The organism is Ralstonia soli (assembly GCF_023955655.1).
Classification (GTDB): Bacteria; Pseudomonadota; Gammaproteobacteria; order Burkholderiales; family Burkholderiaceae; genus Ralstonia; species Ralstonia soli.
In genome coordinates, this window is record NZ_JAMXHT010000001.1 from 230,687 (window position 1) to 288,036 (window position 57,350).

The 57,350-nt window shown below is 62.4% G+C and carries 54 protein-coding genes (2 of these 54 running past the window's edge); 29 read left to right on the forward strand and 25 right to left on the reverse strand.

From position 1 onward, the window contains the following. The 7 genes from NG900_RS00990 to NG900_RS01020 form a co-directional block, all read left to right on the forward strand. On the forward strand, positions 1–189 hold the final stretch of the coding sequence (locus tag NG900_RS00990; RefSeq protein WP_252675805.1) for an SDR family NAD(P)-dependent oxidoreductase. It extends 645 nt beyond the left edge of the window; only the last 189 of its 834 coding nucleotides appear in the window; its start codon lies off the left edge, out of view; its stop codon occupies positions 187–189. A 2-nt stretch (positions 190–191) separates the two neighbouring features. After that, complete coding sequence (locus tag NG900_RS00995) at positions 192–1,013, forward strand: amidohydrolase family protein (RefSeq protein ID WP_252675808.1); 822 nt, start codon at positions 192–194, stop codon at positions 1,011–1,013. Between the two features lie 9 nt (positions 1,014–1,022). Further along, complete coding sequence (locus tag NG900_RS01000) at positions 1,023–2,324, forward strand: MFS transporter (RefSeq protein WP_252675810.1); 1,302 nt, start codon at positions 1,023–1,025, stop codon at positions 2,322–2,324. Next, positions 2,321–3,262 (forward strand): SMP-30/gluconolactonase/LRE family protein, encoded by a 942-nt coding sequence (locus tag NG900_RS01005; protein WP_252675812.1) that lies wholly within the window; start codon positions 2,321–2,323, stop codon positions 3,260–3,262. The genes NG900_RS01000 and NG900_RS01005 overlap by 4 nt, the downstream gene beginning before the upstream one ends. A 46-nt stretch (positions 3,263–3,308) precedes the next feature. Further along, positions 3,309–4,106, forward strand: a complete 798-nt coding sequence (locus NG900_RS01010) for a substrate-binding domain-containing protein (protein WP_252675814.1) — start codon at positions 3,309–3,311, stop codon at positions 4,104–4,106. Between the two features lie 110 nt (positions 4,107–4,216). Then, positions 4,217–5,098, forward strand: a complete 882-nt coding sequence (locus NG900_RS01015) for an alpha/beta fold hydrolase (RefSeq protein WP_252675816.1) — start codon at positions 4,217–4,219, stop codon at positions 5,096–5,098. Positions 5,099–5,168: 70 nt separating this feature from the next. Then, positions 5,169–6,068: an alpha/beta fold hydrolase gene (locus tag NG900_RS01020; protein ID WP_252675818.1), complete on the forward strand. Its 900-nt coding sequence runs from the start codon at positions 5,169–5,171 to the stop codon at positions 6,066–6,068. A 182-nt stretch (positions 6,069–6,250) separates the two neighbouring features. On the opposite strand, the gene NG900_RS01025 is transcribed toward NG900_RS01020, so the two are convergent. From NG900_RS01025 to NG900_RS01045, 5 genes are all read right to left on the reverse strand, one after another. Next, entirely contained in the window at positions 6,251–7,018 is a 768-nt protein-coding gene (locus tag NG900_RS01025; RefSeq protein WP_252675820.1) for a DUF6602 domain-containing protein, read from the reverse strand. A 7-nt stretch (positions 7,019–7,025) separates the two neighbouring features. Then, complete coding sequence (locus NG900_RS01030) at positions 7,026–7,931, reverse strand: CBASS oligonucleotide cyclase (RefSeq protein ID WP_252675822.1); 906 nt, start codon at positions 7,929–7,931, stop codon at positions 7,026–7,028. Continuing rightward, positions 7,931–8,431, reverse strand: coding sequence for an HORMA domain containing protein (locus NG900_RS01035; protein ID WP_252675824.1), 501 nt, complete (start codon positions 8,429–8,431; stop codon positions 7,931–7,933). Before NG900_RS01035 ends, NG900_RS01030 begins: the two co-directional genes overlap by 1 nt. Continuing rightward, positions 8,428–8,778, reverse strand: coding sequence for a hypothetical protein (locus NG900_RS01040; protein WP_252675826.1), 351 nt, complete (start codon positions 8,776–8,778; stop codon positions 8,428–8,430). The genes NG900_RS01035 and NG900_RS01040 overlap by 4 nt, the downstream gene beginning before the upstream one ends. A gap of 122 nt (positions 8,779–8,900) precedes the next feature. Further along, on the reverse strand, positions 8,901–9,830 hold the full coding sequence (locus NG900_RS01045; protein ID WP_252675828.1) for an AAA family ATPase: 930 nt from the start codon (positions 9,828–9,830) through the stop codon (positions 8,901–8,903). Positions 9,831–10,082: 252 nt separating this feature from the next. On the opposite strand from NG900_RS01045, the gene NG900_RS01050 reads away from it, so the two are divergent. From NG900_RS01050 to NG900_RS01060, 3 genes are all read left to right on the forward strand, one after another. Continuing rightward, a complete protein-coding gene (locus NG900_RS01050) occupies positions 10,083–10,781 on the forward strand; it encodes a response regulator transcription factor (RefSeq protein ID WP_252675830.1) in 699 nt (232 codons plus the stop codon). Beyond that, positions 10,753–12,936 carry a sensor histidine kinase gene (locus tag NG900_RS26670; RefSeq protein WP_252675832.1) on the forward strand — a complete coding sequence of 728 codons (2,184 nt, stop codon included), beginning with the start codon at positions 10,753–10,755 and terminating at the stop codon, positions 12,934–12,936. The genes NG900_RS01050 and NG900_RS26670 overlap by 29 nt, the downstream gene beginning before the upstream one ends. Positions 12,937–13,450: 514 nt before the next feature. Beyond that, on the forward strand, positions 13,451–13,918 hold the full coding sequence (locus NG900_RS01060) for a hypothetical protein (RefSeq protein WP_252675834.1): 468 nt from the start codon (positions 13,451–13,453) through the stop codon (positions 13,916–13,918). Positions 13,919–14,561: 643 nt separating this feature from the next. On the opposite strand, the gene NG900_RS01065 is transcribed toward NG900_RS01060, so the two are convergent. The 11 genes from NG900_RS01065 to NG900_RS01115 all read right to left on the reverse strand — a co-directional run bounded on the left by NG900_RS01065 (position 14,562) and on the right by NG900_RS01115 (position 26,469). Then, positions 14,562–15,002, reverse strand: a complete 441-nt coding sequence (locus NG900_RS01065) for a hypothetical protein (RefSeq protein WP_252675836.1) — start codon at positions 15,000–15,002, stop codon at positions 14,562–14,564. 4 nt (positions 15,003–15,006) lie between these two features. Beyond that, a protein-coding gene (locus tag NG900_RS01070) for an IS3 family transposase (protein WP_252675838.1) occupies positions 15,007–16,217 on the reverse strand; the annotation gives its coding sequence in 2 pieces (ribosomal slippage) (positions 15,007–15,893 and positions 15,893–16,217; 1,212 coding nt in all). Between the two features lie 78 nt (positions 16,218–16,295). After that, complete coding sequence (locus tag NG900_RS01075) at positions 16,296–16,622, reverse strand: UPF0489 family protein (protein ID WP_252675840.1); 327 nt, start codon at positions 16,620–16,622, stop codon at positions 16,296–16,298. A 92-nt stretch (positions 16,623–16,714) separates the two neighbouring features. Beyond that, positions 16,715–16,894, reverse strand: a complete 180-nt coding sequence (locus NG900_RS01080; RefSeq protein ID WP_252675842.1) for a hypothetical protein — start codon at positions 16,892–16,894, stop codon at positions 16,715–16,717. Between the two features lie 492 nt (positions 16,895–17,386). Continuing rightward, positions 17,387–18,868 (reverse strand): ISNCY family transposase, encoded by a 1,482-nt coding sequence (locus NG900_RS01085; protein WP_252675844.1) that lies wholly within the window; start codon positions 18,866–18,868, stop codon positions 17,387–17,389. A gap of 320 nt (positions 18,869–19,188) precedes the next feature. Beyond that, positions 19,189–19,812: a nucleotidyl cyclase domain-containing protein gene (locus tag NG900_RS01090; protein ID WP_252675846.1), complete on the reverse strand. Its 624-nt coding sequence runs from the start codon at positions 19,810–19,812 to the stop codon at positions 19,189–19,191. A 226-nt stretch (positions 19,813–20,038) separates the two neighbouring features. Continuing rightward, positions 20,039–20,968, reverse strand: coding sequence for a TIR domain-containing protein (locus NG900_RS01095; protein ID WP_252675848.1), 930 nt, complete (start codon positions 20,966–20,968; stop codon positions 20,039–20,041). Positions 20,969–21,154: 186 nt separating this feature from the next. Then, on the reverse strand, positions 21,155–21,754 hold the full coding sequence (locus tag NG900_RS01100) for a Mov34/MPN/PAD-1 family protein (protein WP_252675850.1): 600 nt from the start codon (positions 21,752–21,754) through the stop codon (positions 21,155–21,157). Beyond that, positions 21,751–23,487, reverse strand: coding sequence for a ThiF family adenylyltransferase (locus NG900_RS01105; protein WP_252675852.1), 1,737 nt, complete (start codon positions 23,485–23,487; stop codon positions 21,751–21,753). Before NG900_RS01105 ends, NG900_RS01100 begins: the two co-directional genes overlap by 4 nt. Next, a complete protein-coding gene (locus NG900_RS01110) occupies positions 23,487–25,079 on the reverse strand; it encodes an adenylate/guanylate cyclase domain-containing protein (protein ID WP_252675854.1) in 1,593 nt (530 codons plus the stop codon). The genes NG900_RS01105 and NG900_RS01110 overlap by 1 nt, the downstream gene beginning before the upstream one ends. 1,015 nt (positions 25,080–26,094) lie before the next feature. After that, positions 26,095–26,469 carry a PHA-granule associated protein 4 gene (locus NG900_RS01115; protein ID WP_252676880.1) on the reverse strand — a complete coding sequence of 125 codons (375 nt, stop codon included), beginning with the start codon at positions 26,467–26,469 and terminating at the stop codon, positions 26,095–26,097. Between the two features lie 259 nt (positions 26,470–26,728). On the opposite strand from NG900_RS01115, the gene NG900_RS01120 reads away from it, so the two are divergent. The 3 genes from NG900_RS01120 (at position 26,729) to NG900_RS01130 (ending at position 29,259) form a co-directional block, all read left to right on the forward strand. Next, positions 26,729–27,049, forward strand: a complete 321-nt coding sequence (locus NG900_RS01120) for a hypothetical protein (RefSeq protein WP_252675856.1) — start codon at positions 26,729–26,731, stop codon at positions 27,047–27,049. A gap of 419 nt (positions 27,050–27,468) precedes the next feature. Continuing rightward, positions 27,469–28,107, forward strand: coding sequence for an SOS response-associated peptidase family protein (locus NG900_RS01125; RefSeq protein ID WP_252675858.1), 639 nt, complete (start codon positions 27,469–27,471; stop codon positions 28,105–28,107). Positions 28,108–28,971: 864 nt separating this feature from the next. Continuing rightward, on the forward strand, positions 28,972–29,259 hold the full coding sequence (locus NG900_RS01130; RefSeq protein WP_252675859.1) for an H-NS histone family protein: 288 nt from the start codon (positions 28,972–28,974) through the stop codon (positions 29,257–29,259). Positions 29,260–29,607: 348 nt separating this feature from the next. On the opposite strand, the gene NG900_RS01135 is transcribed toward NG900_RS01130, so the two are convergent. From NG900_RS01135 to NG900_RS01145, 3 genes are all read right to left on the reverse strand, one after another. Next, on the reverse strand, positions 29,608–29,901 hold the full coding sequence (locus NG900_RS01135) for an H-NS histone family protein (RefSeq protein WP_252676882.1): 294 nt from the start codon (positions 29,899–29,901) through the stop codon (positions 29,608–29,610). 111 nt (positions 29,902–30,012) lie between these two features. Continuing rightward, a complete protein-coding gene (locus NG900_RS01140) occupies positions 30,013–31,113 on the reverse strand; it encodes a DUF3800 domain-containing protein (RefSeq protein WP_252675860.1) in 1,101 nt (366 codons plus the stop codon). A gap of 94 nt (positions 31,114–31,207) precedes the next feature. Next, positions 31,208–32,116, reverse strand: a complete 909-nt coding sequence (locus NG900_RS01145) for an AbiTii domain-containing protein (protein ID WP_252675861.1) — start codon at positions 32,114–32,116, stop codon at positions 31,208–31,210. 232 nt (positions 32,117–32,348) lie between these two features. Here NG900_RS01145 and NG900_RS01150 point away from each other — a divergent pair, with 232 nt between their 5' ends. From NG900_RS01150 to NG900_RS01170, 5 genes are all read left to right on the forward strand, one after another. After that, positions 32,349–33,242, forward strand: coding sequence for a DNA-binding protein (locus NG900_RS01150; RefSeq protein ID WP_252675862.1), 894 nt, complete (start codon positions 32,349–32,351; stop codon positions 33,240–33,242). A 101-nt stretch (positions 33,243–33,343) separates the two neighbouring features. Continuing rightward, positions 33,344–34,294 carry a TraB/GumN family protein gene (locus tag NG900_RS01155; protein WP_252675863.1) on the forward strand — a complete coding sequence of 317 codons (951 nt, stop codon included), beginning with the start codon at positions 33,344–33,346 and terminating at the stop codon, positions 34,292–34,294. Beyond that, positions 34,291–35,151 (forward strand): hypothetical protein, encoded by an 861-nt coding sequence (locus NG900_RS01160; protein WP_252675864.1) that lies wholly within the window; start codon positions 34,291–34,293, stop codon positions 35,149–35,151. Before NG900_RS01155 ends, NG900_RS01160 begins: the two co-directional genes overlap by 4 nt. 116 nt (positions 35,152–35,267) lie before the next feature. Beyond that, the gene (locus tag NG900_RS01165; protein WP_252675865.1) at positions 35,268–35,657 is read left to right on the forward strand and encodes an HU family DNA-binding protein; all 390 of its coding nucleotides are present in this window, start codon (positions 35,268–35,270) and stop codon (positions 35,655–35,657) included. Positions 35,658–35,770: 113 nt separating this feature from the next. Further along, positions 35,771–36,796 (forward strand): IS110 family RNA-guided transposase, encoded by a 1,026-nt coding sequence (locus NG900_RS01170; protein WP_252675502.1) that lies wholly within the window; start codon positions 35,771–35,773, stop codon positions 36,794–36,796. A gap of 289 nt (positions 36,797–37,085) precedes the next feature. Here NG900_RS01170 and NG900_RS01175 read toward each other — a convergent pair whose 3' ends face one another. Continuing rightward, a complete protein-coding gene (locus NG900_RS01175) occupies positions 37,086–38,024 on the reverse strand; it encodes a LysR family transcriptional regulator (protein WP_252675867.1) in 939 nt (312 codons plus the stop codon). Positions 38,025–38,537: 513 nt separating this feature from the next. Between NG900_RS01175 and NG900_RS01180 the strand changes: the two genes are divergently transcribed. Next, positions 38,538–40,238 (forward strand): AMP-binding protein, encoded by a 1,701-nt coding sequence (locus NG900_RS01180; protein ID WP_252675869.1) that lies wholly within the window; start codon positions 38,538–38,540, stop codon positions 40,236–40,238. Between the two features lie 37 nt (positions 40,239–40,275). Here the strand turns inward: NG900_RS01180 and rodA are convergent, their stop codons facing one another. From rodA to NG900_RS01205, 5 genes are all read right to left on the reverse strand, one after another. Beyond that, positions 40,276–41,427 carry a rod shape-determining protein RodA gene (gene rodA / locus NG900_RS01185; protein WP_420804105.1) on the reverse strand — a complete coding sequence of 384 codons (1,152 nt, stop codon included), beginning with the start codon at positions 41,425–41,427 and terminating at the stop codon, positions 40,276–40,278. Positions 41,428–41,450: 23 nt separating this feature from the next. Next, positions 41,451–43,895, reverse strand: a complete 2,445-nt coding sequence (gene mrdA / locus NG900_RS01190; protein WP_252675871.1) for a penicillin-binding protein 2 — start codon at positions 43,893–43,895, stop codon at positions 41,451–41,453. Positions 43,896–43,937: 42 nt separating this feature from the next. Then, positions 43,938–44,450, reverse strand: a complete 513-nt coding sequence (gene mreD / locus NG900_RS01195; RefSeq protein ID WP_252675873.1) for a rod shape-determining protein MreD — start codon at positions 44,448–44,450, stop codon at positions 43,938–43,940. 13 nt (positions 44,451–44,463) lie between these two features. Next, positions 44,464–45,504, reverse strand: a complete 1,041-nt coding sequence (gene mreC / locus NG900_RS01200) for a rod shape-determining protein MreC (protein WP_252675875.1) — start codon at positions 45,502–45,504, stop codon at positions 44,464–44,466. A gap of 245 nt (positions 45,505–45,749) precedes the next feature. Then, complete coding sequence (locus NG900_RS01205) at positions 45,750–46,793, reverse strand: rod shape-determining protein (protein ID WP_045785428.1); 1,044 nt, start codon at positions 46,791–46,793, stop codon at positions 45,750–45,752. A gap of 498 nt (positions 46,794–47,291) precedes the next feature. On the opposite strand from NG900_RS01205, the gene gatC reads away from it, so the two are divergent. From gatC to NG900_RS01255, 10 genes are all read left to right on the forward strand, one after another. Continuing rightward, on the forward strand, positions 47,292–47,591 hold the full coding sequence (gene gatC, locus NG900_RS01210; RefSeq protein WP_252675877.1) for an Asp-tRNA(Asn)/Glu-tRNA(Gln) amidotransferase subunit GatC: 300 nt from the start codon (positions 47,292–47,294) through the stop codon (positions 47,589–47,591). Between the two features lie 79 nt (positions 47,592–47,670). Beyond that, on the forward strand, positions 47,671–49,182 hold the full coding sequence (gatA, locus tag NG900_RS01215; RefSeq protein ID WP_252675879.1) for an Asp-tRNA(Asn)/Glu-tRNA(Gln) amidotransferase subunit GatA: 1,512 nt from the start codon (positions 47,671–47,673) through the stop codon (positions 49,180–49,182). Positions 49,183–49,223: 41 nt separating this feature from the next. Further along, entirely contained in the window at positions 49,224–49,709 is a 486-nt protein-coding gene (locus tag NG900_RS01220; RefSeq protein WP_252675881.1) for a hypothetical protein, read from the forward strand. After that, the gene (locus tag NG900_RS01225) at positions 49,709–50,683 is read left to right on the forward strand and encodes a dienelactone hydrolase family protein (protein WP_289813602.1); all 975 of its coding nucleotides are present in this window, start codon (positions 49,709–49,711) and stop codon (positions 50,681–50,683) included. Before NG900_RS01220 ends, NG900_RS01225 begins: the two co-directional genes overlap by 1 nt. Before the next feature lie 77 nt (positions 50,684–50,760). Continuing rightward, a complete protein-coding gene (gene gatB / locus NG900_RS01230) occupies positions 50,761–52,227 on the forward strand; it encodes an Asp-tRNA(Asn)/Glu-tRNA(Gln) amidotransferase subunit GatB (RefSeq protein ID WP_252675886.1) in 1,467 nt (488 codons plus the stop codon). 14 nt (positions 52,228–52,241) lie between these two features. After that, positions 52,242–52,919 (forward strand): DUF484 family protein, encoded by a 678-nt coding sequence (locus NG900_RS01235; RefSeq protein ID WP_252676885.1) that lies wholly within the window; start codon positions 52,242–52,244, stop codon positions 52,917–52,919. A 13-nt stretch (positions 52,920–52,932) separates the two neighbouring features. Beyond that, positions 52,933–53,922, forward strand: coding sequence for a tyrosine recombinase XerC (xerC, locus tag NG900_RS01240; RefSeq protein ID WP_252675888.1), 990 nt, complete (start codon positions 52,933–52,935; stop codon positions 53,920–53,922). Between the two features lie 152 nt (positions 53,923–54,074). Then, positions 54,075–55,271 (forward strand): class I SAM-dependent rRNA methyltransferase, encoded by a 1,197-nt coding sequence (locus tag NG900_RS01245; RefSeq protein WP_252675891.1) that lies wholly within the window; start codon positions 54,075–54,077, stop codon positions 55,269–55,271. A gap of 79 nt (positions 55,272–55,350) precedes the next feature. Then, positions 55,351–55,869, forward strand: a complete 519-nt coding sequence (locus tag NG900_RS01250) for a metal-dependent hydrolase (protein WP_252675893.1) — start codon at positions 55,351–55,353, stop codon at positions 55,867–55,869. 154 nt (positions 55,870–56,023) lie between these two features. Then, positions 56,024–57,350, forward strand: partial view of an FAD-binding oxidoreductase gene (locus tag NG900_RS01255; protein WP_252675896.1) — the 5' portion only. 200 nt of this gene lie beyond the right edge of the window; the window shows 1,327 of its 1,527 coding nt (coding positions 1–1,327); its start codon is at positions 56,024–56,026; its stop codon lies off the right edge, out of view.

Consider the following 57,350-nt stretch of genomic DNA (forward strand, 5'->3'; position numbering starts at 1 on the left):
GCCGGCCAGCGCTCCGGTGGCGATGTCGACAAGTTGTTGGAAAGTCGCCTTGCCCGCATTCCGCTTGGCTTCATGGGCGACGGGCGCGACACCGCGCATGCCGCGCTGTTCCTCGCTTCGGACGAGGCGCGCTTTATTACCGGTACCGAGGTCGTGGTCGACGGCGGCATGACGGCGCGGTGCGACTGATCATGCAAGGGGAACTGAACGGCGGCGTGTGGGATTGCCATACGCACATCTACGGACCCTGGGACGCGTTTCCGTTGCCGGCCGATGCGTCGTATCGCCCAGCGGAAGCCCCGATGACGCAACTGCTTTCGCTGCACGAGCAACTGGGCGTCTCGCACGGCGTGCTGGTGCAGGCGGCGTGCTACCAGTCCGATCACCGTGCGCTGCTGGCAGCGCTGGCCATGACGCAGGGGCGCTACCGAGGTATCGCGCTGGTCGATCACACCACGAGTGACGATGCCCTGCGCGAATTGCATGAGGGTGGCGTGCGTGGCATCCGCTTCAACTTCATGGGGCACCTGCCGGGCGACCGTGATCTGGGCCGCTTGCGCGAACTCGCCGAGCGCGTCGGGCCGATGGGCTGGCACGTGCTGCTCCATGGGCAACTGGATCAGCTTCTGCCGGTGCTCGATGCGTGGGAAGACCTCGACGTGCCGCTGGTGATCGACCACATGGCCCGTCAGGATGCAACCCGTCCGCTGGACGAAGCTGCCATGCGCGAGCTGGAGCGTCATCTGCGTCAAGACAATCGGTGGATCAAGTTGTCGGGCGTCGACCGGCTGATGCAAGGTGCAGCGCCGCCGTGGACTGCTGCGCTGCCGCTGGTCAGGCGGCTGGTGCAAGCAGCTCCGGACCGCGCCATCTGGGGCACGGACTGGCCGCACCCCAACATCAAGGGCGACGTGCCCGACGACAGCAGCCTGCTTGCGTTCGTGCAAGAGGCCTGCGGTGCTGAGGCAGCCCAAGCTGTGCTGGTCCATAACCCACAGCGGCTCTATTTCTGAGGCGTCGCTATGCAAGCCACGTTTATCGATGCCGCCCAGGCAGGGCACTCTGCTGAGCAGAGCGCCTGCCGCAAGGCTGCCTGGCGCCTAGTGCCGCTGCTCGCGCTCGCCTACTTCGTCAACTATCTCGACCGGACCAACGTCGGCTTCGCGGCGCTGACCATGAACCGCGACCTGGGCTTGAGCGCCGCCCAGTTCGGTCTGGCTGCCGGCATCTTCTACGTGGGCTATTGCCTGTTCGAGGTGCCGAGCAACCTGGCGCTGTATCGCTACGGCGCACGTCGCTGGCTGGCGCGGATCATGATCACGTGGGGTCTGTTTGCCGCGGGCACCAGCTTGGCGGTAGGCCCCAATAGCTATGCGGCGATTCGCTTGCTCGCCGGCATTGGCGAGGCGGGGTTCTTTCCGGGCGTCATCTTCTATCTGACGCTGTGGTTTCCGTCGCGGTACCGCACGCGCATGATGGGGTGGTTCCTCGCCGCGATTCCGCTTTCGTCGGTATTCAGTGGGCCGCTGTCGGTGTCGATGCTGGAGCTGGACGGCTGGCTTGGGCTGCACGGCTGGCAGTGGCTGTTCATCCTGCAAGGGCTGCCGGCCTGTGTGCTGGGCGTGCTGTGCCTGCGCATGCTGACCGACCGCCCCGATAACGCAACACGGCTGACAGCGGAGGAGCGCGCCGCCCTGATGGCGGCCATTGAGCGGGAGCGCAGCACGGCGGTCGAGCATCGCCTCGGACCCGCCCTCAAAGACGCGCGTGTCTGGCTGCTGACGGGCATCCTATTCAGCTACATCATCGGCATTCTCGGCATTGGCGTGTGGATGCCGACCATCCTCAAGACGCATCACCTGTCGAACACGCAGGTGGGCTTTGCTACCGCGCTGCCTTACATCGTCGGCGCGCTGGTAATGCTCGGCTGGGCACGCGTAGTGGCGCGCACGCAGCGCTATGTTCTTCATCTGGTGATCACATGCGCGGTGGCGGCGCTGGGCTTCTTTGCTTCCGTGGCGTCTGATGCGCTGGTGCCGGCCATGCTCGGGTTGACGGTGGCGGTGGTCGGGCTGTCGTCCGTGCGCACCTGCTTCTACAGCATTCCAGCCACGTTCCTCGATAAACAGGCCGCCGCGGGTGGGCTGGCGTTCATCAACTCGGTGGGCAGCCTTGGCGGGTTGTTTGGTCCGTACATGGTGGGCTGGCTGAAAGACGCAACGGGCTCGTTCAAAGCCGGGCTGATCGGCATGGGCGCGATGCTGGTGCTGGCAACGATGCTTTCTCTGGTGCTGCTGAGCCGCGTCAAGGAGGGGCAGCGATGAGCAACGATTGGTGGCAACCCAGCCTGCGCACCCCCGACCCGGCCGTGCGCATTCTCGACCCCCGTTTCGAGCACTACCGTCTGCCGCACGCGAAAATCGAACGCCTGTGGACGGGCTGCAGGTGGGCCGAAGGCCCCGTCTGGTTTGGCGACGCCGGGGCGCTCTATTGGACCGACCTGCCCAACGATCGCATCTTGCGTTGGGATGAGGCGTCCGGCGCGGTGGCGACATACCGCGCGCCCTCGGACAAGGCCAACGGACTGACGCGCGACCGGCAGGGCACGCTGATTGCCTGCGAGCACGGGCAACGCCGCGTTACGCGCACGGAATACGACGGCAGCATCACCGTGTTGGCCAGTGAGTTCAATGGCAAGCCGCTCAATTCTCCGAACGATGTGGTCGTCGCCAAGGACGGCGCGGTGTGGTTTACCGATCCGCCGTTCGGCCTGGTGAGCGACTACATGGGGCAGATTGCCGAGCCGCAATTGCCGGCCAGCATCTATCGGATCGACCCGCGCAACGGGCGATTGGACTGTGTGGCCGACGATGTGCTCGGGCCCAACGGGCTGGCGTTCTCACCGGATGAGCGAACGTTGTATGTGGTCGCATCGCGTGCGCGGCCGCGCGAGATTCTTGCGTTCGACGTGGTTGACGGCAAAGCGCTGGCCAATTGCCGCATGCTGATCGATGCCGCGGACGGTGCTCCGGACGGCTTTCGCGTCGATGTGCACGGCAATCTTTGGTGCGGCTGGGGCACGGGCACGGCAGAGCTTGATGGCGTGCGCGTGTTCGCGCCTGACGGCACCGCTATCGGCCATATTGCACTGCCAGAGCGCTGCGCGAACCTGTGCTTTGGCGGGCGGCACCTCAACCGCCTTTTCATGGCGTCCACCACATCGCTTTATGCCCTGTACGTGAATACACGCGGGGCGGTTTAGTTCTGCAACACCACAAACCAAACGAGAACGACTTAGGAGACAAAACATGCCGTTCCAATCCAGAGTGCGCCGGTTTGCGGCGCGTACGCTGTGCGCAGTGCCGTTGATCGCCGCAACCGGTGCGGCCTGGGCCGCCGATATTCACGTGCTGGCGACCGGTGCGTTGCACGCAGCGTTCGAGCAGGTCATACCGGCGTACGAGCGGCAGTCGGGCAACCACCTGATCATCGCGTGGGGACCGTCCTATGGCACCTCACCCGACGCCTTGCCAGTGCGCATCAAGAACGGCGAGCCGATGGACGTCTGCTTCATGATCGGCGCCGCGCTGACGGAGCAGGTCAAGCAGGGGCGCTTCATTCCGGAGTCGCGCGTTGATCTGGTGGGGTCGGGGGTCGGCATGGCGGTACGCAAGGGGCTGCCCATGCCAACGATCCGCACGGTGGACGACCTGCGCAACGCGCTGCTGGCCGCCAAGTCCGTGGCCTTCTCCGAGGGTGCCAGCGGCACCTACATCACCGGCACGCTGTTTGAGCGGCTGGGCATTGTCGAGCAGATGAAAGCCAAGAGCGTGCTGATCCGGGGCAAGGAGCTGGTGGGCTCGGCGCTGGAGCGTGGCGAGGCCGATCTGGGTCTGCAGCAGATCAGCGAGCTGCGTGCATTCAGCGGCATCCAGTATGTCGGCCCGCTGCCTGCCGAAGTGCAGAAGACGAGCGTGATTGCGGCTGCAGTGGCCAAGGATGCCAAGGAGCGCCAGGCCGCCGAAGGATTGATCACCTACCTGCGCTCGCCCGAAGTCGCTGCCAAGCTGGTCCAGACCGGGCTCGATCCGATTCCCGCCAAATAACCCGATCCATTGCCGCTGTTCGACCCGTCGCGGCTAGCTTTCAGCCGCGTAGGGCAACTGTTGCCTGAAACAAGAACAAACCGGGCCATATCCCCGAAAAAGGAGACTCCATGACGTTGCAGAAGTGCATTCTGGGCGCCGCTTTGACGCTGATGATGTCCGCCTGTGCCACGTCCGTACAAAACGGCGCAGACGTGCAGCGAAAGCTCGTCCGTTACGGCGATGTCCAAATTGAAGCGCTCAGCCAAGGCGTCGGGCCGACGGTTGTCATCCTGCCTTCGCTTGGGCGCGGCGCGGAAGACTACGACGAGGTCGCGCGGCTGCTTGCTGCCGACGGATTGCGTGTGCTGCGGCCGCAACCGCGCGGTATTGGCCAAAGCAAGGGCCCGATGGCCAATCTCGACATGCATGCGTTTGCGGCCGACGTTGCTGCCGTGCTCGACCAGGAAAAGACGGGGCCCGTTGTCGTGGTGGGGCATGCCTGGGGCAGCCAGCCGGCGCGCATGCTGGCGGTGGATCGGCCTGACCTGGTGTGCGGTCTCGTCATGGCTGCAGCCTCTGCTGGCAAGCTGCCGCCCGGCTCCAACGAGAAGCCTTATGGCCGGTTGCGCGAGGCGATTGACGGGTCCGGCAATCTCGCGCTGCCCGAGGCAAAGCGCTCGGAGTATCTGCGCCAGGCGTTCTTCGCTCCGGGCCACGACCCGAAGGCCTGGTTGGGCGGTTGGTATCCCGATGCGCACCATGCACAGGCCCACGCGCGCAACGTCACACCTGTGGATGCGTACTTTGCTGGCGGCACCGTGCCCATGCTCGATCTCCCGGCGCAGTACGACGCGGTGGTCGTGCCCAACGTATTCAAGCCCATGCTGGGCAACCGCGTGACGGTGGAGGAGATTCCCGATGCCGGGCACGCCATGGCACCGGAACAGCCCGTGGCGATGAGCCGCGCGATTGCCCGCTTCGCCCGACGTGTCTATGCGGGCGCGTCTTGATTCCGTCGACACAACAACACGCAGGCCGGCGCCTCCGCCCGGCATGCCTATCCAAACCAAGGAGAACATCATGAAGTTGATCAAGTACGGATGTACCGCATTGGCCGCGGCCATGCTTTCCTTCTCTGCGCTGGCAGCAACGGATGCCGGTCAGGTTGATCGTGAACTGGTGAAGTACAGCAACGTGCAGATTGAGGTGATGCGGCAGGGCAAGGGGCCGTTGGTCGTCATCCTGCCGTCGCTGGGCCGTTCGGGGCGCGATTACGACCAGGTCGCAGACCAGCTCGTCGCCGATGGCTTCCGTGTGTTGCGCCCTGAGCCGCGCGGTATTGGCCAGAGCAAGGGTCCGATGGCGAATCTGGACATGCACGCCTTCGCCGCCGACGTTGCTGCAGTGATCGAGCACGAGAAGCAGGGGCCGGCCGTGGTGGTCGGCCACGCCTGGGGCAACTTCCCGGCACGCATGGTGGCCGTGGAGCGGCCCGAGCTGGTGCGCGGCGTTGTTCTGGTTGCCGCTTCTGCTGGCAAGGTGCCGCCGGGCTCGACCGAGAAACCTATCAACGCGGAGATGCGCAAGGCCATCGACGGCGCAGGTGACATGCATCTGTCGGAAGAGCAGCGGCTGGAATACCTGCGGAAAGCCTTCTTTGCGCCGGGCAACGACCCGCGCGTCTGGCTCGATGGCTGGCACGAAGAGACGCATGAGGCTGAGTCCCATGCCCGCAACGTGACGCCGGTCGATGCGTACTTTGCAGCAGGCTCTGCACCGATCCTGGACTTGCAGGCAGAACACGATGCGGTGGCACCGCGCCGGTTCTCGGAGGTGCTGAAATCAATGCTGGGCGATCGTGTGACGGTGGTTGTGGTGCCAAACGCCGGTCACGCCTTTGCGCCGGAACAGCCCAAGGCAATGGCGGATGCGATCGCCACGTTCGCCAAGCGCGTGTACGCAGAACCAACCAAGCAATAGTGGGGAGTGCCTGTCATGTGGAGGCGTGTTCCGTGAACCGCCTCTACGGCTCACTCAGCCGTGAGGCGAAAACGCGTTGGTGCGGGGCAGAACGACTGATAATCGAGCGGAATCCAAGCAACTGACAGCAAGCGTGGTGGTTGTCCTGTCACTACACCGCTCGCCGCCACTCGGGTCGTTCTTCAGGCCTTGATAATGCGGCTGTACGCGGCCCAATCGATCGCTGGCACCGTTCCAAGACTTTGCAGCCGCGCGAGCAAGCGGAACAGGAAGAACATCATCGCTCCCTGTTCGGAGACAATGAGCGGGTCCCCGTCGTACCTGTCGTAGCACCCGTGGTCGAGCGCGCATACACAGTCAAGGGCCAGTGTGTCGTCGCTGCTGAGGTTGCCTAGGAACGTATCGTCGAGGCCGTTGACCCAGCCCGAGCGCGGCGCGAGCAGTCCAGCAAGAATGCGGAAGTGTGGCTTCGGTTGGAACGTGCCACCGGCATGGGAAATTGCCACTGAAGTCCGCGTCATGCCGCGAACCGACGCGGCCTTCTTTTCAGCATACGCGATGTAGCCTTTGTTCACCTCGGGCTTACACTCGAACATCGCGTACACCGCCTCGGCCGGAATGTAGCGATGATTCATCTGGTCAAGCAACGTGGGAGTGAAGTGCCGGTCGAAGATGACCACGTCGATTTGGTCGCTGCGGTTTCCCTTCGAGTCGATGACGATGCCAGTCGCGACTTCGTAGCGGTTTGGCAGGTAGGAGCGCAGTAGCGAAAGCCAGTGCTCTTCATTCACGGAGCCCATCGTGCCGGCGTGGCTAATGGATTGGGTGGCGAGCGCCATCTGACTGCCGAGAGCGGTCTGGACGTTCGCGAACGCCTGCTTGAGCCAAGTCGTATCGTCGGCGGCCGCGCTGAGTGCGGTGGCCGTGGAGATGGTGGGGTTCTGGGTCATAGACGATTCAGGAAAGCGGGAACTTCGGACCAAACAGGGTGCGCCAAGCTTTCAGGGCTTCTCCGTTCTGACCTTTACGAGCCAGGTGGATGGCATTGGAGGCCTCACGGCTTGCAGCGAGCAGCAGTTGCTGCGCGCGGTTTTTGCACGCGTCGTCCATCCCATCGCTGATGGGTGAGCCGAGTCCAGCCGGATCGGGCCATTCGTCCTTAATACGGTCGGCCAGCGAGGAGAACATCGTTTGTAGTTCGTAGTCGAAGCGGCCTTGCCAACCGCCGTGCAGACACTCCAGCGCCATCACCTCAATGAGGAAGGATGGCTTCACGGGCTTATCGGCGCCGTGCTTCGGATTGTTGTTCCAGTACTTGACCATCCGCACGAGGCCCTTCCACTCGCAAGAAAACGCCTGGTGGGCGTCCCGCGCTTCGCTAGCGTGGATGTCGGGGTTGGTTTTCATCCACTTGCCCGTGTCGCTGTTTGGAATCTCGTAATCGTCATCGATCGCGACTGCGGGAACGACGTCCACGCTGAGCACCCGGTAGTCCGTGTTGTCCTCGGCATCGACAACCACACCGAAGTCAACGTTGATGGACCGTCCCTGCTTGCGGACAGCTTCCTTGCCGTACTTCTCCACCAGCGCTTTGTAGAAATCGTCCAGCACGACGGACGGGGCCTGAGGACGATACTTCTCCTCCTCGGCGTCGGACAGCACAAAGAAGATATCGATGTCCTTCAGCGGCTTGGTCTTTGTGTGCCGGGCGTAGGAGCCGGTGAGGAAGTCGCGCTGAATCGAAAACTTCGAGCGGATATGCTCCCGAACTTCGGTATGGCGCTTGGACGCGTTTGCTTGCTCGCGGTCGTTGAGCTCAAGCCGGGACTTGAACTTGCGGAATGCATCGTCAAGGGAAATCATCAGCGGGTCCTCCAGTAAGCGGCATTCGCTCCGAGGCCGCTATGTTCAACAGTTGAGCCCAGGGTCTGGCGCACCATCCCTTCAGTCGAACGGGACGAGCAAGGACCCCAACCAGCAACGTCTGGTCGGCCAGGTTTGGTCTTCAGAATGACCGCATAACCTGCGTTCTCAGGCGCCACGCCAGCCTTCCTGATGGAGTACTTCAACTGCTCGGTGTCCGTGTAGAACGACCCGTCGCCATCGGACCACTGGTAGACGATGTCCAGGTCCCAACGAAGAATCAACGCGTTTGTGAGCGGGTTGTAGATTTCCAGTTCAACGCGCTCGAGGTGTTTGGACTCCATCCAGGTCTTGATGGCGCGGTGCTTGCTTTCCCAACTGTTGACCAGGTTCGTAGGAGAAAGGCCGCTGAGCCGAATGATGTCCTTCAGGCTCTTCAGCACGTTGTCGGTCACGTACGTCACCGAGTGGGTGTAGGAGTAAACGGAAACGGTGCTCATGACTTAAGGAATCCCTCCAAGTCGAGCGTCACAGCGGACGCGCTGGTCGACTTCTTATCGGTATCAACTTCGAAGCCGCTCTCCGCATCACGCGCGACCACTCGGCTGGTCTGCAGCTTCAGCGCAGCCTGGACCCAGGACAAGTCATCGGTAGCGACAGCCACAGACACCTGCCAGTTGCCCTTGGTCGCATCGAACCCCAGCTTCGCTTCGTTGCTGTTCGACTCATCGAGCGCGTCGTCGTCATACAGGCAGTAGATACGGGTACGGGGGCCGTCGCACGTCACGACGATGGGACTCGACTTCGGCGTCTGGTCGGTGATGACGCTTGCCACAATCCCCGCCACGCTCATGAGTTCCTTACGGGCATCCTCAGTAGGGCTGCTCGCGGTGATGAGAGTGACGATGGCGCTCCACGTGTCAGCAGCGTCCCGGGACGGAACGCTGCGAAAGTCTCGGCGGACGGTACTCACTTGCTGGCCTCCTTGCGCGAGCGCGCCACCTTCGCATCCTTTGCTGCGGCAAGCAGATGGGCGGTCGTCAGCTTGTTCGGGTCGGCAGCCACTTCGCGGCTCATGGCCATCGCGTTCACCACCATCTTGCGAAGGGCGCGGCCGTCCAAGCCTTCACACGTGCGCACAATCTTGGCAATGTCCAGGGAGCTGGCCATGGTCGCGAGCGCCGGGAACTGCTTCGCCAGGCCACTCAAGCATTGCTCGAGAATCTGGGCAGCTGCCTCCTGACCGGGCGGCGGCACTTCGATGACCAGGTCGCAGCGAGACGTGAACGCGTCGTCGATCGCTTGGGGGAAGTTGCTTGTGGCGATGAATAGGATGTTCGGGTGTCGCTCCGCGAGCGAGTCGAGTTGGACGAGCACAGCGTCCGTGGCGCGATGGATGTCCACCGGATTGGCCTCCAGGCTCATCCGCGAACGGTCCGCCGCCAGCGTTTCGACCTCGTCCAGAAGAACGACGGTCGGGCCGTTGCTCGCTTGTTCCGAGATGGTCTGTGAGAACAGCTCGCTCACGGCGCGTTGCGTCTTACCCATTGCGGAACTCGTCAAAGCATGGGGGTCGACTTCGATTAGCTGCGGTTTGGCCTTGGGCATGTAGCCCGCAAGTTTGCTAGCCAAGCCGCGCGCCAAGGAGGTCTTGCCGGTGCCCGGGGGACCGACGAGAAGAATCACGCCGTGCATCGGCAGCTGGTCACGCGAGATTTTGGGACGCAATGCGAAGTTCAGGATGGCCTGCGACAGCAAGCGCTCCTTGATGTCGTCCGCGACGATGATGCTGTCCCAGAGCGCGTCAAGCGACGCATGGGGAAGCGCGCGGACGGCGGAAATGCCGCGCGGAAGGTCTTCAGGCCGCATCAGCTGCTGTGCGTGGGTGTTGGCGTTCAAATCTGTCCCGTCCTCGTGCGGACGCCGTTGTTTCGATGGACAGAATTTTTCCAGCAAGCCGGAAAGGGTTGGTGGAAGGCTGGTTCAGGTGTGCTGGCTGCGCCTGGCGCTGTGACACGTTTCCAGAGGACACGACCCGCATTTCTTATCCCGGCCGCCCCTTGATCAAGAAACCTGAACCGCTTGCCTGTGAATCTTGCATGCGGACGTGAGATGCTATAGGCCTCCCAAAAACCCTCTTCCGAGGCCCCCATGACCCGCATCGCCATCATCGAAGACGTACGCGAGGACAGCGACAACCTGAAGGCGCTGATTCAGAGCTCTCTGGAGGCGGACGTGCGGCAGGCTTTCAATAAGACGGAAGCTGAGAGCCTGCTGAAGGAGGAGAAGTTCGACTTGGTCATCATGGACATCGAGCTTGGGGTTGGTCCGAAGAACCGGTATGCCGGTCTGGGCCTGCTGAGTGATATCCGCGCGAGCTGGCCGACTATAGTTGTCTCAGGGATGCCAGAGGACAACCTCAGAGGATTGGCGCTTACGCTGCACGCTTATGACTTCATCGCAAAACCCGTCGATGAGCAGGACTTCATCAACAAGATTGAGCACGCGCTTGAATGGGCGAGTTCTGAGGCAGGCAGGGACCTGACGACTCAGCAGGGCTTACCAGAAGGTCTGACTGCTGACCCGCAGCGGAAGAATCGATACCTGTGGAACGGAAGGCCTGTGTCGCTAACGCTAACCGAACTCAGCATTCTTCAGTGCTTGATAGAGAGACCAGGCACCGTGGTGGAGACACGGAACCTAGTGAAAAACCTGAGGTCGGGAATGTCAAATAAGGCAATCGCGACGCAACTGTCGAACGTACGCGCGAAGTTCCGCGATGTCGACCCAGACTTCGACCGAATTGAGAACGAGCCAGGCCGTGGCTACCGCTGGAAAACCTCAACGTAAACGCTGGCTGCAACGCCTGCAGAGCTGGGACTTCACGCTCCTCACCGTAGCGCTCCTCACCCTCCTGATCTTTTGTTTGGGCGGGGCGGTTGTTGATATCAGCATCTCAGCGAACAAGAAGGAGCAGCGAGTCCAGGAGTCGGAGCTGAACGGACAGCTTGCCCAGTTTCTGCTCAGCATTCGCGAGCCCGACGGTTCATCGCTGCTTGAGAATCCGGTGGAGTTTTCCGCCGTCTCCCGGCCGCTAAGCGTCGTCACGTTGAGCCGGTCGTTCTTTTCCTACTTGCTGCAGAGGGGCAACGCCAAGGCGTTCAAGACCGGAGACATTAACTTTGAGCCTCCTCGCGCTTGTCAGGTGGAGTACCCAGGGGGCCGACGGGACGGCGCGCTGTCCGGAAACCTGCGAGCCTGCTTCGCAGCGGTACCCGGGGACCAGACTGGACGGTACGTCTATTTTTCACTGCGCTATCCCTCCAGCAAGATTGAGCGCCACCGTGCTGGCCGGCCGTTGGCCGACGTGAATCGCGTGGTGCTCACATTCGGCGGGCAGCGCGAAGGCCGGCTTACGTTGGCCTACCAGGTACCGCCATTGGCCCGCTCGCGTTATCCCTCACAGTTGGCACGCTTTGAGCAGGTTCATGAGCTTTCTGGCTTCGCATCGGGCGAAGGTGGGGTGCCGTCCCGGCTTGTGAGCGGGCAGGCCTTCGAAAGCCAGGTGGAAGAGGACGGAAGCGCGCCGCAGCACTTCGTGACAGTGGTGGGGCGCATTGACGCCGCGTTTCTCCAGCCATCAGGCTCGGATGAGGCTTGGCCATCAGCTGCCCTGAAGAAAATCACCATCGGCTTGAAGGTTTACGACAAGTCAGGTCCTGACGTGGAGCCTGAAGTTCTCTTTGATGTCCCTCCGGGGAAAGCTGGTACGCCGGTCGTCTCGTTGACTCAGGCGTATCTGGCGGCCGTCCCCTCACGTGCATCCTTGCAGGTCAGTTCCACTGGCGCTGGAGGCACTCGGCGCGCCATCTGGCGCTCTGACGATGCTGGTATAAGTCAATCAACAACACGACTTGACGGTTGGTGGCAAGACATCGCTGACCGCTGGTCCGAGTTCATTATCTCCAAGGGGACTCTTCAAAGCGCGCCGGTCTCCGCCACTCAGACTGTTCGGATTGGTGGACAGGGGAACGCCAGCGCCACGCTCACCGCGACTCCATTTATGTTGCCCGACCTGGCGACACGCGCGTTTACGTGGATTTCTGGTGCAGTCGCGCTCATCGTGGTTTTGGCCTTCTATTGGGGACACAATGTTCTAAAGCTACGTCGCCTTCGGGCGATGGCATACGCGATGGCGGTGCGACCGACTGGGGGCGGGGATCTGAAGCAGTTCGCCGCGCGGAACGAAATTGGCACCTTGGCACGTGTTTTCTACCTACTTCTGAAGCGCAGCCGCTCGCGCGATGCGAACTTGGTCAAGCGACTACGCAAACAGGAGTCTCGGCGCGCCGAGACGCTGCGACTGGCGGAAGCTCACGTGCAGAACCGGAAGGCAATTTTGGATGCTATCGGACACGAGATTCGAGCTCCGCTGCAATCTCTTGTGAACACAACAAAGGATCAGCCGCCAGTTCAACAGAAGCTCTCCCGCATTCGTCGCGCCGTGGAGGCGCTTCATGAGGCGACCAGCGTCGAGGATGGACTTCGGTCTGGCGAGGTTGCGATGGCGCCACACGACCTATCGGATTGGCTCCAGAGGTTTGCGCACAATCTGAACGAAGACGGTAGGGGCGTGGAATACGTTGGCCCTGCACATGAGGTTGTCGTGCAAATGGATTCCATCCAGCTGGAGCAAATACTGGATAACCTCCTCGACAACGCTCAACGCTACCGTGAGCCCGGAACCAACATTGAGCTTCGGCTATCGGAGTCCGGCGACCTTATTGAGTTGGCCGTCTTCAATTGCGGAGTGCCTATTCCAGAGGCGGAGATCGAGAGAATCTTCGACCTTGGGGTATCCGACGGCGATGCACCGAGCAATAGTGGACTTGGTCTCTTCGCGTCTCGCATCTACGCGTTGGCGATGGACGTAACCCTCCGGGCTCGCAACGAGGTGGGCGGTGTTTCGTTGGTCTTGCAATTCCCACGATCAAGTCAGGATTGAGTGGCCTCGCTATGGCTTAAGGGTGTTGGCAAAGACGCCCACTTTTCTACAGAGTGGGTCAGCGCATGAGCACTCTTCAGTTCGGTTGCGACAATTGCCACTAGAAGGCATTGGAAGAGCTCATCGCATACCCCAGCCGAGGGGAGTGTCTAAGTCGGCGCTAGATTGTGACGGGCGCCGGTGGAGTTTTTCCGTTGACTTCATTTATACATCGCTTATGACTATCGACACTACGATCGCAGCTGTCACTGCCCTTGGCGGGGTAGTTACGGCATGGCTTGCTTGGTTGGTAATTCCCAGAAGGCGACTGATCGCACTCTGTGATGGCCTAGCGGTTGTCGAGCCGAGAAATGGGATTAAGGCCCCAATCGAAGTGCAATTCGCCGGCGAAATCGTGCCACAGGTAACGCGTACACTAGTGTACGTATGGAATGGAGGCAATCGGGAGTTAACGCGTGTCGATATTTCCGCGGGCGACCCCATAAGAATTAAAGCTCCTCAGGGCAGCCGAATCTTGGCAGCGAATGTCATCCGTGAGTCCCAAGCAGGCTTGGGTGCCAACACTGCGGCCTACGATGACGGCGAGCGCCTATTGACCTTCGAACGCTTACCTATCAAGCACGGTGCCATTGTAGAGGTGTACCACACGGCCCCAAATCCGGAGCTTGAGCTAATAGGTGCCATTCACGGTGATCATCGTATACGGAATACCAAGTCGAAAGGAGCCTACTTCGATGAAATTCGCAAAGGGCGCTCGGCGTTTTGGTTCGGTGCGTGGGTGGTTGGCTCAGCTGTAGTCATGATCGGCGGCATGTGGTTTGCCGCATCTCGGCAGGTCACATTGAATGTGGTGCAGTTGGCTCACTGGGTACCAATGCTCATGGGAGAAACATTCTTGATTTTGACGTTCCCAGACCTGATTGCAAAACTGAAAGTGCCCCGGTCCTTGCGATTGTCAGCGCGCGGGCCACGGAAAAGGTGACACCGAATAAATCGGTGCGACAGGGGAAGCGACCCATATACGCCAGTCCTGCCGTACGATGGAGTTCTATTAGGAGTTGTATCCGCTCTTGCGACCCGGAAGACAACGACTAGCCGCTCCCTGCGATATCACGGAAGATACATATTGAGGCCTAGCTACATGGCTATGGTCGACCGTTTCCTTGAGAGCCTCGCGGCAGTCCTATACGTAACCATTCTCCGAGCAATTCCCTCACGCAGCGCTGGCATAGGTCGAGCCTGGCCACGTTGCCATCACCAAAGACGGAATCGAAGCCGCAGGAGTGATCAAGCGACAGTCGCTCCTGCCACTCACCAGGCTCGTCAGGGGTCAACCGACGCTGGCATCGGTCACAGGTAGCTTTGTCATCTTCCGGAAGTTGGCGTCATCCGTTAGGAACACGTCGCGGCCTGCGTATATGTGACTCCAAAGAGCCAGCACATCGCACTTTCGGTTTCGCCATTTCCAGTACTCGTCAGGGCGTTGGTCCCGCGGAAGTTGAGGTGTGCCAACCGACGAATCACCGTGGCAGCGGGGCGGCCCTCTTCGATAGAAACAATGGCATTCGTATCGAGTGTCAGTCGCAGCATATCTGAGGCATTCGAAAGTTTTGAGCCATCGGGAGCTACTTGCCATTTCGACACGCGCGCCCTTCCTGAAGGTGAGGCAGCACGAGTGCGGCGAGATGCTTCGTGTCCTCTTCGGTCCCGGAATAGCCGAATGACAGCGACACCGTCAAGAGCGCGGCACGCTCAATAACTGGCCGCATGCTATCCAACCAAGCAACTATTTCCGTATCGGGCCAAAGGTCGCCTTCGCCCAACTTCTTCGTGTTCTCTTCTTGATTGAACAAGTCCAGGCACAGATCGAAGATTAGGGGCTCGGGCAGAGGATTCCGAAGTAGATCAGTCGGCGAGTCGTGGATGTATTGCCGTACGTTGGCCGATGCCAGTAGGTCGGGGTTCAGCCCTTCATCGCTATCTGTCTGCTTGCAGAGGAAATGCACCTCACTGATGAGGCCGGAAATGATGGCAGGGGCTGGATTTACCCCCGTATCTCCGGACACCGCCTCACACTTGAGTTGATGATTCCGTCCTGCGCCTGAACTCGCGTGGTGAGCGGTATTTCAGCGCGCTATGGGGATGCTGCTCGTTGTAGTGCTCGAACGCGATGGCGAGGTTGCGCGCAGCGGTCGTCGCATCAGGCTTGGGCATGAAGGCGACGTAATCACGCTTCATCGTCTTCACGAAGCTCTCGGCCATGCCGTTACTCTGCGGGCTGCAAACTGGCGTCGTCAATGGCTTCAAGCCAATGTCCGTGGCGAACTCGCGCGTCTTCCCAGCAATGTAGCCTGAGCCGTTGTCCGTCAGCCATTCAATTTCCGCTGGTGCTTTCTGGACATTGCCGAAGCGCTGCTCGACGGCAGCCAGCATCACGTCGCGTACGACGTCACCGCTGTAGCCGCCGGTCGTTGCCACCCAACTCATCGCCTCGCGGTCGCAGCAGTCCAGCGCGAACGTCACGCGCAGCGGTTCACCGTTGTCGCAGCGGAACTCGAAGCCATCGGAGCACCAGCGCTGATTGCTGTTGGCCACAGCGACCTTGCCGTCATGCCGACGCTGTGGGCGCGGTGGCGTCGGCCTGCGCTCAAGCAGCAGGCTGTGCGTACGCATGACCCGATAGACCCGCTTGGCATTGACAGGCGCTTCGCATCGGCGCTCACGTTCGCTCCGCAATCGCCCCCAGACGCGCCGGTAGCCGTAGCTCGGCAAGTCAGCAATGACGTGCCGGATTTCGTCCACCAGGCCGGCGTCGTCGGTTTGCCGAGCCGTGCGCCCATCACGCCAACCAGCAGGTCGAGCGAGCTTGGTCGCCACGTTTGAGCGCGCTACGCCGAGGACCTCGCAAACCTGCTTCACTGGTCGTCCCCCGGCAACGATGGCGAGCGCGCAATCCACTTTTTTGCCCGACCATATTCCACGGCTTCGCGCAGAATCTCATTCTCCATCGTCTTCTTGCCGAGCATGCGCTGCAGTTCACGAACTTGCTTGAGCGCCTCAGCCAACTCGGAGGCCGGCACCACTTCCTCGCCCGCACTCACCGCTGACAGGCTGCCGTCTTGGTACAGCTTGCGCCACTGGAACACCTGATTCGGGTTCACACCGTGCTGGCGCGCCACCATCGAGACCGTCTTGCCCGGCTCGAAGCTCTCCCTGACCATCGCCAGCTTCTCTTCCACCGACCACCGCCGGCGGCGCTCCGGCCCCGTCAACACTTCCATCACTTCTTGTTTGCTACTAGTCATAAACACAGTCGTATGCCTACCCGTTAGTTTAAGTGGGTGACTGTGTCCGGGGATTCAGGGGGCCGTTCCAGGGGCGATAAACGAGTCGTAGCGAATGAGATCATTGTCCAGCGTCATCTGGTGAAGCTGGGGCAGGTCAGCCGCAAGCAATTTCGCAATCGCTTCCTCGTCTGGTGCCTCTCCGCTGTCATTGAAATCGTCAGCCGCATCCCAGTGGTAGTCAGCATGCACCAGGCAGAACTTGCCTGCCTGCGTTTCCAGAGCGAACTTCCGCCACGTGTAGAACGCCCATCGGTGATCATCCATGAGCCATACGTCATGGCTCAGCGGCCGAAGCATCTGGTCATCGGGCTGCAACAAGTCAATGGCAGCTTGGTCCATGTACGGCGCTCCGAAGTCGGACTGCGATTGAGTCTACATGCTGTGCTGGCCAGTGGGCCCGGCACCATGTGAGGCGCCGGGCCCCGTCAGCGCTATGTCGTGTGCCCTGAGCGCTTGGTCTGGTGTTCCACAAAGAAGGCGGCGATCCCATGGTTGCGGGGGAACACTTCCTTCACGGTTTCGGCGGCGACCATCCGGGCGTCCAGGAGGCGGGCGAGCCCGTCTTCCCAGCGCAGCAAGCGATGGGCGGTTAGGAACTCGTCGACTTCCATTAACCCTGCGCGTACGCGCTTTCGATCGCGGGGAGGAACGGCAGCGCTCGGCACGAAGAAGGTGTGGTGGCGATTAAGGTCGCCAATAGCCACCGCTCTCGAGATTCCGCGAAAATGAGCCGAGTGACTCGGTCGGTACCTGAGTCAAAGAGGCGAGCAAGTTCCGAGGTACCGTTCGAGCGGCTTGGATTGTCAGCCACCAAGGCTGATATCACTGCGCAGAGCTACGGCCGGAGTTCACGAGAGCCCACTTAACGGAAACGTAGGATCTAATGCCAATCAACAGAATTCGCCAACGCAAAGGCGGCACCAAATGGCAGAAACGCCCGAATCCGCCATTACGACATAGTGTTCCGTCAAAAAGTGGCGAATTTCGACCCATGTTTCCGTTGGAGCGGTACTCATCCCAAGTACGACATTAGAAAAAATCCCCAACACCAGTGTCCAGGCTAAATCAGAATGTCCTATCTCCATCCAGATCAGAATGTCCGGTTAGTGCAGTGTGGTGTTCTTCTTTCTAGGTGCCTTTCTGGGATGTTTCCGTAGGGCGGTCGAGCTGGCCTGCGGCGGCGTGGCATCAACAGGGCGGGGCGGTGGTGCCAGTTCCTCGATGGCGCGCCGCAAGTCTTCTGAACTCAACTGTCGCTGTGACTTGGTGCCAGGCGCACGCAACTCAGGGTGCCGTGGTGGCTGGCCAATGAGGGTGCGTGACGGCCGGTCGAGGTTGCGCCGATTATCACGCAGCGCTTGCACGCGTTGGGCAATCTCCAGTACGTGTCCGAGCCGCTTGTTCTCGACGATCGCCCCCTGATCGATCTCGCAAAGGCGGTCATAGAGGACATAGGGCAGGGAGATGCCATCGGCCCACAGTTCGATGTGGCCGTCCGGGTACTCCGCCACCTCGACATAGTGGTGGACCAGCGGACGGTGCTCGGGCTGATCGGTGATGAGGTACAGCGTACGATCGTATTGCAGGGTCAGTCGATTCGAGACCTTGCGCCATTCCCGCCAGGTAAAAATGCGTTCGAGATCCTCTTCAGGCTGTACCGGGCGATGCGCGTTGAAATCGCTGCGGGGAATCTTGGCAAAGCGCAAGTTGAAGTCCGCCAGGAAGACCGGCGCAAAGGCATTGGCAGCCTCCAGCGTGCTGATATTGTGCAGGCGCAACTCCTTGACCAGGCGGTCCTGCAGCGTGCCGTTCATGCGTTCGACACGCCCTTTGGCCTGGCTGGAATTGGCACAGATGCTCTCGATATTGAGTTCATAAAGCGCTCGGCCGAACTGGGTATAGTCGCGGCCCGCGGTGGCACCCCTGGCATTGACCCGGAACACGCTGGACTTGTCGCTGTAGAAGGCCACAGGCTTGCCGTACCTTTCCAGATACGCACGGGTCGCGGCAAAGTAAGCAAACGTCGATTCGGTCGGCACGAACAAGAGCTGCATCAGGCGGCTCGTCGCGTCATCGACGTAGACCAATAGCGTACAGACCGGGGCGCGGTCTTCGAACCACGCGTGTTCGCTGCCATCGATCTGCACCAGTTCGCCCAGGCACGCCCGGCGGCTGCGAGGCTGATGGAGCTTCGGTGACCGCTGCTTCCTCGGCACCCAGAAGCCCGCATCGATCATGATCCGGCGTACCGTTTCCTTGGCCAGGTCGACGCCATGGCGCTCGCGTAGCTTCTCGCAGGCTAGCGTTGGGCCGTAATCGGCGTATTGAGCCTGGATCAGGGCGCGCGCCTGCGCTTCCAGCATGCGGGGCAGCTGTCTATGGCCAGGCTGGCCGCGCTGACGCGACAGCAGCCCCGTCGGGCCGTCTACACGCCAGCGTTGGACCAACCGCCGGACTTGACGCGTCGTCAGATTCAGCCGCTCAGCCGCGCGCCATTGCGGCAAAAGACCTTCGGCGGCGGCTTGAATGACCTTGAAGCGGTCAGCTTCGCGCAGACTCATGGTGATCAACCCTCGATCCTTCATGGTGCGCTCCAGTTCCTGCTCAGGCGCTACCAGTATAGGACTCGCTAGAGGACATTCTGATCTGGCTAAAAGCGGACATTCTAGTTTGGCCCCTACAACCAGCATAACGCCTAATGTATATTATGTTAAATATTGGCGATGCATTCGGACCCGGTTACATCTGGATGTCGTTCATTGGCGGACGCAAGCAATTTTGTTCACTTTCGCGAAGACGCATTCGCTAGCCGTCCACCGTCGAATGGTTGACTGTGTGATTTTCAATCAGCCCAGAACGCGAAGTGTCTGACAGACCGTTTCCGCTCGCCGTCTGGATGAACGGGTTACCAGTAATATTCGCCGTCGTTACGTTGACCATCGATCCATATGTCTCCGAGGTCAAGCTCGTAATATGAATAGGCTGGTTCGCCTCGCTTGCCGGCGACTTCGAGAATAGTTTGCCCCGATAGCCACGCATCCATGCCGGCGTCGTATGCGGCTGGTCCGATGTGGCACCGATTGCCTACTCCAGCGGCAATAATCCGCGCAGCGTAATTGGTGGCTGGCCCGATGCAGAACGGAATCTCGCCCAGCGCCTTCGTCGTAATGGTCGAGTTATCCAGAACGCCATATTCGACGCCAATCTTTAGCGATGGCGGCGCCGGAATACTGGTAATGTAGTCCGTGTCCGCTAGGTAGCTGCACATCTTGTTGAGATCCTTCGCGATGCCTGCGCAAGCCAAGAAGGTACTTTCAGCGTCAGGCAGAATTGCGAAGATCGCATCGCCATTGACTCCGATCACACTGCCACCTTCTCTCTCTACCACGGCAATCGGACCCACCAAGATGTCTCTCACGAACTGTGCGACTCCAGCACCAAGTTCGTTTTGCGCGACCAATGCAGTGAAGCTGTTGACGTCGACGATCATGGAGAACGCCGGGAATTTCAGATGCTGTGGAATCTCCATTTCGTGTCCGGATTCTTGATCTGCGCTTATCGTTGCTGGATCGGCAGGACGGCTACCAATTCCCCAACTGAGTCACCAGGGAGTCGTCAGTGGATTCGCATGATGCCGACAACGGTCGCCGCGGTGGCTATGGCATGAATTCGCCGAGGGTTCGGGGGGCGCCCCAACCTTGACTACTGACCAAAGCACAACGCGCCGCCCTCCCTATCCGCCAAAGGCTGCTGTGTTAACGCAGATCTCGGCAACCCAACTGACTGATCTTAGTCTCCAGCTCGTAGATGGGTGCGCTGAGCGCTTGGGTAGCAACTTCGCCATGCTTTCCGCTGGGCGGCGAATACATGATAGGTGTCATGCCTTTGAAGTCCGACGGCATCTTCAATTCTTCGTCCATCTTGGGAACCAGTAAGAACGTGCGTTTGCGACCCAGCCGCGACATGAAGAAACCGAGTTCGAAGATGACGTTATCGCGGGGGGCTGCAGTCTGGTGCTTCCTTGACCGGACTATGTCATCGGGATGGGCAATGGCTACCCCGAAATCGGCTCGATCCACCTCGGTCTCCAGCGCCTCCAGCGGATACGCTCCAGGGGGGAAAATGTCGTCGTCCGACCAAAGAATCGAATCGGCGTCGGCATATCTCAGCCCATGCCGAATTGCCTTGGCGACGTCCAAGCTTTCCTTGGAGCTGATGAAAAACACTCGCGGCCTATCGTTCGGCGAGCGAATAAGAGTGTTCCGCTGCAGAATACGATTCGCTAGTTCAGCGGCAATGAGTTTATACACCGCAGGGTGCGCGTTCGCGACTTGATCAAGAGTGTCTGGTGAAACCTTCAACGTTACGGTCGGCTCAAGTGCAGTGACCGTTGCGCTTCGAACGACGGAAGGGTTTACTGCCGACATTTCGCCTACCGTGAGGTTGCGTTCGCGCGGGTACAGGAAATTGCCCTTAACAGAGATGCCGACCTTTCCCATTAACAGGAAAAACATTTCACGATCGGCCTCGCCCTCCTTGATCAACACTTCACCGGCAGAATGCTCCGTCAATTGACCGGCATCAGCCAGCGCCGCGGCAACTTCATGGTTTCCTTGGATTATGGTCTGCGCAAGCATTGCCTGCACGAGCGCGGCGCGATCCTTGAAGCGGTCGATCAAATTCATTGTGTATCCTTCACGTTGAGTCGTTGCAGAAAATTGGTCGATTCGCCATAGAGCAGAAGGTATGAGCCTTCGTCGCCAGCACAACGAAAGTGACGTCATCAGCCGCAATCCATGCCAAGCTCTACCCTGGTATCCATTGCGCCATTGTGATGAGCCACTCTGTTGCGGTGGACATTCCGTTCTGCACTATTGGCAAGTTCGTGGTTTCAGAGAGGCCTTACGCTTGGAAGGTCGAGAACCACCACCGTCCGCACGCATGGCAAGACGCTTGCGCAGCGATAACCGAGGAGAAGCGGTCACCTCGGTAAGCGCGTCGTTTAGCTCAGGCATAACCAGTGGCACGCGCATCGGTGCAAGACCATGTGCGAAAGCGTGCGCTGATGCTTCAAGCTTGCAGGTGCTCGATCGCTTGACGATCAGCAGCACAAGGAAGTTTGCCACTTGGTCCGGCGCTTCCAGCAGCGAATGCATTGTGAGAACGTCCCTAGGACTGGGCAGTGCCGGAAAGCTTGGGTGCGAATGCCATTCACCGAGATAGTTGAATCGCTCGTACTGGTGTCCGGTCAGATCGTGGAATCGACGCATGAAGCGTTTGTGGAGGCTGGCGTCTCTCGCGAACGCCGCGAAGGAGCCGCCCTTACGCTGGACAGACAAGTCAACAATGCGAAAGACGCGCTCGGCAACGCGCTCGGTCGCCAGGACGCCACCGATCTCATTGGCCCCTGCGCGCCGAAGCTCGCGCAGTAGCTTCGCGGCGCATTCCGGCGCCAGTTGAACTTCAATCATTGGCCTGCACCTCGCGTTGCCGCGATCATGACTTCCACTAGCGCTTTACTAGCCTCGGCCCGCACGTCGTGGTCGACTTCAGCGGCCTGCAACCACGGGCCCGAACCGAGATCGATCGGCCAGGTATCGAACGGCCTCTCGAAAATCCACTCCTTGCGCAGCGCAATCATATACGCCGAGCACTCGAACTCTGAGTTGTCGCTTCCAATGGCGGTATCGATGAGCAGGCGAGCGAAATGTGCGGCGATGGCCGATACGTCCGCATCGTCGGCAACCATCGGCAGGCCGTCCTTTGTCTGCGAAGCATAGTCATTCGCTGGCTGCGGCGGATCGGGGAAACCCGGCTGTGCACACCACTGGTCGATCATCGCACGAGCGTCGAACGGGTTCGGATCCAGCCCGGGGCGTGCCCGCGCGATCAGGCCACCATAGCCGCCCGCAAAGACGCGTGCCCAGCACATCGTCTTTTGGTTGAGCTTGGCTGCTGCCGCAGCATAGTTAAAGACGTCGTGGTCGCCCGTGGCGTCCACGATGACATCCGCTTCAGCAATCTCACGTACCAACGCGTCGTCCTTGCTACCGGCTTCTTGGCCGCCCAGCAGGAAGTTGTGCACCTTAACACTGACGCCGGCAGCCACACGCTTCAGGCGCTGGGCGACGGCATGTGCCTTCGATGCACCAGCTTGTTTGGCGTCGAGATCGTTGCGCACAAGGTTCTCGAGCTTTAGGATGTCAGCGTCGATCAGGATGAACTTTCGCGCGCCACTACGCGCCAAGGTCGTGGCTACCTTGGAGCCGAGGGAGCCACATCCCAGTATGGCGAACGTCTTGTCCGCCAGGCTAGCGTTGCTGGGAGGAAGGCGGTCGTCCGAGTCAGGAGGAACAAGTGCAAACTCGTACGGCTTCTCGTCGCCAGACCGGAGGTAGAAGGCACGCACCCACATCGGTGTCACTAGCATAAGGCACCGAGCTTCGTTCTTGGCGATGGGCTCCGCGACGAACATGCTCCAGAAGACGCTACTGCTCGCATCATCCTTGAGAAAGATTTCGACGGCGTCAAGACGCGGATCGTCGGCAGCTATGGCCATGGCCAAGCCCTCCAGGCCCGCGTCCTCGACGAGCGCCGTGGGCACTGTCGGATCGACCCACTGCGTGCCGTCTTGGTCGGTGACATTGGTGAGCGTGACCATCATGCTCAGGGGGCCCCAGCACCGGTGCAATTTGATAGGTTGGCTTCCGGTCACGGTTGCGAGCTTGGCTTGGCAGGCAACAGTCATATTCATCCGACACCAGCTTCCGCGAATTTCCTGACCCTGCGTCACGTTGTGCGCCGACGGTAGTGCCCAACCCGACGTGTGCGTGATCCCCAGGTCGGCGCCCATGAGAGTCAATGCGCTGCGCAGCATGACTGCGCCGCTCAGATCCGGGTGCCAGTTGTCCGGGCGGTACTCAAGGCAGAGATCCCCACTCTTTAGATACTGGTGAGCACCCCAGTCCGCGATCTCACCAATGGGGCGCACAACCGGTGGCGAGTTCGGGAAAATCAGTGGGTAGATCATGGTGACCGAGCGAACCTTGTCGGCGATCCGCAGATCGACATCCACCTTTATGGCAAGGTTGGGCCCTGATACAGCCCAACGGGCGTTCTCCACGCCAATCCCTTCCGCGAGCAGTTGATCGACCGCGGCCCGCTCGGCCAGAAAACGCGCCGGGTCGTTGATGAACCACCACATCAGGCGAATCCCGCCGGAACCTTGTTCGGATTCGTGGGCCCCGCAGCCTGCGCCGGTAGCGTGAACGCTGCAGCGGCAGATACTGGTGCTCGACCGAGTCGATTCGGCTGGGTCGACGGCAACGTGGCGGTACGCGCCAACGCCGAGGTTGACTTCTGGCTAGTGGTTTTACCGGCGAGCGCGTCAGTAGCTTCGTCGTAGTCAAAATCTGCTCGGATCCGGCTGTCACCGAACATCGTACGGAACGCCTCAGGCGCAAACTTGTATGCGGTCGGGCCTATCGCGGTCTCATTGCTTTTGCAACGACGCTGCTCATCTTCAGAACGCAAAACGGCGCGACTGATGCAGCATCGAATCCGCTCACCCTTGTAGCCCAACCGGGTGATTGCCGTCGGGCCGTGCTCCAAACCGATCTGGATGCCGAGGTCGCCGGTGTCGATGCCTTCTTCCTCCAGGATGGTAATTGCCTCCTCGAAGCTGCTGCGCATAGCAGCCGCGCACAGCATGGCGTTTTTGGCCGTCTCAGCGTCGTCGGTGGTCTGGGACGTCCCTTCGATTAGCACACCGTGAACGCAGTCACCGATGAATCGGATCTTGCGGCCGGCGAAGTCGGCGTGCAGAACGGCGTCGAGTTCGGCTCGCAGCACATGCAGCACCCGCACGACATCCTTGGCCGAGTCGTCGTCATCGATCCTGTCCGACACGTAGGCGGTAAAGCCGTCGATGTCAGCGTAGATCGACGTCGACTCCTGGCGTCGCGAGTTGCCTGGGGTCAGTGTTTCCAGGTCGAGGTCGGCGAACGGAGGCGTGTGCCGCGTGAACTCGAACGAGCCGAGCGGCTGGTTGGCGAGGCCTTCTTCCCAGTCCTCGACCACATCATCAGCAGTGACTTTGAGATCCGCGACATCCTCGGACTGCTCGATCTGCGCCTCGGTCAACGCCGTTTTGTCTTCTTCCTTGACCGTGCTCCAACCCACGACCGCGCGCGCGGTGTTGGTCATGTAGATGCCGGTATCGGCCCCTCCACCCGAGCGCTTGGCCGCCAAGTTGGCCGGCTCACCCAGAAAAAGCGGCTCGCGGTTACCGCGACGCCCGTTGTTGACAGCTAGCGCCTTGCCGGAGTCAATGCCGGCCCGCACCTTGGCCGCCGGCAGAGGATCATCGCTGTCTTCTCCCGTGCGCGCGAGTACATCAATGATCAGTTGCGCAGTCGCGACCGCCTTATGGATTCGGCCAGTCTCGTCGTTGTACGGTTTGGCGAAGACAGCGTGGAGCCGCTGGTTGTGGAAGTCGACTTGAATCGCGTCAACGTCCTTCAGAATGTCGCGCACTGCCCGGTAGTGCCGGTCCAGGAATCGCAGCGTGCGGCTGTGCGCCCGCACGCCTTCGAAGTCAGTGATCCCGAGCATCTCATCGATGTTGAGAATATCGACATACAAGTGCACGCCGTCTATGCGATAGGCGATGCCGTTGCCGAGCCCTGTCAGATTGGTGTCCCGGAGGTATTCCTTAATCTCGACTTTCCCGACTTGGTTAACCCAGCCGCGGATGCGCTCCTGGGCGCGATCCATCTTCCAGTTTCTGGTTGCCATATAGTTTTATCCCCCATGAATTGGCCGCCCTGACTCAATCACGGAGGCCAGAGCGCGCTGCTACGACATGCGCGAATGCAAATAATCGACGAACCTTTGGCCGGAATTCTTCCTCTGTTCAACTGGCCGATATATTTAATGCGAAAGTCTGAGGCTCGCTTGGCCCTTCATGTAGGCTGGCGAGCGTTCAAGGTAACGAATGCACGGACAATTTTCAGCAATGCTGCTTATCTATAGGCCACATCTTTCAATTCAATAGGGGCGCATTACTAGTGTAAACCCTATATAAGCTACGCTGGTTGCACGAAGTTCGCCAACCAACGCAGCGTGAATGACCGCTAACGGGAAAGCTGAGTGGGTCTTGCTAGGTCAATATCAGGACCTTCCTGACAATTTTCTCAGCGCACCAGTGTCAACGACCGTTTGATATCCCATTTGGGTCGACAGCGGAGCGCCCGCCGAACGACTGTTATGGCCAGAGACAAGTTAACAGATGAAGGCTCGATATGGCCGCTCCACTCTGATACCTGCCGTTGGAACCGAGACGACCCGATTGTCGGCAGTGGGCCGAACTGAGACCGCCGACCCTGATGTCAAATCGTGTTGCCGATTTGCGTGACTCTTGCATTGCAGCATGCAGTGAGGGCATCGACCAGCAAATGCGGATAGCTGTACACGCGGCACGGGACAATCTCGCGAAATAAAACCGGATTCCCCCCTAATGGCGTATTCATCTTCTGGCCGCTGCGTCCACAATGCTTGAACGCAGCGGCGCTGGTGCTCCCCTGCGTTTTTGTGGCGCCTTTTCCCCGGGGGACCAGAGGCGCAGCGCCCACGTGTGCAGGGGCGCTTTTTTTTTTGGTTCATCGCGGATTACCAGGGAACACGGCGCGGATTTTGAGAAGAAGTCGTGGTCATCGCGGACACCGCAGGCCATGCGCTCAGTCTCCTGGATCCGATTGTTGATGCCCGACGCCGCCAGCGAGTCACGCGCAGGACCGTTATTGAGGTTGCGCTACTCGGACCAGACCGCATCGACCTCTCGCAGCAAGTGGCCCGCGAGGATGTAGTCCCCAAGCTTTTCCGCTTTTGCCTCCAACTTGGCCAGTTCGGCAGCCGGCAATCGGTCCAAGTCAAACTGACAGTAGAGGTTCCGCTGCCGGAAAGTGGCTTTCGCACGCGCAAGTCCAGAAACCAGTGCCGCTGGTGATTTGACTGCGATGCTCTCGTGGCCACGGAACTCCACCCGAATCCCAACGGCTCCGCCGAGTCGGCCCAACTCAACAGCGTCCCGCCAGCCGGACTCATAGTCCAGTTCGACGGCCGCGACTCCGCCCTGCTCCAGCAGCCGCAGCGCTTCTTCCCTGGTACTAGCGCGCGCTGGTGCCAGCGTGGTACTCACCACGTCAATTCGCGAGGGCATGTGTGCCACCTGTTCTGTTCGCATCATCTTAGCTAGGGCGAACCCGTTCGGACTCGCACCGTTTAGTAAACGAAGTTGACTTCACCGAGGCTGACCGGCTCTCGTGAACGCGGGATGAACAACCGCTAGCTAGGCAGCGGCAGGAAGCGTAGTCATCACATTCCCACTGCCTCATTGACCAGACGCCGCCGGCCATCGATACTGTACATACATCCAGTATTAGACCATGGCAGCGCGTGACTTTCCAACCTCGGCAATCCAGCGTAAGAAGCTTTCTGCGGCTGCGCTGCGGGCCATATGGCAGCGCAACCCCTCGCCAGATGTGCGCGACTTGTTGTGGGAAATTTACCGCTTGCAGGACGTTGCCAGGCAAGCGTACGGCGTTGTCACTTTGGCTCGGATGTGGGGTATCGATAAGCCGTTTTTGGCGAGATTGAACGCGCTGGACTCGGCGTTGTTCGCCGAACCATGTTTGTGGGAGCGGCCACTTGATTGGTCGACAGAAGAAGTACAGGCACTGAAGCGCCTGTCGCGCGACCGCCGATAGCCCGGCCAAGTTTGGGTCCCACAATGACGTTTCCACTACGGCAACGCTTCCCAGCGCTCACCCGGAAGCGCTTGCGCGAGATTCAACTGCGGTATGGTCATGACCCGGTTATACGGCGCCTCCTATGGGAAATCAGGTGCCTGCAGATTGTCATCATGCGTGCACGGCAGCTCGAACAGTCGATGCCGCCAGGTGAAGGCACAACCGACATAGGCATCATCCTTGGCTCCCTTCGCAGAGAGCTCGCGGCCGAGTCCTGGTTGCAGGAGTGGAGATGGACACGTGCGGAAAAATGCCACCGTGAAGAATGCCTACAATGGTCCATTGCTTCCTGGGTATGGGGAGGGGCGTCATGTGCACCAACTACGCGCCGGCCAAGGTAGAACGCCTGAGGGTGCTTCTGGGCCTTGGCCCTCCGCTTGAGTACCCCCCCCCCCGAGACGTTCCCCGACTACGACTCACCGCTCATCCTCATCAACAAGGACGGCAAGCAGGACTGCGTCGTAGCAAACTTCGGATTTGCACCTGCCGAGTACGCTCGCTCAGGCATGCCCAATCCCGTGAATGCGCGCGCGGAAACGGTCAGCACCAATCGCATGTTCGGGAAGTTCTGGCGAGCCTGCAACCTTTGCATCGTGCCGGTCGATGCCGTCTATGAGCCGTGCTATGAAACCGGCCACAACGTCCGGCACAAAATCTGGCTTAAGAGTGAAAGCGAGTTCGGCATCGCCGGCATCTGGCGCACCTGGGAGTCGCCTACCGGTGGGCCGCCGCGGTACACGTTCGCGATGCTGACACTGAACGCAGACGACCACGCCATCTTCAAGCGCATGCACAAGCCGACGAACCCGGACGGCTCTCCAAAGGAGAAGCGCGGGGTCGTCATGCTGACCAGAGACAAGTGGGACGACTGGCTTGCATGCCGGGACCCCGAGCTAGCGCGCAGCTTCTTGTCGCTATACCCAGCTGAGCTCATGGACGCGGCACCGGCTCCAGTTGAGCGAAAGACAACCAAGAAGCCACCAAAGGTACCACCCGAGAGTGGTGGCCTATTCTAGAGCGCCAACTCGCAATAATTCTGAGCGGCAGCGGAGCAACGGGTATTCTCGCATGAGCGGTTTTATGCCCCCAAAGTCCCACCATTTGAGAGCACTACACTATCCTCAAAGAGATTCCTGCGGGCTTGAGCGACACCTTCGCACGGGACACAGCGAAGCAGCAGCAGTGGGCTGCCTTCTTGAAGAAAAATCGCCTGCCTGCGACGGACCTCGCCCAGATCGTGGAATCGCTGCGCAACGGGTTCCAGCGCCTTCAAGCCCACTGTGCCACCTGCTCCGTTCAATCAAACGAACCACCGCTATATACAGAAAGCTATTGACCGGAGTGCTCAACATCCTTAATTTGCGCTCTTGGTATCGGGCACCTTGTTAAGTAATTCGCCCGGACAGCGTTGTGCTTGACCGCCCGATGCCTTCTTCTATCTCATAGGCATGAGGATGCATGCCGCCCGATGAACTGGGTCCGCACGTTACGCGCACTGCGTTGCTAGCGCTCCCAGAACCTCAGCGTCAAGCGTAAAGATTCTGTCTAGCCGACCCGAACCCAAGTCGGCCATCGACCAGAACGATAGGTCCACTACCGCTGACAGAAGCAGCCCCAGCGACACAACACTTGAGCGGGAGCCACCCGGATCATTGAAGCTGCACCCACGATGCCGCAGCACCACGACACAATCTCTCTACTAAAAACTTTACTGTGGCACTCAAAGCCGGCATCAGGAGAAAATGCACTCTTCGCAGCAAGGCGAGAAAAATCGAGGCAGTGCCCTCTTCCGAATAGTGTGAAATCACCAGAACCGCATTCCTTTAGATCCTTGAATGGCATATGCTTTGCATTCCGACGCCACTCAACACAGGAAAACCATGCCGAGCTACAAAGAGCTACTCGCTCAAAAGGCCAAGCTTGAAGAGCAACTCGAAGCAGTTCGCGTCAAAGAACTTGAGCAGATCATTGCTCATGTCAAGCAAGCCATTTCTGACTACGGTCTGACAGCCGAGGACATCGGCCTGGCATCGAAGGGGAAAGCAAAGGCAAAGCGCACTGTTGCCCCGAAATACCGTGACCCAAAAACTGGCGCCACCTGGACCGGTCGAGGCCGCGCGCCCGCCTGGATCGCAGGCAAGAACTATGAGCGCTTCTCGATTGCCTGAATGCAGGCGCGATCAAAGATACAAAGCCCGCATAGTGCGGGCTTTCTTCTTTGTCGTCGTTACCTTCTTACGCCGATGACCTTGAGACCAAGTGAACCGGCAGACCACCATACCCGTTGAAAAGATCAACGAAATTAACAAAGCAATCTCCCGAAAAGGCTCGATGAACAGGGAGACGCTTCACAGGCGGCAATAAGGGGGCAGTGTACTTCGATGCCGACCGTCCAATTCTTGGGAAGGTGGATGCGAGCGGCGCCGATGGTCGAGGTTGGGCGCACGCGCTTTGCGCCCGTCGAGCCGCCGGCGCAAACAGGCAACAGCAGCTCGACCTGTACATACGAGGGGGCGTTACGCTTCGATCAGGAAGCGGTTGCGATTCTTGCCAAGCCATGCAGGAGCCCGGCCACGGCCCGACCATGTGGCGCCCGTCTTCGGGTTCCGATACTTGGCCGGCACGATCGACTTGGCTTGCCCATTCTTGGCGGGGAGCGCCTTGAAACCAATATCGGATGCGGTCAGACCGTAAGCTTCAACAATCTCGCGAGCTCGCGCAATCGCCGCTGCCTTTTCGGCACGGTGCGCTGCCTCGATCTGCAATTCGAGCCTAGCTCTTTGCGCCAGAAGCTGTTTGTACGTTGCCACGCTACCCCCGTTTTTATGTGAGCGGCAAGGATAGCCGATGTCACCCTCATCCAACTGTCGAACGCGCGCACGCCCTTCGCCAGCTTCTTAGGCAAAAGGGCTCGACGCTGTTCAGTTTTGCCAAACTGGGCTAAACACCCGATGGGCAAGTTCGTTGGTAACGATGAGGTTCACCCCACAGACAGTCCCGCCGTCACTCAACCGGCACAGGCGCGCAAAGGTCGCATGCGCAGCACCTGAAATACTCCTTGGATCGCTCAGCCAATCCTTGATGTATCTCATGCAGAAGCCGCCAATGACGTCCGCCAACTGGAGGCCGATGGAGTCGTGGGACTTCGCGAAAGTCAGTGACGCCGTCGAACTGAAGTTGTAGTCCGCATGCGGTGTGAAGAAGTTGGCCGCCTGATCGCCAAGCGCCTCGGTCGCCTGCTTGTTGTTGGCCAGGATCTGATCGAATTGCAGCTGCTCGTCATGCACCAACTCGATCGCCGAGAGGTCTCGTTGGTAGTGAAGGTTGATTCGGGCGTAAATATTCGTGAGCGACGACAAATTCGGCAGCATGGAAACGGGCTTGCCGCGCTTGCCAATGTCCGGTGATGGCAGGAAATTCGAGTACGCACCGGGACCTTCCTCGGCAAGCATCTCTTCATAGTCGCTCAATGACAGTCTCGTCATCTCACGGCACGCCGAACAGGCTTCGCTTCCCTGATGCCGATCCAAAAACTCCAGCAATGTTCCGAATGACGAACGTACCGTTGCATCGGTCGGTGTCCGGCAGGCTGCGATGAATGCGTCGAACACCTCCACCGGCGCAGTGTCATAGAGGAAGTCCGCCAGTGCGTTCTGGACCACGTGTGCTCCTGGTTCGGCCAGAATGCCGGAACTTGGAGGCAGTACGTGGCTATTGACGATGTTGGTCACCACAAAGAACTTCTTGTCGACCACTTCGATGAAGCACGGTGAAGTGCGATCACAAATGGCGTCGACAAGGTCACGGACAAACTCTGGCTGGCCCGTCAGAGATTTGGACTTCAACTCGCCAGCCGGGATGCGGTGCGCAGCCCTAATTTCCTCGACGACCGCAGCGATCGCTTCCTGGTCGTGCAAACCGAGGGCGGCAAGTGCAAAGGTCGGCTGACCGTCGAAGTCGTATGCCTTGCCGGAGTTGGTGGCGCCACCAGTATTCCCGCTCTCATCGATGTAGAACTTCATAGTTCGGCTCGGTTGTCGTTTGACTGTGTTTGCAGGCGAATGACCGCGAGGGCGGTAACAAGGGTCCCGCACGCCAGACTATGGACAACTCGCCCTATTGGCCAAGGTAGCCTGCGATCGCCTGAGCGATACCTCCGGCAATCGCCTCGACGCCAACTCCCGCCGCCTTGTTCAACGCCTTACCGACCAGTTGGCCAATCCATGATTTTGATTTCTCGGTCGTGCCAGACCCGGCTGCACGTTCTTCGTCGAGATCGTGTTTGAGGCCGGCAAGATCGGCCTCCAATAGTCCAAACGACTGCAGGTAGAGGCGCAGCGCCTCCCAATCGCCCTGCCCGACCTGGACATTGGCTGTCTGCGTGACGCCCGTGCTTGCGTTGGCCAGGTTGCCGACGTTGCCCCCGATATGGGTATTGAAGATCTGAGTCAATCGTTCCTCACTGATCGGTTTCGAACCTACCGGAAGCTCACCTGCATCTGGGCGCAACTTTTCGACCTCAATGGCATAGCTCAGCACGGCCGTCTTGACGCAATCGAGCAGCCGGTCGATTGCCCCAATGGGCACCTCCATCCACGCCGCCACGCATTGCATGTCGCGGGTCAGCTTTGATGCATATTTGATTGCCAACGCGACGTTCCAGTCCATCTTGACTGAAGATGGCTTTTTTCCTTGGACGAGATTTTCGTAGGTGCTGACAGCCTGCCCCATCTGCGCAACGGCGTGCCCTCCCCGCAAATGTTCGGGCAGCACGGTGACCGGCACCTGCAGCTTGGGTGCATTCATCCCAAACGGCCCAACGAAGCTGCCGTAGGACACGACAGGTGTCACCCGGTAGGGCGGCAACTCCGCGCCTTCCGGATAGCCGCGCAACTCCCAATCCACCCACTGCTCAAGCTGAGTATGCCCCACGCGCGAGGCCAGCAGCTTGCACTTACGCAGCAAGGACGAAACGCTCGTCGACGGATCGATCGCGTCGGCTTGAATGCTGCGAATTAGCGACATGCGGTGCTCCGGTCACAGTTGGCTGCCGGAATTCTACGCCCACGCGACCTCAGACCCGCGCAGGTCAGGCACGGACACTCCAATGCGGCAATGGACCTGGATTGCAGGCAGTTGCTTGGCATATCGATCATAGATCACACGGAAAGCATCAAACTCTTCACATGCTGGCAATTCGTATCGTATCGTATAAAATACAATACGATATCAATCGCGGACGTTCATACGATACGAAATGGCACGCCAAGGGATTTCCTACGAGCAGGTTGTCGATGCCGCCAAGGCACTGGTCGCCGAGCAACTCAAGCCGACGCTCAGCGCGGTACGTGAGCGGCTGGGCAGCGGTAGCATGAATACGATCCACCGCCACCTGACTGCTTGGCAGGATCAGCAAAAGCCTGCCGCGCGCAAGATCGGCGATCCGAACCCCCGCCTATTGGCCGCACTGGGCACCGAGTTGTCGCGCGTGGCCGATGACGCTGCGGCCGACGCAGAGGCCGCCCTGGCGCAGGTCATGAGTGAAAACGCGGTGCTGGCCAGCACCGGCGAGGCGCTTGAAGCCGAACGCGATGCCCTGACGCAGGAACTGCAGCAGGTTGCGACAGAGCGCGACAAGCTTGCCGGCAAGGCAGCGGAACAGGCCGCAGAGATCGAGCGCTTGAATGCGGAGTCGGAGAGGGAGCGCGGCGAACTTGCCTCCGTTCGTCGGGCGCTCGCGCAAGTGGAGTTGCGCCTGGAAGCCCTGCCACACTTGGAGCGCGAACTGAGCGAGTTACGCGCCCAACTGGCTGCGGAACAGGCTGCTCGGGTCACAGCCGACCGCACTGCCGCCGTCGCCGAAGCCCAGCGTGACGCCGCCGACATCGCCCGTATTCAGGCCAACGAACGCTTGGCCAACGCCGAATCGCGCGAGCACCAGGTGCGTGCCCAACTGGCCGAAGCGCAGGCGGCGCATGAGCGCACCCGCGAGAAGCTGACCGAGGTCGTTGGCCTCGAGGCAGGTGCTCAGGCCGAGTTGAGAATGCTACGCGAGCAGCTTGAGGCCGCGAAGCCGACGCCAGAGTCGGCACCAGATCAGCAGACCGGTCAACCGCCAAGCAAACCGGCAACACGGCGCAAGGGAGCGTAGCAACGCTGCTTACCTACCAACTGGGTGGCGCAGCTCCCTGTATTGCGCCCTGACTGCCGATCAGACTTTCCCCTCGCCCTCTTTACTCCCGGAGTCATCGCATGCTGCGGTCCTTTGGCCTGCCTGCACTAGTTCGCGCGCTGGCGACATTCGGTGGTGCCGCCACCCTCCTCTCTACGCCAGCAATTGCGCAAGACGGCGTGCCGGCTCTCGCAATCACCGCTCCGAACGGAGCCAAAAGTGTGCTGGTCGCCACGCTCCATGTTCCCTATCCTGGCTTGCGCCAGCCGGCGATGTCCGTTCTCCAGGGCGCCAAAAGCCTTGTCATTGAAAGTTCGAGGGCCCAGGGTCCACAGCCTGTCGACCTCAAGGGTGCAGATCTACTGGACCCCAACGTGTTCGCCGGGCGAGCAACGCGCGCATCATGGGCTATGGCGTTGACTGATTCGCAGGTTGACTTCCTGCAACAACGCGCGATTTGCGCCTCACCACAACTTCCCGGCCTGGCCAGCGAAATGCTGCAGCACAAGAGTCCTCGTGTGGCCTACAGATACGCTTGGACTCCGTGCACCGCATCGAGCAACCTATCCAGAGACTCGATATTCGCGAAAGCGGCACTTCGCTACAACATCGCGCTGGTGCCCCTGGAAGATCAGACCGACGTGGAAAGCCAACGACGTGCCGTCCCCGACCGGATCTATTTGCGCCTGCTAATGAGCGGCCTGGACAACGCCCGCCAGCAAGAGGATTTCCGTCAAGCAGTCATCGCATTCAACCGCGGCGACTACGAGAGCATCGCCGCTCTCGCAAGCCTCGGAAACGAATCCCCAGAGGATGCGGCTATCTTTCACCGCCTGATGGTCCATGACCGCAATCTGGCCTGGATGCCCCGATTGCGCAAAGCCCTCGACGCCGGCGGTGCGGTGGTCGCGGTTGGTGCTGCCCACCTGCCGGGGCCGGACGGACTCGTCGCTCTCTTGCGAGCCGACGGCTACCAAGTCAGCGACATGGTGTTGCCGAATGACCCTGCATTGGAGATGGAAGCGCCATGATCGATGAGGCGATGCATCGAGCCCAAGATGTCGTCTACGGCAAAGACAGAGCAGCGCAGATGCGCAAGGCACCAGGTCTTGCTCGCATCCGCGCGGCAGTATCGGAGTCCGAGTGCCCGGTGTTGGACCAGGCGGTCTGGAAGCGCACTGAGTTGGGCCCGTTTCTTGATCTGCTCACCACTACCGAGCGGGTCTACGTCGATGTGCCCATCGCCGCCGTGGTTGGCTTGACCCATCGGAATTTCAGCAAGGCCTTGACGTGGCGGGGCATGCTGCAGGACCTGCACGGTTTCGGCTGGGACGAGCGCGTCATTGACTACTGCGAATCGGAAATCGGCCACCAATCCTTTCCCGCCCCTGAAGCTGCGTACGAACTGAAACTTGCAGCCTATGGTGGGGCGGTGACGTGCACCAATGGCGTCCACCGCCTGGTCGCAGCAGTGAACTGGCTGGGTGCCACGCAAGATGAACACGCCGTGATGCGCAAAGTCTCGGTCTGGTACCGGCCGGCCGACACGTCGCAGGTCGGGGCGTTGCGTGCGCTACAGCAGCAAGGCGCCCAATTGCGTATCGGCTGCGCCAGAGATGACGCCGGCATCCGCCGCATGTGGTTCGTCGAAGCGACCACCGCGAGCAACGTCAGCTACTTCCACCTCACGCCGGAACGCTGCACTCCAATCAAGGTCGGATCGCGCTGGGCGGCAAAGGCGCGGGCATGGGCGGGGCTTGAGGCCGACGCCGTTCATTTCGTGTCGGAGTGGTTCGACATTCCACCGAGCATTCTCGATGTGATTGCCAACGACGCATGGATCGAGGCGCAGCTCCGCGCGCCCCGCTACGAGGCTCCTCCCGACTGAAGACGATGTGTACCGTTGTCCAGTACGACTGGAGCTTGCTATGCTTGTCTCGCACGCCATAGCGCGCGCAATTCGCCATCGCAGGATGGTCAACCACCTAGAAATCTACGCACTCCATGGCGACGAAAACCAAGACCGCAGCAAAGAAAGCCGCACCGGCAAAGAAGGCCGCCGCTGCGGCTCCGACTATCAAGCCGCTGAAGGACACCTTCACCAAAGCCAGCCTGGTGAGCCACCTGGCCGAGCAGACCGAACTTGAGGCCAAGTCGGTCAAAGCTGTGCTCCAGCATCTGGAAAACACCATCCTGGGCGCGCTGCACAAGAAGGGCGCGGGTGAATTCACGCTGCCGGGCCTGTTCAAGGTGACCTCGGTGAAGGTGCCGGCGACCAAGCGCCGCTTCGGCAAGAACCCGTTCACGAAAGAGGACCAGTGGTTTGAAGCCAAGCCGGCCAGTGTGCGCGTGAAGGTGCGGCCGCTGAAGAAGGTGAAAGACGCCGCGCAGTAAATCCTGCGCTGCCGCTCAAGCCAACGGGAGGCCAAGCCTCCCGTAATGAGATGGTCACCCCCACCCTACGAGCGGGTAACGCTGGTAGGGTGTTTTTCTTTGTGGAGGCCATCATGGAGCACGTCACGCTGGTTGGAATCGATCTGGGCAAGCACACGTTTCACCTTCACGGACAGGATCGGCAAGGTAAGGCCGTGTTTCGCAAGAAGGTGAGCCGCAAACAATTGGTCGAGTTTTTCGCCAAGCTGCAAGCCTGCACCGTGGTCATGGAGGCCTGCGCCGGCGCACACCACATGGCCCGCAAGCTCGCTGGCTTCGGGCATCAGGTCAAGCTGATCTCGCCGCAGTTCGTGCGCCCCTTCGTCAAAGGCAACAAGAACGACTTTGTCGACGCCGAGGCGATCTGTGAAGCGGCCTCACGACCATCCATGCGGTTCGTGAGCCCCAAGACGGAGTCGCAGCAGTCACTCTCGGCTCTGCACCGGGTACGCGAATCGCTGATTCGCGACCGCACCAAGACGATCAATCAGATCCACGGGTTCCTGCTCGAATTCGGTATCAGCCTGCCGGTGGGCTTGGCCGTCATCAAGCGCCTGCCGGCTGTTCTGGCCGAGTCCCCGCTGCCGCCGCGCATGGTTGACCTGCTGGAGCGGTTGCACGCCCACTTCAAGCACCTCGGCGAGCAGATCGGCGAGATCGACCAGGAGATGGGCCGCCAGCTCGCCGAAGACGATCTCGGCCAGCGCCTGTTGTCGATCCCCGGCGTGGGGCCGGTCACCGCGAGCGTGCTGGCCGCCGAGATGGGCGATGGCAAGCAGTACGCCTGCAGTCGGGACTTCGCCGCTTCGCTCGGACTTGTGCCACGCCAGTACAGCACTGGCGGTAGAGCCAACCTACTGGGCATCAGTAAGCGTGGGGACAAGAACATCCGGCGCCTGCTGGTGCAGTGTGCGCGTAGCTACATGCTGCGGCTGGAGCGGCTGAGCGGGCGCCTTGCCGATTGGGTGCGCAGCATGCTGGCGCGGCGGCACTCGAATGTGGTGGCTTGTGCGCTGGCGAACAAGCTGGCACGCACGGCGTGGGCACTCGCTACCCACCACACGACATTCAAGCTAGATGTGAGCCTCGCACAGGTTTGAGCGCTCGCGATCGTCCCTGTTTTACCGAAGAACACCCCTCTGGTTTTGCGATTGCTGGAATTCTGATGACGTGAACGGCATACCGGCCTGACGGACACCCTGACAAAAAATTCGGCTCTCGAAGCCGATCCCGTTTTTAGGACCATCAGGCGCGGCTCTCATCGTGGCGCGGGCAGCTTCTGCCTACATTGACGCCGGATAGATTTAGGCAAGCCAAACACACCATCAAAACCCAGGGTTGCAAAAGTGGGGGTGACCATAGATTTTGTTTTGGCGATGCGGTATCGCCTTATGCGGCTTCGCTCAGGCCTCGCCCGGCGCGTGCTTCACTGTGCTTCACCTCCATCGCCTGGGCCAGCATGTAGTCGATGAAGGTGCGTACCTTCGTCGGCAGGAACTTGCGGCTCGGGTACACCAGCGACAGCGAGCGCGCCGGCAGCTTGTAGTTCGGCAGCACGCGCACCAGCCGTCCGGAATCGAGATCCGGCCGCGCCATGTACGACGACAGGATCGCGATGCCCATGTCAGCCAGCACGGCGCGGTGCATCAGCTCGGCGTTACTCGTGACGAGCGAGGGCTGCACCGGCACGGCAATCGATTGGCCATCCGGCGTGGACATCTCCCATTCGTGCCGCAGTTGCGGGTGCCACATGGCGATGACGCGGTGTTCGGCGATATCTTCGGCACGCTGCGGCGTGGAATGCTGGCGCAGATACGCGGGCGTGGCGGCCATCACCATCTCGGCGGAGATCATGCGGCGCGCCACTAGGTGCGAACCCAGGCCGAGCTCCGAGACCATGATGCCGACGTCGCGGCCGTCTTCGACGATGTCGATCGGGCGATCGGACAGCGCCACGTCAAACGTCACCTCGGGGTAGAGCTGCTGGAAGCGCGCGAGCAGCATCGGCAGCACGTGCAGCCCGAACATCACCGGCGCGACGATGCGCAGGCCGCCCACCAGCGCCTGGCTGCGCGAGGTGGCCAATGACTCCGCCTCGTCAATGTCGAGCAGAATCTGCGCGCAGCGCTGCAGATAGGTTTCGCCCACGTCCGTCAACGACAGGCTGCGCGTGGTGCGGTTGAGCAGGCGCGTGCCGAGGTGCGCCTCGAGGTCGGCCACGTAGCGCGTGACCACGGCATTGCTCATCGACAGATGCTGGGCCGCCCGGGCGAAGCTGCCAAGCTCCACCACCTTGGAAAACACGCGCATCGACTGCAAACGATCCATTCCCTGCCTCTCACATGATTTGTTGTTGAAAATAGAACAAATCTGTCGTGACAGCAAATGTTTAATGTTGATGTGAGCAATTTACTGCCTGGGAGCAATCCTTAAATGTGAGCGCACGCTCATGCAAGAACATCGACGCCGTTTGCATTTGCGGCGTTTTGTTGCCACGGCTGGGTATCCGACTTCTCACCGATTGACGCAACGGCGGATTTGCGCCGAGACTCTATACCGAGCGGTAGATTTTTGTGAGTTCCGCCTTGCGCGTGATCACATCCGGCCCGAATCGCGGGTGGAACACGGTTTTGCGCAAAACGATGCGGCGGGCGCCATGCGGCTTCGTCATACTCAAGCGATGGATGCCGAGAAGCCCGACCCGCATGAGCGCCCCAGAAATGAGCGCCCCAGAAATGAGCGCCCCAGAAATGAGCGCCCCAGAAATGAGCGCCCCGATTTGAGGGCAGCCATCACGGCCAAGGTATCGCCTTGCGATGCCGGCGGCCGAGGAGACACCACATGACCATCCTGAACCGCGAACCGGTGCACTACTTGGCGGGTGAAATGCCGCTGCACCGGTATTGCGCCCTCCATGCGCAGCAGACGCCGGAGCGCATTGCCCTGCTGTGGTATGGCCGCACGATCTGCTGGCGCGAGCTGGATCAGCTCTCGACGCGGCTGGCGGTGCAACTGCAGCGGTTGGGCGTGACGCGCGGCGACCGCGTCGCGCTGTTCCTGCACAACTGTCCTCAGGCCATCGTGGCGCATCTGGCCACGGCCAAGCTGGGCGGCATTGTCGTGCCGTGCGGGCCGCTGTCGCGCCAGCATGAATTGCGTGACCAACTGGCCGATTGCGGCGCCAAGGTCCTGGTGGCGGCGGCCGACCTGATGCCGATTGTCGAGGCCGCGCGGCCGGGCACGTCGGTTACGACCGTCATCACCACGCGCTACTCCGATCTGCAGCCCTCGCAGTCTGCGTGCCGCAAGGCGCTGGTCGTGCCGCCTGAGCTGATCGCGGCGGATGCGTCGGCCTATGTTTCGTCTGACGGGCCGCCCAGGAACAAGCCCGGCGCCGCGCAGCTCGACCTGATGCAGCTGATGGCCGAACCGGTGGATGTGGCCGAGCGCGATGCGGTGACCGCCATCACCGTCGGCCTCGACGAGGTGGCGCTGATGGTCTACACGTCTGGCACCACCGGCCGCCCGAAGGGCGCGATGCTCACGCACCGCAATGCGCTGTACAAGACCGCGGTGACGGTGCAGGTGGGCGGCATCCAGGCGGCCGATGTGATGCTGGCGGTGGCGCCGCTGTCGCACATCGCCGGCATGCTGATGGGCATGAACGTGATGCTGTACGCCGGCGCGGCCACCATCCTGCTCTACCGTTTCGACCCGCTGGCGGTGCTGCAGGCGATTGACCGCTACCGCGTTACGCGCTGGTACAGCATGACGCCGATGAATCTGGCGGTGATGGCGCATCCCGATGCCGCGCAGTACCGCATGGAATCGCTGGTGACGAATCCGTGCACCAGCTTCGGGGTCACGCTCACCGAGGCGATTGCGGAGCAATGGCGCGCGTTTGCCGGCCCGCAGTGCCGCATTTATGAAGCCGCCTACGGCCTGTCCGAGACACACACCTGCGACGCCATCACGCCGCCCGACGCGCCGCGCTGGGGCTGGCACGGCAAGATCGTCCCGCAGACCGAGGTACGCATCGTCGACCCGCACACCGGCGCGGAACTGCCGCCGGGCCAGGCTGGCGAAATCACCATCCGCAGCCCGGGCGTGTTCCGTGGCTACTGGCAGCGCGACGAGGCCACGCGCGCCGTACTGCGCAACGGCTTCCTGCACACCGGCGATATCGGTCAGCTCTCGGCCGACGGTTACCTGCAATGGCAGGGCCGCATCAAGGAGATGATCAAGGTGTCCGGCTACAGCGTGTTCCCGGAGGATGTGGAGGCGCTGCTGTCACGTCACCCCGGCATCCGTCAGGTGGCCGTGACGCCCATCCCTGACCCGGACAAGGGCGAGGTCGTCTGCGCGCACGTTGTGCCGATGAGCGGCGTGACGCTCTCGGAAGCGGAGCTGATTGCCTGGTCGCGCGACAACATGGCGCCGTACAAGGTGCCGCGCCGCGTGAAGTTCCACGACACGCTGCCGGCGACGGCAACGGGCAAGGTGCTCCGAAGATTGCTGCGCGAAGAAGCCCTCGCCGCCTGAAAACGAAACGGCCGCCAGAATTTGGCGGCCGTTTTGCCTAGGTCTGCACGAAGCGTTTCTGTCGGGCGATGCTCATCAGGATGCCGATGCCCATGCCCAGCGTGACCAGCGCCGTCCCCCCGTAACTGATCAGCGGCAGCGGCACGCCCACCACCGGCAGGATGCCGCTCACCATGCCCATATTGACGAAGGCATAGGTGAAGAAGATCAGCGTGATCGACCCGGCCAGCAGGCGCCCGAACAGCGTGCCTGCATTGGCGGCGATAAAGAGCCCGCGCAGGATCAGCAGCAGGTACAGGAACAGCAGGATGCCGTTGCCCACCAGCCCGAACTCTTCGGAATACACCGCGAAGATGAAGTCGGTGTGCTTCTCGGGGATGAACTCCAGGTGGGTTTGCGTGCCCTTCAACCACCCCTTGCCCGTCACCCCGCCCGAGCCGATGGCGATGATCGACTGGATGGTGTGAAAGCCCTTGCCCAGCGGGTCGGTGGTCGGGTCCAGCAGCGTACACACGCGGTGCTGCTGGTAGTCGTGCAGGATCGGCCAGTTCACGCCCGGCGCGCAGATGCGCGACTCGAACGACACCACCAGCGTGATCGCCGTCACCGCTACCACCAGCACCGGCACGATCAGCCGCCACGACAGGCCGGCAAAGTAGATCACGTAGATGCCGGCGGCCAGCACCAGCAGCGCCGTACCCAGGTCCGGCTGCTTGGCGATCAAGCCCACGGGAATCAGCAGCAGCACGGCCGCCGCCAGATAGTCGTACCAGTGGATCACGCCCTCGCGTTTCTGGAAGTACCACGCCAGCATCAGCGGCATGGCGATCTTCATGATCTCGGATGGCTGCACTACCACACCAATGTTGAGCCAGCGCCGCGCGCCCTTGCGGATCAGCCCGAACATCGCCACGCCAATCAACAGCGCCACCCCGACGGTGTAGAGCGGCACGGCAAAGCGCATCAGCGTCTGCTGCGGCAGGTTGGCGATGATCCACATCAGCACGAACGACAGCAGGATGTTGCGGACCTGGTCTTCCACCCGGCCCGGCATGTCGATGGCGGCCGAATACAGCGCGATCAGCCCCGTGCCCAGCAACAGAAAGACGATCAGCGCCAGCGGCCCGTCAAAGCCGGTGAAGAGCGATTTGATGACGTTGAATATGCGGCGCTTGTCCAGTTTGTCCATGGCGTGATCCTCAAGCGCAAATGTCAGGGCGTGGCCGATTTGGCGGACGCAGCCGGTGCGGGCTTGGGCGTCGGCTTCTGTGCGGGCTTCGGTGCCGGCTTGTTGCCCGGCTTAGCCTCTTTTCCGCCCTTGGGCGACGTGGCGGGCGCCGAGGCCGGGGCGGCGGCATTGCCGCGTCCGCGCGGCGGAAGTTCGGGCGCCGGCTGGGCGTGCGACAGGGCCTGCAGCACCTGGGCGTCGAGCGTGGCCGGGGCGACGGCCTCGGCGCTGGTGCCAGCTTCGCGCAGGGCCGGCGCCACAAGATCCGGCGACAGCGGCGGTGCGCTGCGCGCAGTGCCGGCGGCCACGGCAGACGCCGCCGCCGGCACCGAAGCTGCGGCGGCATCGCTGGCGGCCGGTGCCGCCACGGCCGAAGCCGCCGCAACCCCGGACGCCGCCTGTGCCGCCGCCTCAGCCGCTGCCTGCGGCGTGGCCGTGGCACTGGCGATGGTGGCCGTCTTGCCGGTCGAGAACACGCTCGGTGTATCCACCGGCGGTTGCGGTTGGGGCTTCGGTGCGGTGGCCGCCAGTTCGGCCGGCCACTTGCCGGTCAGGTAATAGTCCATGACCGCGCGTGCGATCGGCGCGGCCGAGGTTGCGCCAAAACCGGCGTTCTCGACAATCAGCGCCAGCGCAATCTTCGGGTGGTCGGCCGGCGCGAAGGCTTCGAACAGCGCGTGGTCACGCTTGCTTTCGGGCAATGCGTGGTGGCTGTACTTCTCGTTCTTGCCCAGGGAGTACACCTGCGCCGTGCCGGTCTTACCCGCCGACACATACTGCGCGCCGATGAACGCCTTGGCCGCCGTACCTGCCTGGTTCACGCCCACCATGGCGTGCTTGATCACGTCGATGTTCGCTTGCTTGAGCGGAATGCGATAGCTCTCGGTCGGCACCGTCAGCGCGCGCGCCTTGGACAGTGAATCCTCCACGGCCTTGACCAGGTGGGGCTTCATCACCACGCCGTTGTTGGCCAGCGTCGACACCGCGTGCGCGAGCTGCAGGATCGTGAAGTTGTTGTAGCCCTGGCCGATGCCCAGCGAGATGGTCTCGCCGTCGTACCACTTCTGCTGCTCGGGGCGCTTGTAGGCTTTGCGCTTCCAGTCGGTGGACGGCAGGATGCCGGTGCGCTCACCCTCGATGTCGATGCCCGTGACCTGCCCGAAGCCGAACGGCTTCATGAAGTCGTGGATGGCATTGACGCCCATGTCGTTGGCGAGGCGGTAGTAGTACGTGTCGCACGACGCCACGATTGAGCGATACATGTCGACCCAGCCGTGGCCGCCCGGCACGTCGTCGCGGAAGGTGTGGTTGCCCAGCGTGAACGAGCCCGGGTCGGCCATGCCCCACTGCGGCGTGCGCTTGCCCAGCTCCAGCGCGCCGAGCGCCATGAACGGCTTGTACGTCGAGCCCGGCGGATACGTGCCGCGCAGCGGACGGTTCAAGAGCGGCTTGTCGGGCGAGTTGTTCAGTTCGTTCCAGGTGGCGCTGTCGATGCCCTCGATGAACAGGTTCGGGTCGAACGTCGGCTTGGACACGAAGGCGAGGATGTCGCCCGTCTCGGGCTCGATCGCCACCAGCGCGCCGCGCCGGTTGCCGAAGAGCTGCTCGGCCAGGCGCTGCAGGTTGATGTCGAGCGACAGGATCAGGTTGTTGCCCGGCGTGGCCTGCGAGGTGGAGAGCGTGCGGATCGGACGCCCGCCCGCGCTCACTTCCACCTCTTCGTAGCCGGTCAGGCCGTGCAGCTCGGTCTCGTAGCTCTGCTCGATGCCGACCTTGCCGATGTATTCGGTACCGCTGTAGTTGTTGGCGTCCTTGCGCGGGTCGTACGTCACGCCGGGCTGGCTGTTGGCATCGCTCATGTTGTCGATGCGGTCCAGGTCGCGCTCGGAGATGCGGCCGATGTAGCCGATCACGTGCGAGGCCGAATCGCCCAGCGGGTACTGGCGGAACAGCCGCGCGTGCACGTCCACGCCCGGAAAGCGGAAGCGCTGCGCCGAGAAGCGCGCGACTTCCTGGTCGGTCAGCTGGCTGCGGATCGGCAGGCTCTCGAAGCTGCGCGCGTCTTCCATCAGGCGCTTGAAGCGGCGGCGGTCGCGCGGCTGGATGTCGACGACTTGCGCGAGCTGGTCGATGGTGTTGTCCAGCGTGTCCTGCAACTTGGACGGCGTGATCTCCAGCGTGTACGCCGAGTAGTTGCGCGCCAGCACCACGCCGTTGCGGTCCATGATGATGCCGCGGTTGGGCTCGATGGGCGCCACCGAGATGCGGTTGTCTTCGGCCTTGGCCGAGTACTGCTCATGCTTGACCTGCTGCAGCCAGAAGAAGCGCGCCAGCAGCAGCCCAAAGCAGATCACCACGAACAGGGCGGCCGCCGCCAGCCGCACGCGGAAGCGCGACAGCTCCTGTTCGACGTTGCGGATTTCGGTCATGCCAGGTGAGCGCTAACAGCGGGATGCATTGAGCCGGCCACTTCAGATTGGCCGCGTTTCATCAACGTTCTCCGGGCGGCGCTGCGGCGCCAGCAGGAACGCGTTCGCGAACGGCCACAGGGCGGCCTCGATCAACGGCGGCAGGATGACCTGCCAGTCCGGCAGGTGTGCGCCCATCAGCAGACGGATGACGATCGGCACGGCATGCGCGAGCACCAGCAGCGGCAGCACGTGCAGCGCCTGCGACAGCACCGAGAACCACAGCACGCGCCGGTGAATCGTGATCGCGAAGTACGACAGCAGCGTGTAAGCCATGGCGTGCTCGCCCAGCAGGCGCGCCTCATGCACGTCCATCAGCAGGCCCAGCAGGAACGCCACCACCATGCCCACGCGGCGCGGCTGGTGGATGTTCCAGAACACCAGCACCAGAGCCACCAGATCGGGGATCCACTGCATGTGGCCCCACGGCATCAGGTTGAACAGGAACGCCAGCACGAAGCTGAAGGCGATGAAGCCGGGGTTGACCGGACGCAGCAGGTATTGGGGCGAGTTCATGGTGTGCCCTCGCTTAACGTTTTTGCGCCGGATCGGTGTCCAGCGGATTGCCGTCGGCGTCGGTCGGGCGCGGCGGCGTGGTGTTCTCATCGGGAGCGGGTGCGGGCACATTGGCCTCGGCGGCGGCGCGTGCGGCGCGGTCCTTCTCTTCGCGGGCGTCGCGCGCGGCGTTCTTGCCCTTGGGCGTGGAAGGCGGCGCCAGATCCATCGGCGGCGGGAAGCCCGATTCGTACTTCACGATCAGCAGGTGCCGGTTGCTGCGGATGCCGGCCACCGGCTCGCAGATCACGCGCGAGAACGCGGTGTCGGCCTTGCGCTCGATCTGCGCGATGCGTGCCACCGGCAGGCCCGCCGGATATACGCCGTCCAGCCCCGACGTCACCAGCAGGTCGCCCTGCTGCAGGTCGGCCGAGGCGGCCATGAAGCGCAGGTCCAGCGCGCCCGGGCGGGCCCCGCCGAACGCCACGCTGCGCAAACCATTGCGAACGACCTCAACAGGAATCGCCTGATCCTTGTCGGTCAGCAGCGTGACTTGCGATTCGAACAGCGATACCCGCGTGATCTGCCCGACCACACCGCGATCGTCGATGACCGGGTAGCCGGCGCGGATGCCGTCCTTGGAACCACGGTCGATCACGATGCGCTGCGTGTAGGGGTCACGCGCCTCGTAGAGGACTTCTGCGGCCACGGTGGGCACTGCCGCGTGCTGCTTCAGATTGAGCAGCGTGCGCAGGTTGCGGTTTTCGACTTCGAGCTGCGTGGCGCGCAGCGACTGCTGCGCCTGGGCGACGGCCGACTCGCGCAGGCTGCGGTTGTCGTTGGCCAGCGTGGTGGACGATTGCGCGTACTCCAATGCGGCACGCGCGGTGTCGCGCGGGATCAGCACCACACGCTCGACCGGGTACAGCACGACCGACACGACCTGCCGGACCACACCGAGCACCGACATGCGGGCATCGATCACCAGCAGCGCGAGCGCAAGTGCGAGGAGGGCGACCAGCCGCGCGGTGGCAGACGGGCCCTGCTTGAAGAGGGGCGGCGGGGAGTAGTCCATGACCCGGACGCTTCAAATGGGCACGGCAGGCGCCTGACGGTCAACGCCAGAGTCGACGTCAGCGGCCTGCCGGCAACAGATTGGGTGTGGCGCTGGTGCGGTGCAGTGGCCCGGGGCGGGCAGAGCACGGCGCACCGGCGCGAGACGCATCTCAGCGGTCCGCGAAGGCCGTTGGCGTGACCACGGCCGTGGTCACGAAAGCAGCCACAGAGGCGGAACGCGGATCGGCGTGGTGCATGGTCCCGTTATTCGTACGAGAAGATGCTGCCGAGCTTGTCCATGCGCTCCAGCGCCATGCCCGAGCCGCGCACCACGCAGGTCAGCGGGTCTTCGGCCACCAGCACCGGCAGGCCGGTTTCTTCGGCCAGCAGGCGGTCCAGGTCGCGCAGCAGCGCGCCGCCGCCCGTGAGCATCATGCCGCGTTCGGCAATGTCGGCGCCCAGTTCCGGCGGGGTTTGTTCCAGCGCGATCTTCACCGACGACACGATCTGGTTCAGCGGGTCCGTCAGCGCTTCCAGGATTTCGTTGGACGACACCGTGAAGGCGCGCGGAATGCCTTCCGACAGGTTGCGGCCCTTCACTTCCATTTCGCGTACTTCCGAACCCGGGAAGGCCGAGCCGATTTCCTTCTTGATGGCTTCGGCGGTTTGCTCGCCGATCAGCATGCCGTAGTTGCGGCGGATGTAGTTGACGATGGCCTCGTCGAACTTGTCGCCGCCCACGCGCACGCTGCCCTTGTAGACCATGCCGCCCAGCGAGATGATGCCCACCTCGGTGGTGCCGCCGCCAATGTCCACCACCATCGAGCCCGACGGCTCCGACACCGGCAGGCCGGCGCCAATGGCTGCGGCCATCGGCTCTTCAATCAGGTAGACCTGCGATGCACCGGCGCCCAGCGCCGATTCACGGATGGCGCGGCGCTCGACCTGGGTCGAGCCGCACGGCACGCAGATGATGATGCGCGGGCTCGGACGCAGCAGCTTGCTGTCGTGCACCATCTTGATGAACTGCTTGAGCATCTGCTCGGTGACGGTGAAGTCGGCGATCACGCCGTCCTTCATCGGGCGAATGGCTTCGATATTGCCCGGCACCTTGCCCAGCATCTGCTTGGCTTCCTTGCCGACGGCCTGGATGGTTTTCTTGGCGCTCGGGCCGCCTTCCTGGCGAATGGCCACGACCGACGGCTCGTCCAGGACGATGCCCTTGTCGCGGACGTAGATCAGGGTGTTGGCGGTGCCGAGGTCGATCGCGAGATCGTTGGAGAAATAGCTGCGCAAAAAGCCGAACATCGAATGAATCCTGTTTTTCGAGTCATGGGCGGCGCGGCAGCAGGATCGCGGTGCTATGGCTGCACCGATGCGCGGACCTCGCGTGGACTTGTGCCATGCGGTCCGATCCTGCTACTGCGCTCCCGGGAATGTCGCGGGCTCCGTGGTGGCTGGCGGAGGGGTGCCATGGCACTGTCCAACCCGCCGAGCTGAGCCGCCCGGAGAGGGGGCCCCCAAGGAACCTTTGATTAAGTGTCGCCAACTGCTGACGGTGCGACGGCCGGGAGGTTCCCGGCGGACTTAATCAGAGGGTCCGTGACTGCACGAAGTCGCCTGCTGACTTAGAAATTTAGTCGGCAATCATACCTTATAATTCGCACGTTTCGCGGGCGTTTCCCTCCAAATTTGCGGCCAATCGGCACACTCGGGGCCCACCTGCGCGTGGGTTGCGCGCAGTACCCGTCGCTTGGCCGCCCGCGCAGGCTGCCCGCCCGCCGCCGTACTCACTGACCCACTCCGATGGCACTCGAACTCTCCGACGTCAAACGCATCGCCCACCTTGCCCGCATCGAAGTCTCCGATGCCGAGGCCGCGCAGACCCTCACCCAGCTCAACCAGTTCTTCTCGCTGGTCGAGCAGATGCAGGCCGTGGATACCACCGGCATCGAGCCGATGGCCCACCCGATCGAGCAGGTGCAGGTCCAGGCCCAGCGCCTGCGCGACGACGTCGTCACCGAAGCCGACCGCCGCGCCGACTACCAGCAATGCGCCCCGGCCACCGAGGCCGGCCTGTATCTCGTGCCGAAGGTCATCGAGTAATCGGCGCCGGTGCGCCAATCTTGACCCGACCCCATTCGACGTCGCCGGCCGTTGCCGGCAGCCCATCCGAACGTATTCGATGACCGCATCCACGATCAAAGCCCTGTCTGCCCAACTCGCCGCCAAAGAAGTTTCGGCCGAGGAACTGGCGCGCCACTACCTGTCGCGCATCGAGGCGGGGGCACACCTGAACGCCTTTACCCATGTCGACGCCGAGGCCACATTGGCCCAGGCGCGCGCCGCCGACGCCCGTATCGCGGCCGGCGATGCGGGCCCGCTTGCCGGCGTGCCGATTGCGCACAAGGACGTGTTCGTCACGCGCGGCTGGCGCGCCACGGCGGGCTCCAAGATGCTCGGCAACTATGTCAGTCCGTTCGATGCCACCGTGGTGGAGCGCCTGGGCGCGGCCGGCATGGTGACGCTGGGCAAGACCAACATGGACGAGTTCGCGATGGGTTCGTCCAACGAAAACTCGGCGTTCGGCCCGGTCAAGAACCCGTGGAATGTCGAGCATGTGCCGGGCGGCTCGTCGGGCGGCTCGGCGGCGGCGGTGGCGGCCGATCTGGCACCCGCTGCAACGGGGACGGATACCGGCGGCTCGATCCGCCAGCCGGCGTCGTTTTCGGGCATCACGGGGATCAAGCCGACGTATGGGCGCGTGTCGCGCTACGGCATGATCGCGTTCGCCTCGTCGTTGGACCAGGGCGGCCCGATGGCCCGCACCGCTGAAGATTGCGCGCTGCTGCTCTCGGCCATGGCCGGCTTCGACCCGCGCGATTCCACCAGCCTGGAGCCGGGTCGCGGCGGCGATGTGGAAGATTTCAGCCGCCTGCTCGGCCAGCCGCTGCAAGGCGCGGCGGGTGGTACCAATCCGGCCCGCCCGCTGGCCGGCCTGCGCATCGGCCTGCCCAAGGAATACTTCGGCGAAGGCCTGGCCGACGACGTGCGCACCACCGTGCGCGCCGCGCTGGCAGAGCTCGAGAAGCTCGGCGCAACGCTGGTCGACATCAGCCTGCCCAAGACCGAGCTGTCGATCCCCACGTACTACGTGATCGCCCCGGCGGAGGCCTCGTCCAACCTGTCGCGCTTTGACGGCGTGCGCTACGGCCACCGTGCGGCCGAATACCGCGATCTGGCCGACATGTACCGCAAGAGCCGCGCCGAAGGTTTCGGCTGGGAGGTCAAGCGTCGCATCCTGGTCGGCGCGTATGTGCTGTCGCACGGCTATTACGACGCCTACTACCTGCAGGCGCAGAAGATCCGTCGCATCATCGCGCAGGATTTCCAGAACGTGCTGGCCGGCGAAAACCGCCAATGCGACGTGATCATGGGCCCCGTGGCCCCGACCGTTGCATGGAAATTGGGCGAGAAGAGCGACGATCCGGTGCAGATGTACCTGGAGGACATCTTCACGCTGTCGACCAGCCTGGCGGGCCTGCCGGGCATGAGCGTGCCGGCCGGTTTTGGCGCAAACGGTCTGCCGGTTGGCTTGCAGATCATCGGCAACTATTTTGAAGAGGCACGCATGCTGCAGATTGCGCATGCGTTCCAGCAGGCGACCGACTGGCACAACCGCCAGCCGGCGGCCTGAGGCTCGCTCCGACGCACCCCGCTGGCCAGCAGGAGGCACGTATGAACCCTCGCATCCGCAATGCACTTGGGCTGGCGCTGGTCGCCGGCGCGCTGGCGGCCTGCGTGCCGATTCCGTTGCCGTCGATTCCGGGCATCAGCCGTCGCCCGACCGCGCCGCCGCCGATTTCCGACCGGCGCATCGACATCAACGGCTACTGCAGCCAGACCGAGGAAGACGGCTTCCGCGAGCAGGCGACGCTCACGGTGGCCGACAACAACGTCAACGCGATGCAATGGCAGTTGTGGGTTGGCCGGCGCGGTTCGTGCCGGTTCGACCTGTCGACCTTCGAGCAGACCAAGCGCCGCCCGAGCATCGAGCTGCGTGAGCGTCAGGGCAGTTGCACGTTGATGGTCTGGCAGGACCCGCGCCGCGTGACGCTGGCGCATGCCAATTGCGAAGCGCATTGCACGCCCGGCATCTACGAAGAAGCGTGGCCGGTGATGTTTGATCCACAAACGGGCCAGTGCGCCCGCAACGCCCGCTGATGCGTTCGGTGACGCACGCATCGCTTCGCGTTCTGGTGGCGTTGGCCGGCGCCTTGGCGCTGCACGCCGCTGCGCAGCCGACGCCGGATGCCGAAGGTGCCCTGCCGGACATGCCGGCGGCGCGCGCTCCGTCATCGGCCGAACTGGGCGTGCAGACGGTGGAGATTCCGCGTTCCGCCATGAAGGACGCGGAAGACGCGCCGCAAACGCTGACGGCCTACTGGGTCGCGTCGCCGGTGAAGGCACCTGCGGCGGGTGCGCCGGTGGTGATTGCGCTGCACGGTTGCAGCGGTTTGTACACGCAAGCCGGCGCTGACGCGAAGGCGCTGAGTTCGCGCTATCGCGGCTATGCCCAGTGGCTCGGGGCGCGCGGCTACGCGGTGGTGATGCCCGACAGCTTCGGCCCGCGCGGCAAGCCGCACGGCATCTGCACCGAGCGCTATGCGTCGCGCGACATCAACGGCGCCACGCGGCGCGCCGACATTCTGGCGACGATCCGCTGGGTTGCCGCCAAGCCCGGCGTGGACGCCCGCCGTATCGTGCTGCTTGGCTGGTCGAACGGCGCGCAGGCGGTGCTGGAGGCGCTTGATGCCGGACGCGCCTGGCCTGCCGGCACGCCACCGGTGGATCGCGCCGTGGCGTTTTACCCGGGCTGCGCGTCGGTGCTCAGGCGCCCCGCTTACCAGATCAACGCGCCATTGCTGCTGCTGGCCGGTGCCAGCGACGACTGGACGCCGCCCGAGCAGTGCCAGGCGCTGCAGACTGCGGTGCTGGCCCGACAGCCGCAGGCGCGCTTCGAGCTCGAGATGTTTGGCGGCGCGTATCACGGCTTTGACGGTACGGCACCGCTTAAGGAACGCAACGATGTCCCGAACGGGCGTCGTCACGGTGCCGTCATGGTCGGCGGTGACCCGGCGGCGCGCGAAGCGGCCTTTGCGAAGCTCGCGGCGTGGCTCGATGCGCCGCGCCCCTGATCGCAGCAATACACGAACATCCGAATATCTGAGTACCTAGACATTCACACCACAACAATCGACAGGACACACGCAACATGCAATGGGAAGTGGTGATCGGCCTCGAGACGCACACGCAGCTCTCGACGGTCTCGAAGATTTTCTCCGGCGCGTCCACCGCATTCGGTGCCGAGCCCAACACGCAGGCCGCACCGGTGGATCTGGCGCTGCCGGGCGTGCTGCCGGTGCTGAACAAGGGCGCCGTTGAGCGCGCCATCACGTTCGGGTTGGCGATTGGCGCCAAGATCGCGCCCAAGAGCATCTTTGCGCGCAAGAATTACTTCTACCCCGATCTGCCCAAGGGCTACCAGATCAGCCAGTACGAGATCCCCGTGGTGCAGGGCGGCACACTGACGATCCAGGTGGAGGGCAAGAACGGTCAGCCCGGGTATGAGAAGACCGTGCAGCTGACGCGCGCCCACCTGGAAGAAGACGCCGGCAAGTCGCTGCACGAAGACTTCGCGGGCATGACCGGCATCGACCTGAACCGCGCCGGCACGCCGCTCCTGGAAATCGTGACCGAGCCCGACATGCGCAGCGCCGCCGAAGCCGTGGCCTATGCCAAGGCCCTGCACGCGCTGGTGATGTGGCTCGGTATCTGCGACGGCAACATGCAGGAAGGCAGCTTCCGCTGCGACGCCAACGTTTCGGTGCGCCGGGGCCCGGACGCGCCGTTCGGCACGCGTTGCGAGATCAAGAACCTGAACTCGTTCCGCTTCCTGGAAGAGGCGATCAACTACGAAGTGCGCCGCCAGATCGAGCTGATCGAAGACGGCGGCACCGTGGTGCAGGAAACCCGCCTGTACGACCCGGACCGCAAGGAAACGCGCTCCATGCGCAGCAAGGAAGATGCGCAGGATTACCGCTACTTCCCCGACCCGGACCTGCTGCCGCTCGTCATCGGCGACGACTGGATTGAGCGCGTGCGCGCTACGCTGCCCGAGCTGCCCGCCGCGATGGCCGCGCGCTTCGAGTCGGCCTATGGCCTGCCGAAGTACGACGCCAGCATCCTGACCGCCACCAAAGCGACCGCCGCCTACTTCGAAGCCGTGGTGGCTGACGGGGGCGCCGCGAACGCCAAGGCTGCCGCCAACTGGATCATGGGTGAGGTCGCTTCGAACCTGAACCGCGCGGATCTCGAAATCGACGCCGCGCCCGTCAAGCCTGCGCAACTGGCCAAGCTGCTCGCTCGCATTGCCGACGGCACGATCAGCAACAACACCGCCAAGAAGGACGTCTTCCCCGCCATGTGGGCCGGTGAAAGCAATGGCGATGCCGACGCGATCATCGCCGAGAAGGGCCTGAAGCAGATGTCGGATTCCGGCGAGCTGGAGAAGATCATCGACGACGTGCTGGCGGCCAACGCCAAGTCGGTCGAGGAATTCCGCGCGGGCAAGGAGAAGGCGTTCAACGCGCTGGTCGGCCAGGCCATGAAGGCCACGCGCGGCAAGGCCAACCCCGCACAAGTCAACGAACTGCTGAAGAAGAAACTGGGCGCAGCCTGATGAGCACCTCCACGATGAACGCACAAGACGTCGCCAACTACTTGCAAGCGCACCCGGCCTTCTTTGAAGAGCACGCCGAGCTGCTGGCCGCGATTCAACTGACGAGCCCGCACAGCCACCGCGCGGTGTCGCTGCAGGAGCGTCAGATGGAAATCCTGCGCGACAAGAACAAGCACCTCGAACTCAAGCTGTCGGACCTGATGCGCCACGGCAACGAGAACGACCGCACGCAGCAGCGCGTGCATGCCTGGACGACGCGCCTGGTGGGTGAGGCTGATACGCATGCGCTGCCGTACGTGGTACAGGACGGCCTGCGCGAGATTTTTGACGTGCCGGCTGTCGCACTGCGCGTGTGGCAGGTGGGCGAAGAGTTCGCGCACCTGGAAGTCGCGCAGGGCGTCAGCGAAGAGGTGCGCTTGTTCGCCGCTGGCCTGCGCGCGCCGTACTGCGGCGCCAATGCGGGCTTTGAGGCCGCCGGCTGGTTGGAGACCGCTGAGACGATCGAGTCGGTCGCCATCATCACGCTGCGCGTACCGGCGCGTGGAGATACCGACCCGGCCGCCGCGCCGGCCTTCGGCCTGCTGGTGCTGGGCTCGCCCGATGCCCGCCGCTTCCACGACGGCATGGGCACGACCTATCTCGCGCAGATTGGCGAACTCGCTGCCGCGGCGCTCAACCGCCTGCGCGACTGAGCGCACGCCGCGCATGCCGCAATCTGCCCACCACGAGGATCGCGACGCGCCCGCGCCGCCGCATCCGCAGATTGCGGCCTATCTCGATGCATTGAAGTTTGAGCGGCAGCTCTCGCCGCACACGCTGGAGAGCTACGGCCACGAGCTGGCCGTGCTGCAGCGCCTGGGTGCGCAATTCGCAGGCGGCATCGATCTCACGCAACTCCAGACCCACCACATTCGCCGCATGATGGCGCAGCTGCATGGCGACGGCCTGTCGGGCCGCAGCATTGCGCGGGCACTGTCGGCGTGGCGTGGCTGGTACAAGTGGATGGCGTTGCGCGACGCGGCTGTCACCGCCAACCCGGTCGATGGGGTGCGCGCGCCGAAGAGCCCGAAGAAGCTGCCGAAAGCCCTGTCCGTCGAGCAGACCGTCGCGCTGATGGAGCAATTGCCCGGCGACGACGCCGAGACGATGCGCGATCGCGCCGTCAACGAACTGTTCTATTCGTGCGGGCTGCGGCTCTCGGAGCTGGTCAGCCTGGACTTGCGGCATGTGAAGGCCGGCGAGTACGAATCCGCCAGTTGGCTGGACCTCGATGCACGCGAGGTGATGGTGCTCGGCAAGGGCAGCAAGCGGCGCACCGTGCCCGTCGGTACCAAGGCCGCCGAGGCCCTCACCGCATGGCTGGCCGTGCGCGAGCAACTGGCCCGGCCCGACGCCGCACCGGAAGACGCGCACGCGCTGTTCCTCTCGGCCCGCGGCAAGCGGCTCGCGCAGCGGCAGATTCAGCTGCGCATGAAGCGCAATGCGATCGCGGCGGGGGTGCCGGCCGATGTGCATCCGCACGTGCTGCGGCATTCGTTTGCGACGCACATGCTGCAGTCGTCCGGTGACTTGCGTGCCGTGCAGGAGCTGCTCGGCCACGCCAGCATCGCCAGCACGCAGGTTTATACTTCGCTCGATTTTCAGCACCTGGCCAAGATCTACGATCAGGCGCATCCCCGCGCAAAGAAGAAGTAGAACGCAATCAAAACGATTCTGGCGGCCCGGCGCCTCCTTGCCATACCGGAGGACTGTCTGCGTCGGCGCCGAGCCGCCAGAACCGCTTCGCTTCGTTTTGATTGCGTTTCTACACGCGCTCGAACAGAGTGCGGACACACCATCCCAGTCGTATGCAAACCCTGATTCTCAAGCCCGGCAAGGAGCGCTCGCTGCTGCGCCGGCACCCGTGGATTTTCGCCAACGCCATCGACCGCATGGAGGGCCGTCCGCCGGCCTCGGGCGCGACGGTTGTCGTGCGTGCCGCCAACGGTCAGTTCCTGGCGCGTGCGGCGTTCAGCCCGGTCTCGCAGATTCGCGCCCGCGTGTGGTCGTTCGATGAGGCCGAGCCCATCGACCACGCGTTCTTCAAACGCCGCATTGCCGCCGCCGTGGCGTACCGCCGCGCGTGGGTGCACGACACCGATGCCGTGCGCCTCATCATGGGCGAAGCCGATGGCTTGCCCGGCCTGATCGTCGATCAGTACGGCACGGGTGACGCTGGCCAGCTCGTCTGCCAGTTCAGCGCGGCCGGCGTGGAGCACTGGAAAGACGCCATCGTCGCTGCGCTCGTCAAGGAGACCGGCTGCCCGAACGTGTACGAGCGCTCCGACGTGAGCGTGCGCGAGCGCGAGGGCCTGGAGCAGGTGACCGGCGTGCTGGCCGGCGCCGAGCCGCCCGAAGACCTGTCCGCCACCGAGCACGGCGTGCGCTACTACGTGGACGTGCGTGCGGGCCACAAGACCGGCTTCTACGTCGATCAGCGTGACAACCGTGCACTTGTCGGCGCGCTGGCCAAGGACCGCGACGTACTGAACTGCTTCTGCTACACGGGCGGTTTCTCGCTGGCGGCGTTGAAGGGCGGGGCGCGTTCGGTGGTGTCGATCGATTCGTCGGGCGAGGCGCTGGCGGTGGCCGAGCGCAACGTCACGCTCAATGGTTTCGATCCGGCGCGCGCCGAATGGCTCGATGCGGATGTCTTCAAGTCGCTGCGCAACTTCCGCGCAGAGGGCCGCCAGTTCGACCTGATCGTGCTGGATCCGCCCAAGTTCGCCGCATCGGCCCAGCAGGTGGACCGCGCGGCGCGGGCATACAAGGAGATCAACCTGGTCGGCATGCAGTTGCTGCGGCCGGGCGGCCTCCTGTTCACGTATTCGTGCTCGGGTGCGATCGATGCGGAACTGTTCCAGAAGATCGTCGCGGGTGCCGCGGCCGATGCCAAGGTGACGGCGCGCATCCAGCGCCGGCTGGCGGCAGGCGTGGACCATCCGCTGCTGGCGAGTTTTCCGGAAGGCGAATACCTCAAGGGCCTGCTGCTGCAGATCGGCTAGCAATTTGTCGCAATTTTTGGCTTGTCCCGGCCAGCCTCAATTGCGAAGATGCGGACCCTTTGTTTTCCGCATCACGTCGATGGCATCCAACGCTGCCCATCATGCGACGGGTTGGGCGGCGGGTGTCATTGCCGCCACCGCCGTCGCGCAGGCTTCCCACACCTCACTCGAACACCTCGGCTGCATTCTGGCGTTTTGCGCGGCCGTTGCTGGCAGCACGGCGCCTGACTGGATGGAGGTCGCGTGGTGGAGTCGCGCGCGACGGCTCTGGATCACGCACCGTACCGCCACCCATTGGGGCATCGGCTGGATTGCGGCGCTGGTGCTGTCGTATCAAGCACTCGGTCATGGCTACGTGTGGGCGCCGGTGCTGTTCGGCTTTGCCTGTGGCGGGCTGATGCACCTGTTGGCCGATTGGCCGAACCCCTTGGGCGTGCCCTGGGTCTGGGGGCGCCATTCCCTGAACTTGTGGAACAGCGGTCGTTGCGACCTCATCGTCGTGGCGCTCGCGTGGGCTGCTGCTTGCTGGCTGGTGCGTCCGCTATGGGCGACGACCGCAGCGCGCGTGGCTGCGTGGGTGGCGCACCACGTGCGATAAGGCGAGCTCGCCCGCCACGACGCGCCGCAGTGTCGGCAATGTCTGATGGAATCCGGGCCAGCTAAGGACTAAGTTGGAACCGCCGGACGCCACGCGTCCGAATCCAACTTCGTTTGCGCAACACTGGCGCAAGCGCCCTCACCGGGAGCCGTCGATGACACTGGATGTGACGCGCCAGGATCCTCGCTACAACACACTCAAACATGGCTTCAACCTGCGCTGGCCCGCGACGAACGCACAAGCCGCCAGCCGCATCGTCCTTGTTGAAAAGCCCGACGACGTGGTGCCCGCCGTGCAGCGCATCATCAACGCCGGTCAGCGCCCGACGGTGCGCAGCGGCGGGCATTGCTATGAAGACTTCGTTTCCAACAACCCCGACGGCACGATCCTCGACCTGAGCCTGCTCGACTCGCCTGAAGTGCGGGCCGATGGAGCGGTGCGCATTCCTGCCGGCACACAGAACTGGAACGGCTACCTTGAGCTGTACAAGCGGCACAACGTGACGCTGCCCGGCGGCTCGTGCTACTCGGTGGGCGCGGGCGGGCATATCTGCGGCGGCGGGTATGGGCTGCTCTCGCGGCTGCAGGGGCTGACGGTGGATTGGCTTTCGGCCGTGGACATCGTCACCGTCGACCAGGCGGGCAAGGCGGCCGCGCGCACGGTGGATGCGACGCACGACCCGGATCTCTTCCGCGCGTGCCGTGGCGCAGGCGGTGGCAACTTCGGCGTCATCACCGGCTACACCTTCGCCAAGCTGCCCGAGGCGCCGCGGGAAGTGGCGCTGGCCACCGTCGCCTTCGACTGGGCCACCATGACGCCGCAGCGCTTTGCCGAACTGCTGCGCATCTACGGCGACTATTGGGAGACGCGCGGCAAGGATCCCGACACCTGGGGTATGTTTTCGCTGCTCAAGCTCACGCACAAATCGGCCGGACAGATCGTGCTGCTCACGCAGTTCTGCAATCCGGACGGCACGTGCCGCGATCTCTCCGTCCTCAACGATTTTCTGAACCGCTTTCAGGCGTGTGCGCCAGCGCCGGTCAAGGGCCGCCCGCCCGGCTATGGCCCGGCGCACAAACAGGGCGTGGGGCAACTGCTTTGCTCCAAGCCGCATACCGTCGTGCAGTACGACTGGCTGACGGCCACGCAGTACCTCAACGGCTCGGGTGCCAACCAGCGCGGCAAGTACAAATCCGCCTACATGTTGCGAGGCTTCACGGCGCGCGAGACGCAGCGCATCTACACCCATCTCACGCGAACGATGCCCGGCTTGGACCTGAGCCAATCGCTGCTGCAGGTGGACTCGTACGGCGGGGCCGTCAACCAGGCCGAGCGCATCGGCGATACGGCTGTGCCGCAGCGCGCTTCCATCATGAAGCTGCAGTACCAGACATATTGGACGTCCGCCGCCGATGATGCCGGCCACCTGCGCTGGATCAGCGATTTCTACCGCGATGTCTACGGCGCTCCCGACGTGCCCG

Excerpts from the sequence above, each read along its gene's own strand:
- NG900_RS01235 (WP_252676885.1), top strand. The coding sequence starts at position 52,242 with ATGAACGCACAAGACGTCGCCAACTACTTGCAAGCGCACCCGGCCTTC.
- NG900_RS01170 (WP_252675502.1), top strand. The coding sequence starts at position 35,771 with ATGGAGCACGTCACGCTGGTTGGAATCGATCTGGGCAAGCACACGTTT.
- NG900_RS01000 (WP_252675810.1), top strand. The coding sequence starts at position 1,023 with ATGCAAGCCACGTTTATCGATGCCGCCCAGGCAGGGCACTCTGCTGAG.
- xerC (WP_252675888.1), top strand. The coding sequence starts at position 52,933 with ATGCCGCAATCTGCCCACCACGAGGATCGCGACGCGCCCGCGCCGCCG.
- NG900_RS01150 (WP_252675862.1), top strand. The coding sequence starts at position 32,349 with ATGGCACGCCAAGGGATTTCCTACGAGCAGGTTGTCGATGCCGCCAAG.
- mrdA (WP_252675871.1), bottom strand. The coding sequence starts at position 43,895 with ATGACCGAAATCCGCAACGTCGAACAGGAGCTGTCGCGCTTCCGCGTG.
- NG900_RS01010 (WP_252675814.1), top strand. The coding sequence starts at position 3,309 with ATGCCGTTCCAATCCAGAGTGCGCCGGTTTGCGGCGCGTACGCTGTGC.
- NG900_RS01175 (WP_252675867.1), bottom strand. The coding sequence starts at position 38,024 with ATGGATCGTTTGCAGTCGATGCGCGTGTTTTCCAAGGTGGTGGAGCTT.
- NG900_RS01245 (WP_252675891.1), top strand. The coding sequence starts at position 54,075 with ATGCAAACCCTGATTCTCAAGCCCGGCAAGGAGCGCTCGCTGCTGCGC.
- NG900_RS01120 (WP_252675856.1), top strand. The coding sequence starts at position 26,729 with ATGGCAGCGCGTGACTTTCCAACCTCGGCAATCCAGCGTAAGAAGCTT.
- NG900_RS01015 (WP_252675816.1), top strand. The coding sequence starts at position 4,217 with ATGACGTTGCAGAAGTGCATTCTGGGCGCCGCTTTGACGCTGATGATG.
- gatB (WP_252675886.1), top strand. The coding sequence starts at position 50,761 with ATGCAATGGGAAGTGGTGATCGGCCTCGAGACGCACACGCAGCTCTCG.
- NG900_RS01145 (WP_252675861.1), bottom strand. The coding sequence starts at position 32,116 with ATGTCGCTAATTCGCAGCATTCAAGCCGACGCGATCGATCCGTCGACG.
- NG900_RS01020 (WP_252675818.1), top strand. The coding sequence starts at position 5,169 with ATGAAGTTGATCAAGTACGGATGTACCGCATTGGCCGCGGCCATGCTT.
- mreC (WP_252675875.1), bottom strand. The coding sequence starts at position 45,504 with ATGGACTACTCCCCGCCGCCCCTCTTCAAGCAGGGCCCGTCTGCCACC.
- NG900_RS01030 (WP_252675822.1), bottom strand. The coding sequence starts at position 7,931 with ATGATTTCCCTTGACGATGCATTCCGCAAGTTCAAGTCCCGGCTTGAG.
- NG900_RS01205 (WP_045785428.1), bottom strand. The coding sequence starts at position 46,793 with ATGTTCGGCTTTTTGCGCAGCTATTTCTCCAACGATCTCGCGATCGAC.
- NG900_RS01105 (WP_252675852.1), bottom strand. The coding sequence starts at position 23,487 with ATGTGGTGGTTCATCAACGACCCGGCGCGTTTTCTGGCCGAGCGGGCC.
- NG900_RS01005 (WP_252675812.1), top strand. The coding sequence starts at position 2,321 with ATGAGCAACGATTGGTGGCAACCCAGCCTGCGCACCCCCGACCCGGCC.
- NG900_RS01025 (WP_252675820.1), bottom strand. The coding sequence starts at position 7,018 with ATGACCCAGAACCCCACCATCTCCACGGCCACCGCACTCAGCGCGGCC.
- NG900_RS01095 (WP_252675848.1), bottom strand. The coding sequence starts at position 20,968 with ATGAATTTGATCGACCGCTTCAAGGATCGCGCCGCGCTCGTGCAGGCA.
- rodA (WP_420804105.1), bottom strand. The coding sequence starts at position 41,427 with ATGGACAAACTGGACAAGCGCCGCATATTCAACGTCATCAAATCGCTC.
- NG900_RS01100 (WP_252675850.1), bottom strand. The coding sequence starts at position 21,754 with ATGATTGAAGTTCAACTGGCGCCGGAATGCGCCGCGAAGCTACTGCGC.
- NG900_RS01110 (WP_252675854.1), bottom strand. The coding sequence starts at position 25,079 with ATGGCAACCAGAAACTGGAAGATGGATCGCGCCCAGGAGCGCATCCGC.
- gatA (WP_252675879.1), top strand. The coding sequence starts at position 47,671 with ATGACCGCATCCACGATCAAAGCCCTGTCTGCCCAACTCGCCGCCAAA.
- NG900_RS01035 (WP_252675824.1), bottom strand. The coding sequence starts at position 8,431 with ATGAGCACCGTTTCCGTTTACTCCTACACCCACTCGGTGACGTACGTG.
- NG900_RS01140 (WP_252675860.1), bottom strand. The coding sequence starts at position 31,113 with ATGAAGTTCTACATCGATGAGAGCGGGAATACTGGTGGCGCCACCAAC.
- gatC (WP_252675877.1), top strand. The coding sequence starts at position 47,292 with ATGGCACTCGAACTCTCCGACGTCAAACGCATCGCCCACCTTGCCCGC.
- NG900_RS01160 (WP_252675864.1), top strand. The coding sequence starts at position 34,291 with ATGATCGATGAGGCGATGCATCGAGCCCAAGATGTCGTCTACGGCAAA.
- NG900_RS01180 (WP_252675869.1), top strand. The coding sequence starts at position 38,538 with ATGACCATCCTGAACCGCGAACCGGTGCACTACTTGGCGGGTGAAATG.
- NG900_RS01050 (WP_252675830.1), top strand. The coding sequence starts at position 10,083 with ATGACCCGCATCGCCATCATCGAAGACGTACGCGAGGACAGCGACAAC.
- NG900_RS01155 (WP_252675863.1), top strand. The coding sequence starts at position 33,344 with ATGCTGCGGTCCTTTGGCCTGCCTGCACTAGTTCGCGCGCTGGCGACA.
- mreD (WP_252675873.1), bottom strand. The coding sequence starts at position 44,450 with ATGAACTCGCCCCAATACCTGCTGCGTCCGGTCAACCCCGGCTTCATC.
- NG900_RS01090 (WP_252675846.1), bottom strand. The coding sequence starts at position 19,812 with ATGGAGATTCCACAGCATCTGAAATTCCCGGCGTTCTCCATGATCGTC.
- NG900_RS01075 (WP_252675840.1), bottom strand. The coding sequence starts at position 16,622 with ATGGACCAAGCTGCCATTGACTTGTTGCAGCCCGATGACCAGATGCTT.
- NG900_RS01250 (WP_252675893.1), top strand. The coding sequence starts at position 55,351 with ATGGCATCCAACGCTGCCCATCATGCGACGGGTTGGGCGGCGGGTGTC.
- NG900_RS00995 (WP_252675808.1), top strand. The coding sequence starts at position 192 with ATGCAAGGGGAACTGAACGGCGGCGTGTGGGATTGCCATACGCACATC.
- NG900_RS01165 (WP_252675865.1), top strand. The coding sequence starts at position 35,268 with ATGGCGACGAAAACCAAGACCGCAGCAAAGAAAGCCGCACCGGCAAAG.
- NG900_RS01080 (WP_252675842.1), bottom strand. The coding sequence starts at position 16,894 with ATGGAAGTCGACGAGTTCCTAACCGCCCATCGCTTGCTGCGCTGGGAA.
- NG900_RS01220 (WP_252675881.1), top strand. The coding sequence starts at position 49,224 with ATGAACCCTCGCATCCGCAATGCACTTGGGCTGGCGCTGGTCGCCGGC.
- NG900_RS01130 (WP_252675859.1), top strand. The coding sequence starts at position 28,972 with ATGCCGAGCTACAAAGAGCTACTCGCTCAAAAGGCCAAGCTTGAAGAG.
- NG900_RS01225 (WP_289813602.1), top strand. The coding sequence starts at position 49,709 with ATGCGTTCGGTGACGCACGCATCGCTTCGCGTTCTGGTGGCGTTGGCC.
- NG900_RS01085 (WP_252675844.1), bottom strand. The coding sequence starts at position 18,868 with ATGAAGGATCGAGGGTTGATCACCATGAGTCTGCGCGAAGCTGACCGC.